This window comes from Marinobacter sp. KMM 10035 (assembly GCF_046537445.1).
GTDB lineage: Bacteria > Pseudomonadota > Gammaproteobacteria > Pseudomonadales > Oleiphilaceae > Marinobacter > Marinobacter sediminicola.
On the sequence record NZ_JBBVMG010000002.1, the window covers coordinates 519,043 to 576,713 of the forward strand.

Consider the following 57,671-nt stretch of genomic DNA (forward strand, 5'->3'; position numbering starts at 1 on the left):
TCTGATTGTTGAACCTGGTCCAACCGGTACTAATTTCGTCGAAGGACTGGATCGTGCACAGATTATGGCTTGTTATGAAGACACCCCAGCTGGTGAAGTACGTCGTGCGTTAGCCTCGGGCGCCTTCGCCATTAAGGGCGATGCTCACAAAACAGTCGACGCCATGATTGCCGTCACCGACGCAACGCGCCCACCTTTACGGCTCGCTTTGGGCAGTACCGCCTACACCTCGATTAGCCAGGCACTTACGCACCGGCTAGATCTATTAGAGCAGCAAAAAGACGTAGCGCTATCCGCTGATCGACATGGCTGATCTCTGCCGACAATGAAGAGGAGGAAATCTCTCTGTGTAGTGGTCAACTAATCCCGGAAAATATCATATAGGCAACTCATCTTCGTCTGGCGCCTGCTAGTTCCAAAGGACCAGTTGGCGGGGGGGGGGGCACAGAGACGAAAACAAGCGCTCCCATCAAGTCGTGGCAGCGCATTAAAAGGTGCTTAGAGGAAAGCAGTCTTACCGAATAACGCCTTTGCTTCGCAGGCTGTCTAGATAGTCGTCACGGCCAGGAAATAGCTCGGACAGCACGCTCTTAGTGTGTTCTCCCAATCCGGGTGGAGGCGTGTCAGCATTCATAAGATTATTATTGAAACGGACTGGATTACTCACTAAATTCACTTCGCCAGCTTCCTCATGCGGCATCGCCACCTTCAGCCCTCGGTGCTGCACTTGCGGATCAGCAAACACTTGCTCAATCGAATTGATCGGCCCACAAGGTACTCCTTCGCGCTCTAAAGCCTCAAGCCAGAAGCGCGTTGGCTTAGCTCGAATTAAACTCTCGATTTTAGATACCAGTAGTTTACGGTTTTGTACCCGACTTCGATTGCTAACAAACCTCTCATCTAAGGCTAAATCAGATACACCCGCTACCTTACAGAAACGCCGAAACTGCCCATCATTACCAACCGCCAATATAATGTGGCCATCAGAGGTACTGAAGGCTTGGTAGGGAACGATGTTGGGGTGTGAGTTGCCCATACGTTGCGGGGACTGCCCCGATGTCAGGTAATTCATAGCCTGATTCGCAAGCATGCTAACTTGAACATCCATTAGCGCAACATCAATCCACGTACCCTCACCAGTCCGATTCCGACCTAATAAAGCCGATAGTATTGATGTGGCTGCGTACATGCCGGTGAACAGATCCACCACCGCCACGCCTACCTTCATCGGCTCTCCTCCAGGCTCGTCATCCGGTCGGCCGGTGATATCCATCAACCCCCCCATACCCTGAAGAAGAAAGTCATAACCTGCCCGTTCAGCGTATGGCCCAGTCTGCCCAAACCCTGTGATTGAGCAATAGACGAGATCTGGCTTGACTGCTTTAAGGCTATCGTAATCGAGACCGTAGCGTTTAAGCCCTCCGACCTTAAAATTCTCAAGGACCACATCACAGTGTGTAACTATCTCTCGAATCAGAGCCTGGCCTTCCGGTTGCGCAATATCCACAGTGATGGAGCGTTTGCCTCGATTCGCGGAGAGGTAATAGGCGGCTTCGTGGGTTCCATCCAGATAGGGTGGCCCCCAACCACGGGTGTCGTCCCCCCGCTCTGGATGCTCGACTTTAATCACCTCCGCGCCCATGTCTGCCAAGTGTTGACTACACCAAGGTCCAGCCAATATTCTCGACAGATCCAAAACCCGGATACCAGCTAGAGGCTTCTCCATAGTAATTCTCCTGAGCGGGCCGCAGCCCGCCGCTCTATTGGATACCAGTGATTAGCAAAACGCTTGAATATCAGTCTGGGCACGCCCCAAAATCAACGCATGCACATCGTGAGTACCTTCATAGGTGTTCACGGTTTCAAGGTTCACCATGTGGCGCATCACTCCGAATTCATCGGCAATTCCATTACCACCATGCATATCACGAGCAATCCGGGCCACATCTAAAGCCTTGCCACAGTTGTTTCGCTTAATCATCGATATCATTTCTGGAGCCCAGCTGTCGTTATCCATCAAGCGACCCACCTGCAAGGCGGCCTGAAGACCCAGAGTGATATCAGTTTGCATATTGGCAAGTTTCAATTGAACCAACTGATTCGCCGCTAAAGGGCGACCAAACTGCTTACGATCTAACGTATATTGGCGGGCTGCATGCCAGCAAAATTCAGCTGCGCCCATAGAGCCCCAAGCAATGCCAAACCGGGCTTTGTTCAAACAACCAAAAGGTCCTCTAAGACCGCTGACATTAGGCAGTAAGTTCTCTTCAGGAACAAAAGCTTCGTCCAGTACTATTTCGCCGGTAATGGAAGCTCGTAAACTTAGCTTTCCCTCAATCTTAGGGGTGGAGAAACCTTTGGTGCCACGCTCCACAATGAAGCCCCGAATCTTACCTTCATGAGCTTCAGACTTTGCCCACACAACGGCAATGTCGGCGATTGGACTGTTTGTAATCCACATTTTCTGGCCACTCAGCAGGTAACCTCTATCCACCTTCTTAGCACGCGTAATCATAGAGCCTGGATCCGATCCATGATCCGGCTCAGTCAAACCAAAGCATCCCACCATTTCGCCACTAGCCAGCTTGGGTAAGAATTTGTGCTTTTGCTCTTCAGATCCGTAAGCTTCGATTGGATACATCACCAACGACGACTGGACGCTCATAGCAGAGCGATAGCCAGAATCGACTCGCTCAACTTCACGGGCAATCAAACCGTATGCCACGTGCCCCAATCCTGCCCCACCATACTCTTCAGAAACGGTCGCACCGAGCAGGCCCATTTCGCCCATCTCAGACATGATTTCGCGGTCAAAGCGTTCTTCGCGGTAGGCACTCAATACTCTCGGCTGAAGTTTTTGCTGAGAGTATGCTCGGGCAGCTTCACTAATCTGACGCTCTTCGGTACTCAGCTGCTGACTCAGCAGTAGCGGATCTTCCCAGTTAAAACTTGATGAATATGACATATCGAATCTCCAACGGTTGATAGTGCTCGCTCATATCAGCAACGGCTTCCCGTGACTGGACAGAATTTATGCACTTAATTTATGCGAATAAATACAATAATTCAACCGACTCGAAAAAAAAAGCGCTCTATGGCAAGATGTCCCTTTAACAGGAGATAGCCAAACTTGATGAACGGCCAGAACTTACAGATTCCAAAGCGGGTTAAACGCTCAGACCAAATTGTCGATTCGGTAAAGCGCTGGGTTGCGCTCAACCGAATGCAGCCTGGAGATCGCCTGCCTAACGAACGCGAGCTGATGGAGCAATTTCAGTGTTCGAAGGGAACGGTTCGGGAAGCCCTAAAGTCCCTAGAGGTTCAAGGGCTTATTTCGATTCGCACAGGCCCCAATGGAGGCGCGGTCTTAGAACCAGTACCCTATGAGAAAGCCAGTGAACTATTGCGCAACTTCCTACACTTCGAACAACCCTCAGGACCAGAAATATACGCACTCCGCACCTTAGTGGAGCCCGAGATCGCTGCACTGGCCACTCCACACTTAAGCGAAGAGGATCTAGCTAATTTGGCGAGTCTTATTGCCCACTGTAAAGCGGATCCAGAAACCTTTGAAGAACGGATTGAGCAGCGAATAGCAGAGCTCGATTTTCATGTACTGTTAGCCAAACGATGTGGTAACGCCATGCTGGCTTTCATCGGGCGGTTCGTAAACGATATGATTCGCGACTTAGTAATTTTTAAAAAATCAGCTTTACCAGAACAACGCGAATTTTCGTGCGCCAACCTAGCCTACCACCAGGAGCTTTTAGAGGCTTTCAGAACCAAAGATGCCAAAGCTGCTCGCCGGCTAATGCATGAGCACATGATCTCAGCAGAGCACTTCAATCGTGAGCTTGAGGGCCAATTAAATCATTACTTTCTCGGCATTACCCCATAGGGCTCGTGCCAACTCTCTTACAACCTATTCTAAAGACATCACTGCCGCCCGAACTGCCCCGCACACTGATCCATCACGAACCTGAAAGCACCCAATGCCGCTTTGGCTGCCAGCTCATGCGCATAGGTGAAGACGTCAGTGAAAAGCTGGATTACGTGCCGGGCGAGTTCACGGTAGAGTGACATTTTTATGGCAAATCGGCCTGGAAACTCTGATTCAGGCACCGGTGCCTGCGCAGCTCATCAATAAAGGCATTCCCACCGCCGAATTACTAGCTCAGGTGCGGTTGGCCAAGCACTCGGATCATCTACTGCTATACCGCCAAGAACGCACCTTCGGTCGTGCTGGCCTCGCCATCCCGCGCTCCACTCTGGCGGAGTGGGTGGGCGCTTGCAGTGTGCAATTGCAACCGCTGGTGAATGCTCCTAGAAGTGCACTGCTGGAACACGGCGTTCTGCACGCCGATGAAACACCGATAAGCATGCTGGCTCCGGGCAAGAAGAAGACCCACAAAGCCTACGTCTGGGCTTATTGCACCACACCGTCGGCGATTTTCAACCCAGTTGTCCAAATAGCTGCATCTAAGCAGCTAATTTATTAAGCTCAACTTCCTGCAATTTGCCAGGATTGAGCGATACCGGTCCAGAGACTTCCCAGTTCCGGGTATTGCCAGACCAACGCTGTGGATTCCGGCGCTTTGCTCTTTCATAAACCATTTTCCGATGCACCAGACGCTGGTGATCAACGCCACGATGCCGATCGGCCGGTGTCACGAAGTTGATGCCACTAGATGCCTTTCGTTGTAGGCGTACTCGAACGCCAGCATCCACTCACGCACAGCCGTGAGCGATTTAAAGCCCTTTGAGGGCCACTCCGGGCAGTATTTGACGGTGCGGAACAACGATTCCGAGTATGGATTATCGTTGCTCAACTCTCGGGCGGCTGTGCGACATCAGCATGCCCAGGTCGGCCAGCCGGGCCTTGAGCGTCTAAGACGTCATCGGCTATCAGAATGCAACACGGGCGGATTGTGCCAGCAGCCCTCTCGCAGCAGAGCGCGTTCAACCAGTTTTTTCGCCAGTTCTCCCGACTCCGCTTCATGGATCTCCCAAGCAATGATCTTGCGGCTGTAGATGTCCATGATCAGGTAGAGATACCAATGCTGACCACGCACCGTTGAAGGACAATAACTGATGTCCCAACTCCAGACCTGGTTCGGGCCTGTCGCCGTAAAGCTAGTCGGTTCCGGCACCTTGCGAGGAGGCTTCATGCGCCCTCGGTAGTTTTGTTGCTGGTGCTTGTTCAACACCCGGTAAAACGAGGATTCCGATGCCAGATAAAGACCCTTGTCGGCCAGCGACGGCACGATCTGGGAGGGCGGTAAACTCCGGTATTCGGGTTGATTACACGCACTCAGAATGGCCACTTCCTCGGCTTGTGTGAGTTTATGGGGCTGTTCAGCCCGCTCTGCATCCGGACGCAGATCTTCTGCAACGGTGCCGTTAGCACCTCGCCAACGCTTCAATGTGCGTTCACTCATATCGATCAACTCTGCGGCCTTGAATCGGGCTGCACCACCGGAAACGGCTTCATCAAACAGTTCCAGAGCCTTGCACGTTCATCCAGCGGTGTCAGACATCCTCGTCGCTGTCCGGATCTTCGCAGTACAAGGCTTCGAGCTTTTTTGACAGCACCAGAAGCGACGTCGTCTCAGCTAGAGCTTTACCTTTACGGCGCACTTCGGCCTTCAGCTTCTTGATGGTTTTTCGGGAATCCCTTTGTTGCTTCTGAGCGACTTTGTCCCGGTCTGGCTGCATGCCAGCGCCTTGCAGGCAAGCTTCTTTCCAGCGCTGCACTTGCTCTGGATACAGGCCTTTTTCACGGCAATAAGCACTGAGTTCGGCTTCGGACATAGAAGCCGTTTCCACTACAACGGCTAACTTGGCCTCAGGGGACCAGTCTTCCCCGGTATTACGATTACCTGGCACGGGCATTCCTTGTTGTCGACACTGTTTCAACCAACTATGCAGAGTCACATCGGAGATGCCTTCCTCTGCCGCCACCGACACCACACTTCGGTTCTGCGGAGGCAACAACTTCTTCAACACGGCGGCTTTACGTTCTTCGGAATAACGTGGCATGAATGCTCCCATGCCGCCCCTGATAAGTTATATTCAGGCGAAATTGCCAACTGGACAACTAGGCTGACAGAGGGGGCCCCCTACCCTCACTCATTCGACCCATCTGCAATAACTTTGACATCTTTACGTCAAAATCCTTCCTTACACTACATCTGGCATATACCAGAACTCACTATGCTGACATCCAATATCTAAAAACTGATAAGGAAATAGCACGATGCCTATTCGGAAACGCCCAAAGAGCAAACACCTAGCTGTAGCTACCGCAGCGCTCGTCGCACTAAGTGGCTGCAACGACAGCGATAAAAAAGATGCCAGTGCGGATGTCACCAGCCCTGAAACAGAAGCACCAGTAACCGAACCCACCCGCAAAGCGCTTGTGATAGGCATTGATGGGTTGATGTACGACTACATTGACGTAGTCGACAACCCCGAGCTCAACGAGCCGGAAACTCCAAACTTTGCACGATTCACGCTAACCAAAAGCTTCGCCGGGGGCCTGCTTAATACCACCTCGCACCAGCCTTCCTATTCGGGGCCTAGCTGGTCGAGCATTCTTACAGGTACTTGGGTGGATGGCCACGGCGTGCAAAGTAACAACAGCAAACCTGTCGATACCAACAGTATTTTCACGACACTAGAACAGAGAGACCAGGCGCTTAAAAGCGGGAGTTTCGTATCATGGACTCCTATTAACAGCGGTCACCTGATCAAAGAAATGTCGAGCATCGATCGGAGAATCGACGGCGCTTCCCGCCCCGAAGGTAAGTCGGTCGATACGTTCATCACCGAACAGCTGGTGAACGAGCTGGAACAAGAAGACAGCACCCTCGACTTTATTTTCACTCACCTGGATGAAGTAGATGGCGCAGGCCATTCCTGCGGCTGGTGTGAACCCTATGAAACGGCACTGAGCGAAACCGATGCCCGCTTGGGGCAGATCATGGCTGCCGTTGAGCATCGTGAACGCAACCTGAACGAAGACTGGTTGGTGATGGTCGTATCCGACCATGGCCATCGTCAGGCAGGAGGCCACGGCGGTGATACGGTGATTGAACGCACCAGCGTAATCGGTGTGAACAAACCTGAGATGTTCAACCAGTTCCTGACGACTCCGGCAGCACCACTGTCTCTGTCCGATAACGTGGAACAGAACACACTAATGGCTTATCCCGCCATTACCTCGGTGATGCCAACGGTTATGACCTATTTGGGTCATAACCCAGCGGTCGACGATCAACTCGCTAGCCCTTCCCTGATTGGCGAGCTAGGCACGTACAAGCTCCTTTCCTCAGTTGATCAGGCTGAATCAACAGTGGCAACCGTTAATCTCAGCTGGCAGGCAACTAGCGATGTGAACAAAGTCTTTATCTATCGCGACAACAAACGAATCGCTGAAATGAGCGCCGAGCAAAGTAGTTACGTTGACTCCCTGAAACTAGAAGACCTCGGGGAGGGTTCTCATGCCGTGGTTTACTCCGTGCAGGCTGATATAGGCGCGCCAGTCAGCAGCCGTGTTAAAGTCTCTTTAGCGGAACCCGTCGACCTTGGCAGCCTACTAACCAAACGGCAAAGCTTGTCCAGCTTCAATGAAACCGTTGCCCCGTTCGGGTGGGTGTCTGAAGCTTCCGCCACCCCAGCCTATGTTGACGGTCCCTTCACAAATACCAAAGCGGTCAACCTACAGCGCAGCCAGGGCTACCTTAGCCAAGCCAAGGACTTATCCAACTACGATCAGATCTCCTTCGGTTTCCGCTTCCGGATTAATGGCAATATCCAAGGTGACCCCCACCTTCTCTCTAATAAGGACTGGGCAAGCGGTTATAACCCGGGCTTTATCGTGACCGTGACCGACGACAGCATCAAACTTAATTTGGGAGACGGCTCCCACCGAGCAGACACCAGCTGGATGCCGCTGGCTAAGAATCAATGGATCTTTGCGGTGGCCACTATAGATATAACCAATAGTCAGGCTGCGCTGTACTTGCAAGATGCAACGTTCGGCTTCCAGGCGTCGCAGATCAATACCGGCTCTGTCTCGAGCCTGGCTTCACCTTACCCGTTAAATATCGGCGAAGGGGGCGATGGGCACTACAACGTCGGCCGAGGTGTAGAGTTGGACATTGCCGACCTGGTGACCTTTGACCGGTCCCTGACGGAGGCCGAAGCAAAGGCTCTAGCCAACACAACAGCGCCCTTGGGCGACCTGTAAGCTTTGCCTCCGGCTCGAAGCAATTCGGGCCGGGGGAGATCTTTCCCAAAATCCTATTCACACTCAGGAGCTTATTATGCTTGCAATTTTCGATCTCGACGACACTTTGATTCACGGTGACAGCGCTCACCTATTCACAGCTTTCTTACGCGATCAGGGTCTGCATCCAGACCCACAGGCGACCGACAAGGACGCGCGGTTTATCGAAAAATACCAGGACGGGAGCCTTAACCTCGAAGAATATATGGAGTTCAGCCTGCAGCCCCTTAAGGGCTGGAGCAAAAAACGCTTAGAAAATATCGTAAATGCGTTTGTGGTAGAAGTAATCGAGCCACGTATTTGTCCAGCCATGAAACAGCGACTTGATTGGCACCGGCAACAACAACACCGACTGCTCATCATCTCCGCCACCGGCGAACATTTAGTCTTGCCAATCGCAAAGGCACTGGGGGTTCACGAGGCACTCGGAATTGAAATACTTTGGAACGATTTTGAACTGACTGGGGAAATCGGTGCTCGGCGCCCCTTTCAAACCGGTAAGATAGAAGCGCTGAAGCACTGGAGCTCAGTGCAAGCGACAGCTCTGGGCACCACGTGGTTTTATTCCGACTCCCATAACGACCTACCCCTGCTTGAACAAGTAGATTACCCCGTGGCCGTTAATCCCGACCCGCAGCTACTGGCTCGAGCACAGGCCGCTGGCTGGTTGATTCTGGAGGGGGCGAGGCCATGAGCCTGCGCCTCTTGTTACTGAAGCGATCCGTTGACCTGTGCACCCTACCCCAGCACCACCAGAAACAAGCCAAACAAAATCACACTGACTCCCAGTATTTTGGGGCCGTGTAGTGACTCCTTCAAAAACAGCCAGCCCATCAGAACCCCCATAGGAATACTTATCTGACGAAATGCAACCACATAACTGACGTCTTCGGCGTAGGCCATGGCCCACACCACTAAGACATAGGTCCCCATAATTAAAATGCCTGCACCCAGAGTGCTCCGCCATTTCCCTACAAGAACCCTCATCAAGCGCTGCTCTTCAGGCTGGCACAGCACCCCCAAAGATAGCCAAGCCAGAGCCGACCAAGCTTGTAGTATGACAAACAACAACGCCACTTCACCGTCATTGATCTCCAAACCAGGTAGCGCCCGTATCTGCCGAGTGGCGTTATCATCCACCAACGAGTATCCCGCTGTACTGATGGCTGCTACCAGCGCAAAAAACGTTGCAAGGTTGGCGTAGTTCGACCAGCGGATATCTCTGAAATAACGCATGGGCAGAACCATACAACCTGCAACGATCAGCAAAATGCCACAAACTGCCGCCGCGGTGATCCTGTCTGCAGTCCCTAGGAACAGTGCTCCAACCAACAAGATGATGAGCGGAGAAGATCGGGCCAAGGGGTACACAATGGACATCTCTCCATGGCGATACGCAGCCGCAAGCGCACTCAGATAGAAGGCCTGAAAGACGCCTGTTAGAATCACTAGCGTCCATATTTGCGGAGTGAATTGTCGCAGAACATCCCAGTAAGAGAGAAGCAGAGGTGACGAAAGTATCGCCCCCCAAAAAGTGCAGTACCAAAAAAAAGCGCCAGTTGGGCTGACGCTTTTTCCAAAAAGATTCCAGCTTGCATGAGCCAGAGCCGACAGCAAAACAATCAAGATTGCCGAGAAGGTCATGTCTTTCCTTGGCGCCAGGCTCTGGTGGATCGATCCAGCCAGAACCGTAACAGCCCCTGAACCAGTTTCGCGCCGGCACAGGTGATGGTGATCAGCACCGCCATAGCCGCCGCCGGAGCAATATCTCCGGCCTCATCCATATTCAGTACGGCCACTGAAGCCAGTTGAGAGTCATGTCCGTATAAGAACACCACTGCGGACACTGTTGTCATGGCATTTACAAACAGGTACAGCGCCACATCCAGTATCGCCGGCAAACACAGCGGCAAAGTAACGGTCACTAACACCCGCCAGCGGGATGCATTAAGGGACTCACCCACAGCCTCAAACTCTCGGTCGAGCTGCTTCAAGGCCGTGATCGCCGTCAGGTGCGAGACCGCATAAAAGTGTGCGACTGTACATAGGATCAGGATAAATAGAGAACCATATATCACATTCAATGGATTATCCGGATCGTTAAAAAAGAATATGTACGAAAGCCCTAGAACCAGCCCCGGCACCGCCAAGGGCAGCAGAGCCAACAAATGGAACAAGCCTTTAAGGCCAGTGGGTTGCGGAGTCCGCTCCATTAGCCAAGCATTAAAAAACACCAGCGCCGTTCCCAGCACCATCACACCCAGCGCCATTTGAACACTGTTTATGTATGCTCCCCAGCCGCCACCGTCCATCAGATCGAACTGGTAATTCCTGAAACTCAGATCCAAATTGTAAGGCCAGAAGGTTACAAGCGACGCGTATATGGCCATACCAATGATCGCCAGGATAAACACAACCGCAGGGAGCAACATCAGAGCGCCGAGGCAATCACGGGCTTTGTTGGTTCTGGATCTATAGGGTGTCGACTGAGCGGTAAAGCTGGCCGTCTGTTTCCGCTGCACATAACGGTCTGCGGCAAAGGCCAGAAGCGCCGGAAGCAATAGCAACACACTCACCACCGCCCCCATTTCAAACCGTTGCTGACCAACCACCTGCTTGTATATATCCGTGGCCAGAACATCAAATTGACCACCAATCACTTTGGGTACTCCAAAGTCTGTGATCACCAAGGTGAATACCACGAACGCGGCACTCACTAGCCCGTAACGGGCACCCGGCACCGTGACCGTCCAGAAGGTTCGCCAAGGGCTGGCTTTCAAAGACGTGGCAGCTTCGTAATGACGCCCATCGGCATTTTCCATCGCGGTCAGAAGAATCATTAACGCATGGGGGAACGTCCAAAAACAGGAACCAAGGACAACCCCTATCGGGCCGTAGATTTCGGCACCAAACAGCCAGCTTTTAAGCACCCCTTGATTCCCGAATAGATACACCAGACTGATTGCTGATAGCAGTGATGGTGCCAGGATTGGCACTATGAGAATGCCACGAATCAACCCGGTCATTGGCAGCCGAGTTCTCGTTAGTGCCCAAGCTGCCATGAAGGCCAGCAAAACCACCACTACCATACTCAGGGATGCGACCCACAGGGAATTAAAAAATGCAGATTCAACCGCCCCTGACCCAAGATACTGCGCGAAATTGTCCAGACCGACAAAATCGCCGGCTTTATTCTTCACACTTTTGGATAACAGAGTGTACAAAGGAGCTAGGACAAGCAGCGTCAGTACACCACAACCCAATACCAGAAAAAGCGTAAAGCTCCAGCGCTGGCCCAGCTGTCGCATTCTCTCAACCATTGGCCCTAATTTATCAGCAGATGCGGAAAGGTTCATAAATCCATCATTCAGTCTGTCAAAAACAACTATCTCAGGCCGCAAAACAATGCAGCGAATCTGAGGGCAAAATTACGTTTACCCAAACGCCTTGGGCCAATCCAAGCTGTCGGGCTGAGCGGGGGGACACATCAACCACCAAGCGCATACCGCACTCTCTCAGGATTATCTGGGTCCGGATGAAGGCCCCTAGGTAATCCAGCGACACAACCTGAGCTTCCCAACCGTTTCCAGTGAGGGGCTGGAGATGAATATCTTCAGGGCGAATCGCCAGCCTCACCGGCCCCTGCCTGCCTGACAGCTGTTGCTGCAGGTTCAGCACGCGACTTCCCACTTGCACAGAGCGACCACTTACCGCCGAACTGTCCATGAAGTTCATCGCTCCAACAAATTCAGCCACAAACGCCGAAGCCGGCTTTTGATAAACCTCTACCGGTGTTCCAACCTGTTCAATCACGCCGTTGTTCATCACCACAACGCGGTCAGCCATCGCCAGGGCTTCTTCCTGATCGTGCGTCACCATAATGGTGGTCACACCCAACTGTCGCTGCAGCTGTCGGATCTCTGCCCGTAGGTGATTACGGACTTTGGCATCGAGGGCCGATAGCGGCTCATCCAACAGCAACAAACCCGGACTGGGTGCTAGGGCTCGTGCTAGGGCCACTCGCTGCTGCTGGCCGCCTGATAACTGGGTTGGGTATTTTTTAGCCTGATCAGGCAAACCGACGGTGGCTAACAGTTCGCAAACCCTGTGCTGAATCTGTTGCTTAGACGTCCCTACACTGCGCAACCCGTACGCAATATTGTCCGCAACCGTCATATTCGGAAAAAGGGCGTAAGACTGAAAAACAATACCGAAATCACGCGCGTGAGGTGGTTTCAGGGAAATATCAACACCTCCTTGGTACAGCGAACCAGTGGACTGCTGCTCCAAACCGGCAATGATTCGCAACAATGTAGTTTTTCCACACCCCGAAGGCCCCAAAAAACAAACCAACTCACCCGGTTCAATATCCAGATTTACGTCCCGAAGTGCACAAAAATCACCAAAATTCTTACTGACATTTTTTACAACCAGCCGACTGCCCTGAATTGACCGTTTCATGGTTTTAGCCTCCGCTCACTCATCCCGCTTCATCGAAAGTCCGGCCCGATAAGCGGGCCGGAAACCACTCAACTATTTCGCTTCAGATTTGTTGTCGTAACGCTGCTGCCACTTGGCAAGAATCGCGTCGCGATTCTCTGCCGCCCAGGCAAAGTCGTTATCGATGATCAACGCTTCCGCGTTGATAGGGAAATGTTTCACCGGTTTGGCCACGCCCGGCATTGCCACAATAGCGAAGCCTTCGTTATACATTTCCATCGCCTTACGACTAATAGCCCAATCAACGAGTGTCTCGGCGGCATCGACCTTAGATGTACCTTTAATGATGCCTGCAGCTTCCACTTCCCAACCCAAACCTTCTTTTGGGAATGCCAGCTCTAAAGGAGCACCTTGGTCTTTCAAACGGGCACCACGGAAGGCGAATGACACACCAATAGCGGTTTCACCAGACGCAGCCATTTTGCAAGGCTTAGAGCCCGAATGAGTGTAACGACTGATATTGTTGTGCAGGCCATCCATGAAAGCCCAACCTTCGTCCTCACCCATCATCTGCAGCCAGGCAGAAACGTCCAGAAAACCAGTTCCGGAGGAGTTTGGGTTTGGCATCACTACGTGGCCTTGGTACACCGGCTTAGTGAGATCATTCCAGCTAGAGGGGATGGGTAACCCCTCTTTTTCGGCCTCAATTGTGTTAACACAGATGGCTGCCATCCAGGCATTCGTGCCTACCCAAGAAGGCTCATCACCAGAATCGCGGAACTTTGGAGACAGCTTTTCCAGCCCTTCAGGGGAATATGGCCGCAGCATACCTTCGTTTTTCAACATCAGCAGACTGGTACCCGCGAGCCCCCAAACAACATCGGCACGCGGGTTCTCTTTCTCTGCCAACAGACGAGCTGTGACAATCCCTGTGGAATCACGAACCCAGTTAATTTTGATGTCCGGATGATCTTCATTAAAACGCTGCGCATATCGCTTCAGGTCGTCTGCTTCCAGAGCGGTGTAAACTGTCAGTCCGGTCTGTGCCTGAGCTCCAAAAGCTGCAGCACACAAGGCCAAAGCGAGAGCGTGTTTCAATTTTTTCACGTGACGTTCCTCATCTTAAATTGAGCGGACAATTGTCAACTGGTCTACACCAGAGTCGCACCCTCACGATATACAGCAAAGATTTCAATGTCGTGACAGTGCTATGACAATTTCCTTCTTCCTCCGCTCAGGGGCAATCGCCGGCCTCAATTCGATCTTGGATACACGCTAAAACCTCTGGCAACTCTGCGATTGAATCAATAAGGTAGTGCGCGCCCGATAGAGCCATTTTACTGTGTGCAAGTGCGAGACGCTCTGCGCGCGCCGCATCCTCTAACCGATCAAACTGCTCTCGAGAAAGGCCTACCGCATTTCCCGATGCCACCACGGCAACGGTCCACATACCGGCATTCAACCCCTCCTCAATGCCCGTAGCGGTATCATCCACTTTCACGCAGCCCTGAACTGCAGTCACTCCCAGCTCGATAGCGTTGCAAAAACTCATGTAAGGTGCGGGACGACCCATGGGCACCTCGGTGGCGCAGACCACACTCTCCGGCTCAAAACCCTGACGGATCAGTTCCGACAACATTACATCCACCATCTCTCGGCTGTACCCTGTATTAACACCCAATTTGATGCCGTGGGCTCGGGCAAACTCCTGCAGCTTCAGGGCCCCAGGAATCAACTCAGATCGTTGTACAATAGACTGCAGTTGGAAAGGAACAAAAGCCTGGTAGAGACGTTCAATGTCGTCATCAGTAGGCGCAAGATCAAAGCGCTCTAGCCATTGCTGTCTAACTCGAGGCATAACCAGCAGTTGCCGGATGTGCTCTCGTTTTTCTGTCCCCATAGGTTCCCGGGCCTCTGCCTCACTTAACGACAAGCCTTCAGATTCAAAGAGCTTAAGAAATGCCTGGATAGGCGCCAAGGAACCAAAGTCCACACAGGTGCCAGCAAGATCCAGAATAACGGCCTGTACAGGCCCGGTGTACGATCGGGTATAACGGTACATAACAACTCCTTCAGGCGGATTTTAGGTTTTCAGGGGTCAAGGCAGGGGGAGGAACAGGAAGTGCCAGCCCCATGTTTTCGCAGGCTTTGGCCACGGCAGAAATAACGTCGTCCATTTGCTCATCAAATAACTGGCCGATGCAGCCGACTCGAAAACTGTCGGTGACCGTGAGCTTTCCTGGATAGATGACAAAGCCCTGTCGCTTGATCTCGTCGTAAAAATGGCGAAAGTTGAACGTCGAGGCGTTGGGAGACAGGAAGGTAGTGATGATGGGTGACAGCCACTCGTCCGCCAGCAGAGTCTCAAACCCCAGTTCACGCATGCCGGCCACCAGCCGGTTACGGTTGCGAGCATAACGGGCCAGTCGTCCCGATACCCCTCCTTCGGCCTCATGCTCTTTAAGTGCCTGCTGAAAAGCTGCCACTACGTGGGTCGGCGGGGTATACCGCCACTGACCACTCTTTTCCATATAACGCCACTGATCATGCAAATCTAGCGATAAGCTGTGACAACGGCCCTGAGAACCTTCCAACAGCGACCGCTCAATGATGGCGAAACCAAAACCGGGAACTCCTTCAAAACATTTATTCGCTGAAGAGATCAGCGCTGCACAGGGCAACTCCGAAACGTTTACAGGCAAAGCCCCAAAGGCACTCATGCTATCAATAATCAAACGAGCACCCGCCTGCTCACAAACAGCGGCAATCTCTGCGATCGGGTTGAGAATGCCGGAGCTGGTTTCGCAATGGACCACAACAACCTGTTTCACTTCCGGATGCTCATTCAGAAATGCCGCGACCTCAGTCCCTCTGGGCGGCTCATAATCGCCTTTGTCGATCTCAAGGCACGGTCGGTCAAGGCGTTCCAGAATCTGGCTAATACGTTGCCCATAGGCGCCATTTATTAGCACCAGCGTGAGGCTATCCGGATCGATTAGAGTGCCCAAAACAGCCTCAACCGCGAAGGTACCCGAGCCTTGTATCGGGACACACACGTGACTCTTTTCACCGTGTGCCACTTCCAGTAGTCGTCGACAAACATCGGCGGTCATGTCATTGAAGTCGTTATCCCAAGAACCCCAATCCCGCAACATTGCCTGCTTCACTGTCAGGCTGGTTGTCAACGGACCGGGAGTGAGAAGGTATGGATCTTTCTGAAACATGATTAGTCTCCGTGGTTTTAACCGGAGCGCTTGCGGGCCCGAGCTTCGGCGCAGCGCTTGATAAAAGTGGCATCAAAAGAATCGACTGGGCCAAACCGGTCCAGTCTAAAATCGTTGGGCGAAACAAATGGGGGCTTACCGGTAACCAAATCTGAAACCAGACGTCCGATACCACCCGACAGCCCAATACCGGCCCCCGAGCACCCAGTGGCAGCGACGAATCCATCAACACCGGGCATGGCACCAACCAGAGGGGCGCTGTCAGGCGTATAACTGGAAACACTGCTGATGTAATGGGCGAGGCTCAGCTCTTCGATCACCGGACATTGTCGATGAAATGACGGATAGCCTTCTTCCAAAGCCTCACCGCCGGTAGGGTCAACATCGAAGCGATAGCCATGCAGATTATTGGGGAGAGCATCCGGTCGGGCGTAGACCGCGCGGTTATCGCGCAAGCCGAACAGCAGGCCGCCTACTTCTGGCCGCGCGTAGGCACCGCTGTCAGGCAGGATGGTTATGGGCCCCCCGGTAGCTATCCTCGAGTGAGGTGCAGAAATCCAGTAGTGACTGCGGATCGGCGCCATAGCCAGATTGATGCCCTGCTGGTGAGCCAGCGCCGTGCTCCAGGGGCCGGCGGCATCAATCACCAAACCCGCCTGCACCGTATCGCCGGTTGAAAGCCGAACACCTGTCACTCGGCTCTCTGACCCAATCAACGACGTAACTTCGTGGTACAACTGGAAACGGACACCGTTGCGCCGGGCCTCACGGGCGTATGCCATGCACAATGCATAAGGGTCGATATAACCATCATCTGGCAGAAACAGAGCTCGAGTCCCCGCCTCCAGAGCCAGCCAAGGAGCCAGTTTTTCCGCTTCGGAGTTATCAAACCATTCGGTATCCCGACCAAATTCGGCCGCTCTGAGGGCCAGAGTCTCGAGCTGACATTGCCCTGACGCAGAAGCTGCAACCTGCAAACTGCCGGCTCGCTGAAGTGGTAGCGGTACACCGGAGCCCTGTTCTAGCCGGTCAATGGCTTCAAAGGTCTCCGTCGCGAGAGCCGTAAGACCTGAGGAGGGTCGAATTCTGGTCAACAAGCCGGCTGCTTGACTGGTGGTTTGCTCGGCCAGACCTCCACGCTCAATGACGGTCACGGCCAAGCCGGGTTGCTGGCTGAGATAGCTGGCAATGGAACATCCCAGGATGCCGCCGCCAATAACGACCACATCCGGATGACAAGAAATAGACATAATACGTTTCCGTTGATTCTGGTATAGACCAGAATCAAGGAAAGTTGTGACAGTTCAATGAACGATGGATGACAAAATAGCGAACGGAGTCAGGCTACATTCACCAGAATACTGAGAGTGTCGTGGAGCCAAAACTCCTCATCAAACTCCACAAAAACGCCGGCAGCGTCGCGGCTACAGCGGTTCACGCAAAGTCCTGCAGTACCAGCATTGACGCTCAGGGCGCCTGCCTGAGGATCCACCAACGCGGTGGGAAACATTTCAATTTTTTTCTGAACCAAGTCAACGCCGTATCGTTCGCGCAGAAGCTTCCACAGGGAGCGATTAAAATCACAATCTTTGATGCCAGGGAGTCGACGTGGATTGAGATAAATGTTTTCCACCAGCACAGACCGCTCATCCAGATAACGTCGGCGTCGGACGAGCACAACCGGATCACCAGTATCAAGACCTGTCTTACCCGCCAGCCAAGCTGAGACAAAAGTGCGGCGAACCTCAAGCGTCTCCGTTCGAGGCAGGCGCCCTTGGGAAACCGCATTATCCGAAAAACTGTAATCTTCCGTGGGGTTGTAGATCAGGCGTGGCGGGGACACAAACCATCCCCTTCGGTTGGAGCGATATATACGCCCTTCTGCTTCCAACTGAGCCAGCGCAAGCCGGGCTGTTACTCGCGTGGTCTCAAAACGTTCGGCAAGAACCCGCTCCGAGGCCAGTTTGGTGTTCGCCGTCACCTCTCCCCGCTCTATCTGCTCAGCCAGCTGGTCTTTTACACGCAAATACAGCGGCGAGCTGGTCTCTGAGGTGGCGATATTCTCTGGCATGCAACAAAACTCCGTATCGAAAAACAAGAGAGCATAACTGCAGTTTAATGCAGCATTGTGACACCGCAAAAGGTATTTGAAACACTACGGTCACATGCTTGAAATGTTTCCCACCTATGATTAGCTGGAACCCTATTCTGGTATACACCAAGGAGATTCCATGCTTTTCGATTATCGTTTTGCCCTTGCCCTAGGGCTGTCAGCCCTGTTACTAGCGGGATGTGGCGACTCTTCGGATTCGAACAACTCAAATACCGGCACCCCCGACATTCCAGCCGTGCCTGACCCGGTCGTCATCCCCCCACCACACGCGGATGCGCCCCCCGACTTTATCGTACAACCCTACCTGCAGGCACCGAGTACGGACACCATGACGGTGATGTTTGAAACTAAAAACAGTGAACCGCAGGTGTGGGCTCGCTCATTTGGCTCCAATGAAGAGTTCCGCAAGGTTGCCGGTGAGACACACTCCAGCGATGGTTTGGTATATCGCGCGCCGCTGACAGAGTTAGAGTCCAACACCCTGTATGAGTACTACGTACTGACGAAAGATGCTGAAGGAAACCAGCGGGTAACCCAACCGTTTGCGTTCAAAACATGGCCTAACCCTGGTGACGGCGTTTCTGAAGCAAAGTTCATTGCCATTAGCGACACCCAGCTAGATCGCGCCATGTACGAAGTCGTACTGAACAACGTGGTGGCCGACGGATTCATGACTAAGGAGTGCGATCGCACGCGGCCGGAAACCTGCGCGGAAAACATCGCAGCCATTACGATCTCCGGCGATGTCGTACAGACCGGTAGCGACCGCACACACTGGAGAGAGCAACTGTTCGGTCGGATGGCGGAGATAACCCCTTATGTACCGCTCGTGACAGTTCCAGGTAACCATGACTATTATGGCGATGCTGAGCTTGAACTTTACCGCACCTACATGGCACCACCAGCCAATGGGTCTGCAGGGTATGAAGACCACTGGTACTTCCTAGACTACCTAGATTTACGTTTAATCGGTCTCGACAGCTATCCAATCTCGGGCTACCACGGGCTCTTCAATCGAGAAACCCTGGCCATACAGCGTCAATGGCTCCGCGAAACCCTCAAAGACGCCGAAATCCAAAATAAAACGTTTGTAATGGGGATGTTCCACCATGGCTGCCTCTCCGAAATGTGGAATTCCGGGGAGAGCGTTGGCTCCTGTGAACTGGTGTCCGAGCTGGAGCAATACAGTGCTCGCACAGGCGCTGTTACGGGGCACTTCTTTGGCCATACGCATTCGTACTCTCGTGGCCAATCGATGGATTCCCAACACCTATGGCTTAACGCTGCCAGCGTATCTGGATATATTGAACCGTTGAATGATCCAGGCTTCCAGAATGGCCAGATCAGCGACTATGAAACCTTTGAAGTCAGCCGCAGCGAGTTTGGTTATAGCGTACTGACATACCAATTCGACCTGGATCCCTCTGTCACCTTGCGCCGCAAGAAAGGTGGCTATAACGGTGACACCGACTTTGAGGTTGTCGATAAGGTCACTTTTGCTCCGGCAACAAACAACAATTTGCCACAAGCCACATCTGGAACCGGAGAATTGGCTGCGTCCAACGTTCAGTTGGCGGTCCAAGTTGGAGCGCCAGATTCAGTTCATGAAGTACATTGGCAGATCGCTGAAACAGAAAACTTTTCGGGGCCAGTTTTTGATATTTGGGGTAACGACACGCGGCGACATAATTTTTTCTATGACGAAGCGCCATTGGTTGGTGGTGATGAGTACGCAGGCTTCGACGCCATTGATACCCAGCAGGGTGTAAACCTGCTCAAACTTGACCTTTCGTCCCTGCTGCAACAGAAAACCATACGTCTTGGCGGGGATGACCATTACCGCTGGAACAAACGCTTCTCGGGTCAAAATACCCACGTATCTACGTACGATGAATACCAAGGACGCTCCAGACCAAACCTAAGGTTAAAACCTGGCACTTCGTACTACTGGAAGGCTCGTGTAAGAGATAAAAACATGAACTGGTCTGTTTGGAGTAATAACTACAAATTCAACTTGGAAGGGTCTCGTACCGCCAACCTTTTAGTTAATGGCGACGCAGAGACTGGCGACCTCACTGGCTGGACAATTGCCAGCGGATCAGTCAACGCTGTAACCGGTGTCAACGACCCCAATGTGCTTAACGCATCCGAAGGCGATTACTACTTCACAGGCCGAGGTTTTGGCAACGCACACCCAACTGACTGCTGTACAGACACGGCTTACCAAGTTGTAGATGTTTCGGGCTACCAGGATATGATTGACTCGGGAAAAGTATACATCGAATTAGGCGCTAAGATAGCTACGTGGAATGGAGTGGACGAACCAGAACTGGTCGTAGAGCTGCTTGATGCTAATGACAACGTGATACCTTGGAGTTCTTCCGGAACCCATAGCAGCAGCTCCATCCAGAGCTGGGAAACAGTGACTATAATTAATCAAATGCCCGCAGGTGTTCGGAGCATTAAGGTATATATTGGAGGAACACGTCACGAAGGCAATGATAACGATGTTTACTTCGACGACCTGTACCTGAACCTTCTGCATTAAAGTTTATGCCTAGCTAACCTTTGAAGTCTCCCTCCCCCCTTAATTACCTAGAGGGGGCCGAGGGGGCTCGCCAGCCCTCCCCGTGACCTCTTTTTAGAAGTGCCCGCAGTAACGGGGTAGAACCCAACTCTTCAATCCTCTCCAAACACTCACTTATCGGGAATCCCCCATTTCAAGAGGTCTTTCAGTAGCCGATAGAGAAAACTACCAACAAAATCCATTAGTTAACTCCGAGCCAGGTGCATAACGCCAGCAATAAACGATGCTCCTGCCCCACTTTAGTGGACACCTTATCAACGAGCTTTTCACAGGTGTGATGCAGAGGCAAATGCTGGTCCCTTGTACAGGATATGTGGCGAGATATTCTTGCAGTACGAATGTTCGCTTTTGTTTTTTAGCGAACCTTTGGCAAGTCATCCCAACGGGCCGTATACGCTGGCGACAAATGCCCCCGACGTAACACATAGGCCGCAGGGCCTGCTGCACAATAACCTGAGAGTCCTGGCTGGGCTGGATAAGCTTTACACTGGCACTGCATGAATACTGCGGTGCTGCAATTTTGCATGGGTTGGTTCGGATGAACACCAGTAAGCTCCCCAGTATATTGCCGACCTCCACGAAGCTTCTCGGTCGCGCGTGTTGCAACATGCACAACTGAACGTCAGTGTGAAGGTACTCCTCCTCTTTAAGCTTGTGGCCAAACCGCAAACGCCAGTCATAAAGCAGGAAGGGTAACTCTCGTATCGAACTTAGCTCGTTTACGAGAAATCAGCGTGCGGAATTTGCGCATGTTGGAATCCGCATACAGTACCCGATCACAAAAAAGGTCATAACATTCCATATCGGCTACAATTACGATCAGCACAAAATCGACCTCTCCCGTGACTTGATAGCACTGCTTCACTTCCTGGGCCGCTAGTGCCCGCTTAAGGAACCGCTGGTATAATGCCTTATCATCACGCTCCATGATGACCTCCACCACCACATGCAAGGTGGGCCCGAGCTTTTCAGGAGCCAGTAAAACTACATCCCGCTCAATAATCCCGCTCTCCCGTAGTCGCCGGACCCTTTTTAGGGAGGCAGAGGGTGACAACCCGACCTTGTTCGCCAACTCTTGATTGGTGATGCCGCCCTCATTTTGCAAACAGTCCAGTATTCGGAGGTCGAGCCGATCCAGGTGCATAATATTCTCCAAATCACACAATAAACGAATGAAATGCACTGTTTGGCATATTTTAGACGAAAGATTTTTTGCCTTCCATCGTACAATATCGCTTCTTCCACCTCAAACGAGCAATATTCATGTTGATCTGGTTAATGACACGAAAAAAAACCTCAGTTTCTGAGATTTTCAGAGAGTCCACCCGGGTTTACTTCACCTTACTAAGGATACTGGTCCCGGCACTGATCATCGTGAAGTCATTGGAGCTGTTAGGATTTACACTCTGGCTGGGCTCTGTGCTGGCACCACTGATGGGATGGCTGGGGCTGCCCGACACGGTCAGCATTGTATGGGCCGCGACGCTGCTGACCAACATCTACACTGGCATGGTGCTGTTTTTTGAAGTGGCTCGATCCGAGACCCTGACGGTCGCCCAGGTCAGCGTACTAGGCACGCTGATGATCGTTGCGCACGCTATACCCGTGGAAGGCGCGGTCGCCCGAAAAGTAGGCGCGCCCTGGTGGCTGACGCTGTGTCTGCGCATCGGCGGGTCGCTCGTGCTTGCGTGGGTTCTTCACCAGCTCTATCGGGCTGGTGGATGGCTGCAGTACCCGAACGAACTGGCGTGGGAGCCGGAATACACCGACGAGAGCTTAATGGGGTGGGCGCTAGTGCAAACCCAGACGCTTACGATAATCTTTTTCGTCATCCTGGCGCTGATAACATTACTCAAGCTGTTCCGCCTGTTGGGCGTCGAACGGTTGCTGCACCTAATGCTTTATCCGTTTCTGCGGCTACTGGGCGTTAGCCAAGCGGCCGCCAATACTATTGTTATCGGCGCTATGTTGGGGCTCAGTTTTGGCGCGGGGCTTCTCATCCAGGAATCCAGAACCGAGAAGCTTAGCCCCCGAGATGCTCTGCTTGCAGTGAGCTTTCTCGGCCTGTGTCACAGCCTGATTGAGGATACCTTGCTGATTTTGCTGCTGGGGGCCGACTTGTCTGCCGTTCTTTGGGCACGGCTCCTGTTTGCGTTTCTGGTCATCGGGGTGTTGTCCCGGCTTCCTGCGCACTTTCTAAAACATGGTCCCCAACCTTCGACTAATCGTTAACCTAGGATGGTAGATGCCAAAGCGTGCGTGTGACGATTCAGGTCAACCCCCACAGGATAGCCGTCGAACTCGTAGAGATCGCCCCGGACATCCATTTAGTCGTCTTGGCAGGCGCGCTCGAAAAGGCTGGCTAGAGGTATGCTCCTGTCCTGCAGAGATCTCATGGCAAAAGGCTGGCCCGGATCCCTGGGAGACACTTAAGGCGGTAACGTCGTGGCACGCGACGCAGCGCTCGATGAAATTGAAATCGAGGGCCTAGTGGACAATGCCCGCGAGACCGGCCGTTTTCTGAGGTAAAAACTGGAGGCGCTCTCCGGCCATGCCCCGTTATTCATGATATTCGTGGAATTGGCTTAATACAGACAGTCAACATTGTTGAACACGAAGGGTAGCCCTAGCCCCTCGCGAGCTGAAGAGCTTATAAAGGCCTGCGGGGAGGTCGGTCTGCTGCTACTTTGCTGCGGCATGCACGGCAACATCGTTCGATGGCTTCCCACTCATAAGCTAGGACAGGCGAGAGCACCAGCATAAATCCATGCTTTTAAACAAAAGCGAACATTCGATTGAGAGCTTGCCTCCACAGCCTCCAGGCTAATCACAGTATTTTCATCCAATATGATTGACGGTGCAAATTGCAGACGCTGAATGATCACATGGCTGAGATGGTCATGCTAGGCTAAGCTATTGTTTTATCGATTTATGTGTAGCGCGATTGACGGTTCAAAGTCTGTGATAACGATGCAGCCAAATTTTCGCAATGATGAATCGCGCTGCCTAGCTGTTGGGCATTGAAGGTATGGCGATAGGAAGCACGATAAGGGTCTACTGCGGGGAGTGTAAGCGCCCCACAAATCACGTTGTGATAGCGGAACGGTCGGTGGATCCGCACCCAATGGAAGTCGAGAAGTGGGGTGAGAACCACTATTTTTGCCAATGTGCAGGCTGTGACAGTTACGCGTACGCGATTTCTGAATGGGATGAGGGTGACTGGAATCCTCACATCGGCGAGATGGACTTGAGGTGGCGAACTTACCCCAAGTCAAAAACTCAACGTCAGACCTTCGATGAAGATTATTTGCTGCCACCGAAGATTCGATCGATTTATCGTGAAATTGTTGGAGCAATGAATGCTCAGTTGCCTTTGTTAACTGCTATTGGGCTGCGCGCATTAATCGAAGCAATCTGCAAAGATCGGGGAGTCAAGGGGAGTAACCTTGAAAAGCTAATAGATGGCTTGGCCAGCACCGGGATACTTTCAAATAACCAAGCGGCTATACTGCATGGTCATCGCTTTCTCGGGAATGTCGCGGCTCATGAGATAGAGGTCGCGCGTCCGCCGGAGCTCTCGAACCAGATCACTACTGGGCGAAAGCCTTAACAATTCCAGGCACGGCGACGCATACTGCATTGCGGCTTTGCCTCCACTACAAAGCTGCTCGTACCGGCGGCGTTATCGAAACAAAGGAGGAGCCTATCAATGAATGATCATTTATTGCTTAAGCATGCGAAGAGAAAGCCATATTCGAAACATCCAGAGATGCCTGAAGATGCCGTGTTTAACGATCAGAGAGGCTACTGGGTGTCGGGATCTGCTCCCCTTGTATCCCCTGGGTCGAAATATGGCGCATTGGTATCCAAGAAATGTGATCAGGAAACGGGCGAGGACCAAAAAGGAGAATGATTGTTGATTGTCTAGTGGTTTCTAGTCTCTATGACTTCTCAGCGGACCTTGTCGTTCAGGAACTTGAGAGGCGAAAAGCCAAATACGTTCGTTTGAATCGAGAAAACTTTGAGAGCTACCGCTTAACTATGGATGTTCAAGAAGAGTCCCTAGAAGTGAGGATGAACGGAGCCAACTATCGAATAACAACTGATCTCAGGGCTGTGTATTATCGACAGCCAGTTTTCTTAAGGAATACACCGGGTGAGTCATTAAGTATCGATGAACAGTTGTCCCGGAGCCAGTGGATGGGGTTTCTAAGAAGTTTAGCTATCTTTGACCAAGCTAGGTGGATGAACCCGTTGAACGCTACGTATTTAGCAGAAACAAAAGCATATCAATTGTCAGTCGCCAGAAGAATTGGGTTCAAAGTACCCAAGACATTGATAGGAAATGATTATGTCAGGCTTCGAGAGATAGATAATAGGGCAATTATCAAGTCGTTGGACACCGTCTTGCTTCGGGATAATAACGAGACTCTATTTACCTACTCAACCATAGAATGCTCGTCAGAGTTCACTGATGAAAATATCTCTGCCGCTCCTCTGACCGTACAGGAGTACGTGTCACCAAAAATTGACCTCAGAGTGACGGTGATTGGAGGAGAAGTGACCGCAGTGAAAATAACTTCGGCCGGACGAGGGATAGACGGAGACTGGCGAGTTGTTGATCGTGACGCTATTGAATATACGGAAGTTGATCTGCCTCATGGTATAGAGAGGAAGTGCTTGAAGTTGCTCGAAGTGCTCGGCCTTAACTTTGGGGCCATCGACTTGATAGAAAGTAATGGCAGCTACTATTTTATCGAAATCAACCCGACAGGCGAGTGGGGCTGGCTTGTTAGCGATGAGCGTAGGTTCGACGTAGACATTGCTAACTGGTTGGTGGGTGACAAATGAAGCAGTACGCGTATAGGGCCTTTGAAGAAGCTCTTCCTCTATTTGCGTTCTTGAGGAACAAAAGAAAAATAATGAGGGATGTGAGTAATAAAGCGCTGGTCGCGGAAAAATCTACACCGTATGCAGAGCTTGACGAAGGAGTTTTAAAGGACCGAATTAAAGAAGAGCATGAGCGGGCAACGAAAATAGATGAAAAGACATCAAAATTCACTTTAGGGTTGAGTGTAAGCTTGACCGTTTTGGCAGCGGCTAGCGGTGTTTTGGTGAAATTTGTGCCCGAAAACCCATACGCAGGGCTCGTTTCGATAGCATGTGGATTCGCATCGATATATATGCTGCTTGCTGGAGTAACGGCTTTAGGTGCTCTAAAAACGTTGGCCGTATACGGGTACGGGACTCAACATGCGCTCAGGCAGAAAAGTGGCGGCGTGTTGTACTTGAGTCAAGCTCTATATGCACAAGAAAGGATGAATAGCGTTAGGCATCTTAGGAACGAAGCCGCATATCAGTCACTTCGGAACGGCTTCCTTGCTCTGCTTGTCGTGCTAATTGGTTCTGTGGTGGGATTAACCATCCAGCAATCTGATTCGGATACAATTCGAAATAATATAGCGCTAGAGAAAGCAGACGAGAGTTAAGGTGCACTTGGCTGTGTGTCAGCCGATATAGGCGATACAAGGCCAGTCACGGCGACGGCTACTACATTGCGGCTTCGCCTACATTCCGTACCAGCGCATGCTGGCTGGCGTTCAGTGCTTGGCTTGAAAATTGGAGCTGGAGTAAAAATTGGCGATTAAAACAAAACATCTAAGGTCCGCAGCGGGAAGATCAGGAAGTGTTGTCGTTGCTAGGTCTTTGAATGAAGCACTGTCTAAGAATAAACAAACTGCATTTCTTTGTCATAGCCATAAGGATCAAGTGTTGGCGAAAGGGCTTCAAGTCCTGCTGAAAGAGAACGGGTGGGATGTATACATAGACTGGGAAGACAATGAAATGCCGAGTTCGCCCAACAAGGAGACGGCAAGTAAGATTAAGTCAAAAATAACGACAACAGATTGGTTTCTGTTTTTGGCCACGAGCAACTCCACTCAATCACGTTGGTGTCCGTGGGAGATTGGGTATGCCGATTCCCAAAAGGGGTATGGAAAAATGCTAATTATTCCTACCGAAGATGACTCTGGGAATTGGTACGGGAACGAATATCTTCAGTTGTACAAGAAGATTGATGAAGGAACTGATAGACAAACCGGAAGGTCTGGCTACGCAGCTTTTGATGCTGGATCAAACTCAGGAGCTTGGATTAGCAATCTCTAGTGGCAATATCTGGATTTCCAATAGGTTTTTGATGGCACATAGCAGGAGCCCACGCCCAATAACATTGAAGGCGCCCAAAAAACGAGTTAGCCAATTCAGAGTGGAGCAAGTTTTCTGGCCGGCAGCCGGCGCACTTCTGGGCAATGTGTTGGTACCCGGCATAGGTGGTTTAATGGCCGGCGGTGTAATTGGTGGTGCATTGATGCTGAATAGTAAGGAGAAAAAAGTGGCGAAAATTCCCGTTTTCTACAGCTTTCATTTCGCTGATGATGTTATGCGTGTTCAGCAAATACGAAACATTGGAGCAATTGAAGGGAATTCTGCAGTAAATGCAAATGAGTGGGAGCGGCTCAAAAGGAGTGGTAAGGCAGCTGTACAAAACTGGATCGATCAAAACATGAAGTATAAAAGGTGTGTGATTGTTCTTATTGGTTCAGAGACTGCCTCACGTCCTTGGGTGAGATACGAGATAGAGAGAGCTTGGAACCAAGGTAAAGCCATTATCGGAATCCACATACATAATATTAGATGCGCAAGAAATGGCACCTGCCGAAAGGGCGCCAACCCCTTTGATGAATTCACTTTTAATGACGGCCGAAAGCTGTCATCTGTGGTGCCGTGTTACGATCCTGATCCATCACAAGCCTATCGGGATATCGCTGCAAATATTTCTGGCTGGATTGACCACGCTATCAAGAACAAACGGAACTAAATATGAGTGAAGATCCGCTCCAAATCGACCCCGAAGCAGCCTCGATTCAGACGCACCTTGGAATAATCCAAAATGTCATTCAGCGAATGTCAGCAAATAGCACCAATTGCAAAGCATGGTGCGTGACCTTAGTAGCTGCTGTCCTTGTGATAATAGCTGATAAAGGTAAACCAGATTATGCTTGGATTGCACTTTTACCAACAGTGGTATTTTTGGCTCTTGACTCCTACTACTTAGCCCTAGAAAAGGGCTTTCGCAATTCGTATAACCAGTTTGTTTCCAAGCTACGAGCTGGAAGCCTTACCGAGCAAGACCTTTATTCCGTCATTCCCGTTGGTAATATGTCGAAACTACAGTTTGAAGCCGCCAAATCCTTTTCAGTTTGGGGGTTTTACATTTCTCTTGGTGTCTTAATTGGGGTCACTAAATGGATAGCATTGGAGTGAAATCACTTAACAAAGCGCTGCTGTCGAAAAATTTTCCGCAGAGCGCGCCGTTAATTGTACAGAGCGTTTATGAGTCAGACGCAGACAAGCTATGTAGTAGCCTTTGATGGCAAGATTCCGCTGGAGCTAGCCGAATCTCCAAGTTCTTGGTGGGACTACAATGCCTCGGTTAGGAACAAAAAAGGGTGTGGCCATACTGCGCTCACCCCCCCCTTGTTATCTTGAGACAAACACTCACCTGTGGACCTCGGTGAATGGCATCCAATAAAGGTTATGGCCAAGCCGCCCAAAGCCGACAGGCACGCGCTTTCGGTAGGCGCGGCGTTGATTGTCAGCCATGGCGCTGTGGGCGTCGGCATCGCGCACGTAGCGAGCGAGGGTTATGGCAGGCTTGGTGCCATAACGAGCGCCCGGTGAGGCGCAGGTCCAGATATGCCTCAGTGCCATTGCCGCATCCGGTTGTACTGTATCAAGGTAGGCTAACCCGTAGGCACATGCTTCCAGAGTCAGGTCGGCATGATCAAATAGTCGTGCGGCGGCAGTTGGCTTGCCTCGTTTGTCGTAGGTGTAGGTCTTGCCTATGTCGTGCAGCAGCCCTGCCACAAAACCAAGTTCCTGAAGCTCTCGCGGCATGTCTGGCTCGTTGGCTTGAATCATTTGCAAGACATTCTTCGCCACATCCAGAGAGTGGACTAAAAGACCGCCTGGTTCATTATGGTGATAGCTTTTGCTGGCAGGTGCCCGAAGGAAAACTTCCAGTCTGTCCCGACGCTCCAGTACCCGCTTGATGAATACCTGTAGGTGACTACTTTTGAGTACGCGAACAGCGTCAATCAGCTGATCCAGAGCCTCCGGTTTGGGACAAACGGTGCGTGGTAAAGTTTGCAAGGCCGGCAGACGGGCAATGTCGGTGCGCATAGGGCGTCGGATTTCAGTGAGCAAGATCTCACCTTCCTCAGAGCCCACACACACCTGCCCTTTCACAGCAATCAGATCCATATGTCCCAGTCGCTCAGGAATGACAATAGAATCAATGACCGCAATCACAACCAAATCGCTGGAACAGCTGCTAAGGCGCAGCTTCAGGTATGGAATGCCGTCATCGTCAAAACAGGCTACGCGACCAGTCAGACGGTAGGTGCCTTTGAAGGTTTCTTTCTCTAAAGGGCGCAGATCATTCAGTTTCATTACCCATCTCCTGGTCGTTGTCGATCACCCGGCTCTGTATCAGGCGCTCAAAGGCGCTGCCATCCATGCGAGTCAGGTTCGGGATATATCGTGAGTACACTTTGAACAGCATTTCTGTTGATGAGTGGCCCAAAGTGCGAGCCACCCATTCCGGGTTTTCACCGGAGGCCAGCAGCAAAGTAGCTGCCGTGTGCCGGGTTTGGTACGGGCGACGCTTTTTGAGCTTTAACAGCTCTAGCATTGGATACCAGACCCGTTTGGTGACGTTGTTGTGATCCAGCGGCTCACCGAGGCGATTGCAAAACACAAACTTGCTGAGCTTTCCGGTTGCCTCGTATTGCTCTTTGAGTGCGTCGTATACCGGGCCGAACATGGGGATTTCGCGCTGGGAGCCGTCTGTTTTTGTGTACTCCGTCTTGCCGTGAATGAGGGTTTCACGCACCAGGATTTCCCGGCGTTCGAAATCCACATACTCCCACTGCAGGCCGTCTACCTCGCCAGTACGCATGCCGGTGTAGAAACGAACCAGATAATAAATCCGGTAGTCCTCGCGGACATGCTTGAGGATCTTTTCGACCTCATTCATTGAAAACGGCTCAATGTGAACCTTTTGAAGCTTCAGAGGTTTGATGTTGCGGTAGGGATTATCGAACTCATAGCGTTCCGCAGCCTCCACCAAGAGCATCCGCAAGATAGTCATGTGACTGTTGATGGTCTTGGGTGACATGAGGCCGTTAGCTCCCCTACCTTTGCGCCGCGCCATTTTGTTGCGGGCGGCTAGGATATCGGCCTTGGTGATCTCCCCTACCTTTTTCTTCGTGAAAGCGGGCTTGAGCGAACTCTCAAGAATAGAAGTCACATTGCGAGTGTGTGAATTGCGCCACTGGATTTTGGTTTCCTGGAACCATTGGTCGGCGAAGTCTGTGAAGCTTGGAGTGTCCAAACTTCCAGAGCCTGCCATAGCCTCTGAGCTCACACTTTTTTGTTCAATCTTCTTTAGATTGCCACTGTCTGGGAAATATTCTGCATAGTTGAAATCTCCAAGAAGAATCTTAGCTTCAACTTTCTGCAGCAATGCCTCTACTCGCTTACGGTTTGCCGGGGTATCTGCTAACGCCGTTTGCTCACGGCAACGGTGGCCCGCGTACATAAAGTCGAGATATAGCCGCCCGGTTTCTTTGCGTGATCTGACCTTACCCATGACAAACCACTCCATTAGCCATTGGGATAGACAACTGGTCATGCTCGCGACCAGTGACCAGCATTTCCTTCTCAACTGCTTCCCAGAGGAAAAGTATCTTTCGACGTCCGAAAGGCTTGATGTAGTGTTTGCCCTCAAGCAGTACCGTGTCCTTCAGACACTGGCGAATAGTCCTGCAGTCGTACTTGATGCGCCCTGCGAGTTCTTCAGTGGTTAGATAGGTATAGGAGTTTCCCATCGAATTATTCCTTCTGTTGCGCTACTCTAGATCAACAAAAGACATTCCTCATATCAGAATGCCATTCTGAATAACATTTTAGGCAATAAAAGTACATTTGCAAGCACTTTTTGCCATTTTGGATGACATTTGTTCATTAAGGATAACAAAGTATGATTCGATGCCACCTAGCTCGGCTCATGGGCGAGCACAAGATGAAGATTGTGGACGTAGCTCGAGAGACGGGGTTAAACCGGAATACTGTGACACTGCTTTATAAAGAAACAGCTCAACGTATCGACTTGGAAGCGCTCGATAAACTCTGCAGATTGTTCAAATGCGAGGTGGGCGATTTACTGGAATTTCAGGAAGACGAGTAGGTAAAAAAGAAAAGCGCCGCCAGTAATTTCTAGGAAGGACTTGCTGCGATTGAGTTAAAAAAAGGTTTCAGTTGAAATGATTTTTGAGCGTGACGCTAACAGACTTACGGTCATTCCCACCCTAACGCACATTTTGCGTGTCACAAGGTTTGGCACATATGTGTCACATATACGTCACATATACGTCACACGGATTTTTCGACACCTCAAACGCAAAAAAGGCAGATCAGTAAAATACTGATCTGCCTTTCTTTTATATGGTAGCGGGGGCAGGATTCGAACCTACGACCTTCGGGTTATGAGCCCGACGAGCTACCAGACTGCTCCACCCCGCATCAAACTGGTTGTTGCCGAGTCGCCTCGATCAACGTGCGCGTATAGTAAGGACTTGTGGGCGCGTTGTCAAATACTGTTTTCAAACAGGTCTGTTGGGTAGTGAAGGTTTTCTGCCTCCGATGCCTCGGGATTCTTGAAAAACCCAACTTGCTCCATCGCTTCCTGAACTGGCCGGAACGATTTGCGGTGTTCTGGCGTTACTCCCAACCGGAACAAGGCTTCCATGTGGACGGGCGTAGGATACCCTTTGTGTTTGGCAAGGCCGTAGCCGGGATACTTCCGCTCCAGAGCTTCCATTTCCCTGTCCCGGGTCACTTTGGCGAGTATGGATGCAGCACTAATCGCCTCTACCCGACTATCCCCCTTGACCACCGGCTCGGAGGGCCAGTGCCACTCCGGGCATTTGTTTCCATCCACCAGTACGTATTCCGGCGCAACACCTAAGCCAGCCACAGCACGTTCCATGGCGATCATGGTGGCTTGGTAGATGTTGATCTGATCGATCTCATGGGCCTCGCAACGGCCCAGGCTCCAGGCACTCGCATGCTCAATGATTTCTTCGTAAAGGGCATTACGCTTTTTTTCGGTGAGCTTTTTTGAGTCTGCCAGCCCAGCGATGGGCCGATCAGGATTCAGAATGACTGCAGCAGTCACGACGGCACCAATGAGAGGCCCGCGCCCTACTTCATCCACACCAGCCAATAGCCGACCCTCATACGCGCACTTGAACGGAGGTAATGCAGGTGCTCGCGCCATCTAGCCGGCCCTTTCTTCAACAAGCATGGAGATTGCACTGGCAGCTTTCTCGTCAGCATCTTGCTTCAAGGTGTGGTGTAGCTCAGTAAATGCATGCACCAGCCGATCGCGTTCTTGCTGGTTTTCCATTCGCTCCAACACCGCAGTGCCAAGTGATTCCGGTGTCGCGTCATCCTGCAACAGCTCAGGGACTAGAGATTGCTTTGCCAACAGGTTCGGCAGCGCCACATGAGGCACCTTCACCAAGCGGGAAATCACTGCCCAACTGACGTTGCTCAAACGATACCCCACAACCATAGGCTTTTTCAGCAGCATGGCCTCAAGGGTCGCCGTTCCAGACGCAAGCAACACAACGTCGGATGCTGCCATCACTTCCCGGGAACGTCCTCGTACGATAGTAACCTGAAGTTTTACATCGAGTGCTTCGATAAGATCGCGAACCTGTTGTTCCCTTTCACGGTTCACACAAGGGATCACCAGCTGCACATCCGGCCGTTTGGTTTGAATCCAGCGCGCAGCTTCCAGAAACAAAGTGCCTAACCGCTCAACTTCGCCAGCCCGACTACCCGGCAAAACTGCCAGTAAAGGTGCGCTCTCATCAAGCCCAAGATCCTGGCGGGCTTTCCCTGTTTCAGGCACCAGTGGAATGCGATCAGCAAGTGGATGCCCTACAAAGGCAACGGGCACCTGATGCTCTTCATAGAACCTGGCCTCAAACGGCAACAGGGTGAGCATAAGATCTACCGACTTGGCGATTTTGAAAATACGGTTCTGCCGCCAAGCCCAAACCGAAGGACTGACGTAATGAACAGAGGGAATACCCGCCTCTCGGCAGCGTCGCTCGATGGCCAGGGTAAAATCCGGGGAATCAATACCGATCACCACGTCGGGTGGTGTGGCAAAAAAATAACTCAGAAGGCGAGCACGAATCCGAAAGAGTTCCCGAATGCGGCCAAGCACTTCTACCAGCCCCATAATAGAGAGCCGCTCCATGGGAATCAGGGAGTGGAACCCCTCCGCAATCATTTCATCGCCACCGATGCCCACAAAGCGTGCGTTGGGGTAACGTTTGCGAAGTGATCGGATCAATCCAGCGCCCAGAATGTCCCCAGACGCCTCACCTGCGATAATGCCAAAGGTTATGCTGCGGTCACTGACAACCGCGGCCTGGGGATGCTCCATCAAACAAGGCTCCTGCCAGCTTAGCGGATAATGCCGCGATGAGCGCCGCGCAGAGAGTCAATAAGCACCCGCACTTCTGGTGTGCCTGAGTATTCTTCTTCCAGCTTCTCCACTGCCTGCTCCGTCGTCAGGCCTTGGCGGTATATAACCTTGTAAGCCCGGCGCAGGGTCATCAACACTTCTTTGTCGAATCCGCGTCGCTTGAGGCCTTCAACGTTCATGCCGTGGGGCTCCGCCGACTGGCCGGCAGCCATAACGTAAGCCGGGATATCCTTGAGTACAATACTGCCGCCAGCCGCCATGCTATGGGGCCCAATGTGGCAGAATTGGTGCACCATGGTGCCACCGCCCAGAATGGCATGGTCACCAACCGTCACATGGCCTGCCAAGGTTGCACAGTTAGCAAGTATAATGTCGCTGCCAATAACGCAGTCATGGGCCACATGCACATAGGCCATAAGCAGGTTGTTGCTGCCGATACGGGTCTCACCTTGGTCCTGAATTGTGCCGCGGTGAATGGTGCAGTTCTCGCGGATCGTATTATTGTCCCCAATAATCAGAGTGGTTGGTTCACCCGCGTATTTTTTATCCTGGCACTCTTCTCCAATGCTGGAGAACTGAAAAATGCGATTATTTTTGCCAATAATCGTTGGCCCTTTCACAACCACATGGGAAAAGATTTCCGTGCCTTCACCAATTTCCACGTTCGGGCCAATGTAGCTCCAGGGTCCAACCGTTACGTTATCCGCGAGTTTGGCTGAAGGATCTACTATCGCTTGGGGATGAACGCCCGACCAGTCATTCGTCGCCATTAAACTTCTCTCTCAGCGGTCAGTATCTCTGCCACACAGACGACTTCACCATCGACCAGTGCGCGACAATCAAATTTCCAGATACCGCGTTTTTCCGAGATAATTTCCGACTCCATACACAGCCGGTCTCCGGGTAACACGGGGCGCTTGAATCGCGTCTTACTGGTGCCTGCCAGGTATTGCACCAGTCCATCTGAGGGCTTCCGCCCCACCGTTACAAAACCGAGAATGCCCGACAGCTGCGCCATGGCTTCGATAATCAGCACTCCAGGCATTATCGGGTTGCCGGGAAAGTGACCGTTAAAGAACGGCTCGTTGTAGGAGATATTTTTATAACCTTTAATCGATTTGGACTTTTCGATCTCGGTCACCCGATCCACTAACAAAAACGGATAGCGGTGTGGCAGGTGTTCCAGTATTTCATCAATATGCATCATTATGATCGGCCTCAGCCTTCTGTTTTCTTTTCCAGCTCTTTGACGCGCCGTGCCAAAGTATCCAGTTGGCGGAATCGCACGGCATTCTTGCGCCATTGCCGATTAGTATCTGCACTGGTTCCCGAAGAATAGACTCCCGGCTCCGGGATATCTCCGGTTACCATGGTCATGCCAGTAAGATGCACCTGGCTAGTGATTTCCAAGTGGCCGGCTACTCCGGCAGCTCCGCCAAATACACAGTGGCTGCCAATCTTTGTGCTGCCCGCAATGCCTACCATTGAAGCCATTGCGCAATGATCACCAATGCGCACGTTGTGGGCAATCTGAATCAGGTTATCAAGCTTTACACCATTGCCGATAACTGTGTCATCCAGAGCACCGCGATCAATAGTCGTGTTTGCGCCGACCTCAACATCGTCACCAAGAACAACGCGACCTAGCTGCGCAATTCTATGCCATTGGCCTTTTTCGTTGGCGAAGCCAAATCCGTCAGAGCCTATCACTGCGCCGCTGAGAATATGACAACGCTGCCCAATCACCACATCGTGGGCTAAAGTCACCCGGGGCCTGATGACAGAGCCAGCCCCAATAATGGTGCGCGCACCAATCACACTGCCCGCTCCGACGGCGACCGCTTCGCCAATAACCACGCCCGCCTCAACAACGGCATTGGCGCCAATACTGGCACTGGAGGCAACGGCTGCACTGGGATCAACCACTGCTGCAGGATGAATGCCCGGCCGTGCAATCGGTGCAGGGTCAAACCAGTGGCTGAGCCGAGCATACCCCAGATAGGGATTATCAAGTACCAGGACATTGGTCGGGCAATTATCCGCAGCTGCAGGCGACAGAATGACCGCCGCCGCCTGCGTATCTGCCAGGTGTTTGGCATAGGCGGGATTTGCCAGAAAACTGAGCTGGTTCGGGCCAGCAGCCTGAAGAGTTGCAATGCCGAACACCTGAATATCAGGATCGCCTCGCAGCTCCGCTCCCACGGCTTCTGCTATCGCTCCAAGCCGGTAAGACTTTTCTGTCATCTCGCGCTCCAAACACGCCTGTGAGCCCCTGGGCTCTCCAGCAAGAATTAACGGTTCAGCTTTTCCAGAAGCTGTGGGGTCAGGTTCATTTCCGGCTTCACATAAACAACAGCTTCGCTTGGCAGAATCAGATCCAGATCGTTTTCTTCCAACAGCTCTTTTACTGCTGCATCCACTTCCGGGCGGGCTTCTTCAAGAAACGCCTGCTTCCGCTGATTAACAGTAGTATCAAGACGCTGTTTTAGGAAATTGAACTCTTTGACTCTTTCCTGGAATTCACCCGCAAGTTTGTTACGCTCGCTCTCATTCATCATTGCACCGTCTTTTTCAAGACGCTCTTTCAACTTTCGTGCTGCTTCCTGAGTCTCGCGAACCTTTTCTTCATCACCAGCAAAATCTCTCTGCATAGCTTCACTGAAAGACTTTGCATCGTTTGATGAAAACAATGCCTGGCGAAGATCTACAACACCAATGCGCGTTTCTGCTACGGCTGGCAGCGCGATCGCCATGGCTGCTGCAAACATCAGTAAGTTTCTGAACATCTTGGGTCTCCTGAGTATCATTCGTTTTTGTTTCTCGTAACGCTTAATCGGAATGTCCGGGAATCAGAATGTCTGGCCAAGTGAGAACTGGAACACCTGAGTGTCGTCACCCGGCTTATCGTTCAGCGGCTTGGCAAGACTGAATGCCAATGGGCCTACCGCGGTAATCCATTGAAATCCAACGCCCACAGAGAATCGCAATTCCTTGAGATCCGGGTCAAATCCACGGTCCGGGTCGAATACCTGGCCACCGTCCAAGAAGAATGCGGTGCGCATGGAGCGGCTGTCACCGGCAAATGGCGTCGGGAAAATCAGCTCCAAAGATCCTTCTGTGAGGAGATTACCACCGAACGGATCGGGATCGGAAAAATCGTTGTCTGCGGGGCGCGCGCGCGGCCCCAGTGAATTCGCTTGATAGCCCCTTACCGAGCCATAGCCACCAGCATAGAAGTGCTCATAGAACGGCATCATTGGATCTTCACCATATCCATTACCGTAACCCACTTCTGTTCTTGTATGCACAACCCAGCGGTTATTGTCCGATACCGGATAGTAGAAATCCGTTCTGTGGGTGGCTTTGTAGAACGTAAGGTCACTGCCAGGCACGGCCACGTCAATTGACAGGGAATGGCTGTGGCCCGCAGTTGGTAAAACACCCCGGTTCAACGTACTGCGACGCCAACTACCAAATAAGAAATAGTTGTTAAAGCTATCGCCTTCCTCTGCAATAAATTCAGTCACATCTTTCGATGTAAATACACCACCTTTCAGCTTGGAGTTGGTATAACCCACCCCGAAGTTCAGCCTGGTAATGTTATCGGTCGGATAACCAAAGGTGAGACGCCCACCGTATTCATCCAACAGGTAGGACGTGATGTCCTCCTGCTCAAAATCAGTCTCCCGGGCAAACACACTGAACCCACGGCTCACGCCATCTACAGTGTAGTACGGGTCCATATAGGAGATGTTTGCGCTTCTCACCGCATCACTGACGTTTACGCCAAACGATGCCCGCTTACCGGTGCCGAAGAAGTTATTTTCGGCAACGTTGGCGCCAAGAATAATGCCAGAGTCCTGTGAAAAGCCCACAGACGCTGAAAGGCTACCGGTTGGCTGCTCTTCAACCGAATAGTTCACATCAACAAGGTCGTCGGTTCCTGGCACAGGAACCGTATCCACATTGACCATCTTGAAAAAACCAAGTCGTTCAAGACGAGTTTTAGAAAACTCAATGCGATCCGACGAGGCAATACCACCTTCCATTTGCGTCATTTCCTGACGCAAAACATCGTCACGGGTAGAGACGTTTCCGCTGAAATTGATGCGACGAACATAAGCCCGCTTGCCAGGCTCAACAAAAAAGGTAACGGCGGCGGTGTTATTTGGGCCCGGCTCAGGCACGGCGTTTACGTTTGCGAACGCATAACCTTCTCTACCCAACCGGAACGACAACGTTTCCGAAATAGCCGTCATCCGGGCACGGGAGAATACATCGCCCGCTTCTACAGGGATCAATTCACGCAGCTCTTCTTCATCAACAATGAGGTCGCCGCGCAGTTTTATATCAGAAATCGTGTATTGCGGGCCTTCATTAAGAGCAATAGCGATAAATACCTGTCGTTTGTCTGGCGAGATAGAAACCTGGCTGGACTCAACGCTGAAATCCAGATATCCGCGGTCGAGATAGAAGGAACGCAGTGTTTCAAGATCACCGCTCAGGCGTTCCCGGGCATATTTGTCGGAATTAGTGAGGGAGTTCCACCAGCTGCTGGTGCGCAGTTCAAACAGATCTCGCAACTGTTCATCGCTGAACTCCCGGTTTCCTACCAAGTTGATATGCTGAATAGCCGCAACTGTGCCTTCGTTAATATCCAGGCGGACTGCCACACGATTTCGCGGAAGCACTTCAGCCGTTGCTTTGACTCGAGCGTTGTAGCGCCCTTGCCCAATGTAGGAGCGCAAAATTTCCAGTTCCAGGCGTTCCAGTGTTGCCCGGCGGAATACCTGACCTTCCTGAAGCCCGGCACCAGCCAAGGCATCCATGAGCATGCCAGTCTCGATGTTCTTGTTGCCTTCAATCTCGATCGACGTGATCGAGGGGCGCTCCCGAACTGTAAGTATGAGGATCCCGGCGTCGCGACTCGCTTCTATATCGGTAAACAACCCTGTCCGGAACAGTGATTTAATCGCATCGGCCAGTTCGGCTTCGTCCATCTGCTCGCCGATATTAACGGGGAAAGCGGAGAAAACAGTACCTGCAGAAACTCGCTGCAAGCCTTCCACCTCAATATCTGCAACCGTAAATTCATCTGCAAATGCTGGCTTCATGCCGGTTGCGGCAACAGCGAGGCCAACAGCTAAGCCTAGAAGAGAACGTCTCATTCAATTATTTCGCCTGGTTAATGCGCGTAAGGAGCCCGCAATTCTCACAACCGCATCAGGTCGTTGTAAAGAGCAAACACCATTAATGTAAGGATCATTGCCATACCAATTCGTAATCCAAGCTCCTGGACCGCATCCGAAACCGGCTTTTTGCGGATTGCCTCAATGGTGTAATACACGATATGGCCACCATCCAGCACAGGAACAGGTAACAGATTCAAGATTCCCAAGCTAACGCTCAGGTAAGCCAAAAATCGAATAAAGTCTTCAAATCCTGAGCTGACACTGGCTTCAGCTACACGGGCAATCGTAATTGGGCCACTGAGGTTACTGGGTGAGAGCAACCCTGTAACCATCTTTTTAATAGCAACCAGTGTAAGGCGGGTGTCTGCCCAGGTTTCGTCCAACGCAACGGGGATGGCAGCCAGAGGGCCGTAGCGAACGTCGCGCATTACGCTGTCTGGCCACGAGACTGCCTCAACGCCAGCGCCTACAAAGCCGATCACTTCGCCACTATCCTGCTTTTTCTCAGCCGGTGTAATCTGTACAGACTGCTCCAAACCAGCACGTTCAATGGTAAGGGTCAATGTTTGCTCGGGTGAGCTACGTATCGATGCAACCAACTCGAACCAGTTCGCAATGGGCTCGTCATTCACAGCAAGAACGTGATCACCGGTCTGCAAGCCCGCAATCTGGGCACGGCCGCCGTCTGCGATCTGGCCAAGTATCGCTGGAACATCTGGCCGCCAAGGCGTGATACCAAACTCACCAAGCGGGTTCGGCGTTTCGTCACTGAGGCTCCACCCACCCAGCTCGCCACTCAAAGTTCCCTGAGCGCCAGCACTGGAAACATCCAGGGTGATTACTCCCTGCTCGCCAGCACGCTCAAGAATACGCATATTCACATCACGCCAGGAGCTCACTCGATGCCCGTCTACAGCGTGGATCTCCATGCCTTCCCGCAGGCCGACATTACTGGCAACACTTTCCTCGGCAACACCACCCACAATTGGCGCAACATGAGTAACACCCACTACGCCAAGAAGCCAGTAGGCCAAAATAGCAAAAAGGAAGTTTGCAGCCGGCCCTGCCGCAGCAATGGCAATCCGCTGGGAGGGTGGTTTGGATGTAAACGCCTGATCTCTGATCTCTTCAGGGACTGGTCCCTCTCGCTCATCCAGCATTTTCACATAGCCGCCCAGCGGAATGGCGGCTATGGCGAATTCAGTGCCGTGGCGATCGTACCAAGAGAACAGGGGCTTCCCAAACCCCACTGAGAAGCGCAGCACTTTCACACCGCAGCGGCGCGCAACCCAGAAGTGGCCATACTCATGCAGGGTAACGAGTATCCCCAATGTAAGCGCAAGAGCAAGTACGGTTTGAATAATCTGCATAGCATTCCTGGTTTAAGCGCCAGCCCGGCGAAAATCTCTAAGTTACATCAGACCGTTAACAGGCGGATCTGTTCCTGCGCCCGTTGCCGTGCCTCTGAGTTCTTCGCGAAGATGGTATCAAAACTGTCCGCAGGTACCACTGGTGTTACTGACAGAGTTCGCTCAATGACAACCGGAATGTCCGTAAATGCGAGGTTCCCTTTCAGGAACTCACTCACCGCCACCTCATTCGCAGCATTCAACACGGCAGGCGCGGTTCCTCCCTGCTCAAATGCTTCTGCGGCTAACCGAAGGCAGGGGAAGCGCAAAAGATCCGGTCTTTCAAAATGAAACCGCCCTATAGCGAAAAGATCCAGTGCCGCGACCCCGGCATCAATACGCTCGGGCCAAGCCAATCCATTGGCGATGGGAGTGCGCATGTCCGGGCTGCCGAGCTGAGCCAGTACAGAGCCGTCAACGTACTCTACCATTGAGTGAATGATGCTCTCCGGGTGCACATGGACCTCAATGCGATCTGGCGTGGTATTAAACAGCCAACATGCCTCGATCAACTCAAGCCCTTTGTTCATCAAAGTTGCAGAATCAACCGAGATTTTCTGCCCCATGGACCAGTTTGGATGAGCGCAGGCTTGAGCAGGCGTCACTGAGCGCAGGTCTTGAGCGCTGGTCTCCCGGAAAGGGCCACCGGAAGCGGTGAGCAGAATACGTGTAATACCGGCACCTTCAGGGTCGCGCACCTTTGCTGCCGGCAGGCATTGAAAGATCGCGTTGTGCTCGGAATCTATCGGCAACAGCTCTGCGCCAGAAGCCGATACGGCATCCATGAAAAGCTTGCCAGACATTACCAATGCTTCTTTATTGGCCAGCAACACACGTTTGCTTGCACGCACGGCGGCAAGTGTCGGCGCAAGGCCTGCCGCACCAACAATGGCTGCCATAACGGTGCAGACTTGCGGGGCTGAAGCCACCTCACAAAGCCCCGGCTCACCACTTAGCACGGATATTTGGGGGAGATCTGAAAGTAACTCGGTCAGCTTTTGCGCCGCAGCGGCATCTGCCATTACCGCTACTTTCGGGAGAAATTCGCGACACAGCACGGCAAGCTCTTCAGCGTGGGTACTGGCTGTAAGCGCATACACTGAAAACCGATCGGGATGACGGCGAATGACATCGAGGGTGGAAAGTCCGATTGAACCGGTCGCCCCCAGTACCGTAACAGAGCGATCTACCATACTCACAAGTGCCCGACTGTCAGCCAGCCAAGTTGCGTAATAATAAGCGCAAACACGGGAGCGGCGGCAGTAAGGCTATCAATACGATCCAGTATCCCGCCATGCCCTGGCAGCAGAGCACTGCTGTCCTTGATACCTCTGAAACGCTTGAGCATGCTTTCCAGAAGGTCCCCAAGCACAGACACCAGACCGGTTACCAACGTTGCCGCAATTAGCATCATGGTTTCAACCATACTTGCGGAAGCAAGAGAGCTCGCAGCCAAAGCCAACACAGTTACAGCCACCAAACCACCGTATACGCCAGCCCAGGACTTGCCAGGACTGACTCTGGGGGCGAGCTTCGCCTTACCGAAAGCCCTGCCTGCAAAGTAAGCTCCAATATCTGCCACCCAGACAACGCAGAACACATACAGAATCACCAGGAGGTTATTATCTGTATTGCCGAACTGAAAGCCAGCGGCTCGAAGATGGTTCAATCCAACCCAAGCAGGCACAAGAACCAGCACGCCCATTAGAGCTCGCACAGGCCTGCTGCCCCACCACCCTGAACCTGCCGGGTAGTTGCGCACCAGTAAAAAACACACAACCCACCATAGAAGCGCCAGCCAAAGCACCGGAACGGCAGACACATCAAACAGACCGTAGAGAATGGCAGCGATAAAGGCCGCATAACCGATCCGCATCGGCTGCTGCTCGAATCCAGACATATTGGCCCATTCCCAAGCGCCCAGCGTAATGATCGCGGCCATGAATAAAGCAAACCCCAGAGGTGGCAGAAAAAAAATGCCCCCAATAGCGATGGGCGCGAGAATAAGGGCGGTGATAATTCGGGTTTTTAGCACAATTTAGGTCGCTGTCATTCGTTATTGTTGTGACGCTTTGGCCACGATCTGGTCGTCCGTCTGACCAAAGCGGCGCTGACGTCCGGCGTAAGCCTGTAATGCCTTGCACATTTCTTCTTCTTTGAAATCGGGCCAGAACACAGGCGAGAAGTACAACTCGGTATAGGCGAGATGCCAAAGCATGAAATTACTGATCCGCTGCTCACCAGCCGTCCGAATCATCAGATCCGGCATTGGGAGATCACCAATGCTCAGGTGTTGCTGTATAAGGTCATCGGTAATATCAGCAGGTTCAAGCTCGCCGCTCTTCACCAATTGAGCAACCTGCTGCGTTGCCTGGGCAATATCCCAATGGCCGCCATAGTTTGCAGCGATGACAAGAGTCATTCTGGTGTTGTTGCGGGTGAGCTCCTCTGCCTTGGCCATATGCTCTTGCAAGGTTGCATTAAACGCGGAACGGTCACCAATGATGCGCAAGCGGATATCGTTACGATGCAACTTTCTGACTTCCCGCTCCAAAGCAAAAAGAAACAGCTTCATGAGAGCGGATACTTCTTCTTTTGGGCGCCGCCAGTTCTCGCTTGAGAAGGCGAACAGCGTAAGGACTTCAACGCCTTCGCGGGCACAGGTTTCAACAACGGCCCTGACAGACTCTACCCCGGCCTTATGCCCCGCAACTCCTTTAAGCAGGCGTGATTTTGCCCACCGGTTGTTACCATCCATGATAATGGCCACATGCCGGGGCCGGCTATCAGCCGACACCGGAATTTCTGCGGATACTGATCCCGTCATGAAATCCCCTGTACAGCCAATAGAACACCCCTACTGGCCGTGTCTCGCTTGCAGTGAACCGTGGCGATCAAACCGCCATCAGATCCTCTTCTTTAGCTTTCAGCATCTTCTCGACTTCAGCGATGTAGCGATCTGTCAGCTTCTGGATTTCGTCCTCGCCCTTGCGCACATCATCTTCGCTGATGTCTTTGTCTTTCAGCAGGTCTTTCATCATGCTGTTTGCATCGCGACGGGCATTACGGATGGAGACACGGCCATTCTCCGCATCCGCTTTCGATTGTTTAACCATATGCTTACGGGTTTCCTCCGTCAGCATCGGCATAGGTATACGAATCAGATCGCCGCTGGTTGCAGGGTTCAGACCGAGATCTGAAGCCATGATGGCCTTCTCGATAACGGGCACCAGGTTCTTTTCCCAAGGCGACACCGCCAACGTACGGTTATCTTCTACGTTAACACTCGCCACCTGCTTCAGCGGTGTCTCCTGCCCGTAGTAGTTAACCATCACGCTGTCCAGAATCGACGGGTGGGCCCGGCCGGTACGGATCTTGTTGAACGCCGAGTGCAGAGCTTCGAGGCTCTTTTCCATTTTCTTCTCGGCTTCAGCTTTTATGTCGTTAATCACGTAATCATCCTCAATTCGTTCGTCGGGCTGCATAAAACCCGTTATTCGATCAATGTACCTTCTTTCTCGCCGGTCACGATGCGCGTCAGGGCGCCCGGACGGTTCATATCAAAAACACGCAGCGGCATCCCATGATCCCGCGCCAGGAGGATAGCGGTCAGATCCATCACGCCCAGCTTTTTGTCGAGTACTTCATCATAAGACAGTTTGTCGTACTTTTCTGCAGTCGGATCAAGGTAAGGATCCGCTGAGTACACACCATCTACTTTGGTTGCCTTCAGTACGGCATCTGCCTGAATCTCGATACCACGCAAGCACGCCGCAGAATCTGTTGTGAAGAAGGGGTTGCCGGTACCTGCACAAAAAATAACAACGTCACCATCTTTAAGATCGCGGACAGCGCGGCGGCGATCATAATGCTCAACAATACCACTCATGGGAATGGCTGACATAACCCGGGTACGTATGTTTGAACGCTCCAAAGCGTCGCGCATGGCAAGGCCGTTCATTACCGTGGCCAGCATACCCATGTGGTCGCCAGTAACACGATCCATTCCAGCCTCGCTCAGCGACGCCCCTCTGAACAGGTTGCCGCCGCCAATAACGAGGCCAACCTGAATGCCGATGCCAATCAAAGCACCGATTTCAAGCGCCATCCGATCAAGAACTTTGGGGTCAATACCGAAATCATGCTCGCCCATCAGGGCTTCGCCACTGAGCTTGAGCAGAACACGATTGTATCTTGGCTGGTTTTTTGATGATGTCGGCATACTGATCCCCTTTTCGTCTGTTAACTGCTATCCGGCGTGATACGCATTGCAGGCTTGCATCTGACATACTCCTTGAAAAAGGGGGATCTCAGATACAAGCCCGCCACGAGAGCCGGAAAAATCCAGCCAACGTGGCAGACTCAGGTGGCGCTGTAACGGACCGTCACAGCGCCGAGAAAAATCAGGCCTTGCCAGTACCGGCTGCAGCAGCAACCTCAGCAGCAAAGTCTACTTCTTCTCTTTCAATGCCCTCGCCCACTTCGAGGCGAACAAAACCAACCAGCTCGCCGCCGGCCGCTTTAATAAGCTGGCCTACAGTCTGCTCCGGGTTTTTAACGAAAGGCTGCTCAACAAGGCTGTTTTCCTTGAGGAACTTCTGAATACGGCCGCCCATCATTTTCTCAACGATTTCGGCAGGCTTGCCTTCCATGTCTGGCTGAGCGCGGATGACTTCTTTCTCTTTCTCCAGCTCTTCAGCCGGCATATCTTCAGGCTTGGCGACACGCGGGTTAACTGCAGCAGCGTGCATCGCGATATCACGAGCAAGCTCAGCATCGCCAGCCGTCAAAGCTACAACAGAAGCAATCTTGTTGTTGCTGTGAACGTAGCCACCCACTACCGGACCTTTAACTGAAACCAGGCGACGGACAGTAATGTTTTCGCCGATTTTCTGAACCAGTGCTTCGCGCTTGGATTCCAGCTCACCTTCCATCAGCTTGGCAACGTCTGTCTCGCCTTTTTCGAAGGCAACGTTCAGCACGTCGTTAGCAAAATTCAGAAGGTTCTCGTCGCGGGCAACGAAGTCTGTTTCAGAGTTAACTTCCAGAATATAGGCAACGGTGTTGTCGTCGGAGATCTTGATCAACGAAACACCTTCAGCGGCGATACGGCCTGCTTTCTTGGCAGCTTTCAGACCGGAAGACTTGCGCAGCTCTTCAATTGCCGCGTCTACACTGCCCTCAGATTCAACCAGAGCTTTTTTACACTCCATCATGCCAAGGCCAGTGCGGTCGCGCAGTTCTTTGACCATTGCAGCGGTAATAGCAGCCATGTTCAGTCCTCTTAACTTTTCTGAAATCGGTGGGAAGACATGCCAGGACAATCTCCCTGGCATGTCTTATATCTCATCAGTGATGCAGATGTATCACTCGGCAGCCGGAGCGGCGCCTGCAGAGTCTTCGGCAACTTCAACAAATTCGTCAGCGCCGCCAGCCTGAGCAGATTCCAGGCAAGTGTCAGCAACCGCTTTCACGTAAATCTGGATTGCACGAATAGCGTCATCGTTACCCGGGATTACGAAATCAACACCATCCGGGTTGCTGTTGGTATCAACAACACCGATAACGGGGATGCCCAGCTTGTTGGCTTCTTTAATGGCAATGCGCTCGTGATCAACGTCGATAACGAACAAAGCGTCAGGCAGACCGCCCATATCTTTGATACCACCAATAGACCGCTCGAGCTTATCCATTTCACGGGTGCGCTCAAGAGCTTCTTTTTTGGTCAGCTTATCGAAAGTACCGTCTTTGCTCTGGGCTTCCAGTTCACGGTAGCGACGGATGGACTGACGAATGGTCTTATAGTTGGTCAGCATGCCGCCGAGCCAGCGATGGTTAACAAAAGGCTGGCCGGAACGCTCGGCTTCTTCCTTGATGACCTTGGCTGCGGCGCGCTTGGTGCCAACAAACAAAATCTTGTTCTTGCTCTCTGTCAGTTGCTGAACGAAGTTAAGCGCTTCATTCATGGCAGGAACAGTCTGCTCAAGGTTGATGATATGAATCTTGTTACGGGCGCCGAAGATGTACTTCGACATTTTTGGGTTCCAGTAGCGAGTCTGGTGACCAAAGTGAGCACCTGCCTTGAGCAGGTCACGCATATTTACCTGAGCCATGATATTACCTTAGTTTAGCTTCGGGTTAGTCTTACACGCGTCCAATTACCCCAACCAGGCTCCCTATATAGATTTAAAGCGGGAGCAGGCACCCTGGGGCAACGTGTTGACACGTGCTCGAATTTGCCGGATTTGTTTCCAGCGGGCGCGTTTATACCATAAAACCACCAGCCCACGCCATTATTTTTGAGCCTTTGCTTCCTTGTGCCCTGAGCCCGGGGCCCTTAAAATGCTCGTTTGACACAAATCAATAGGAAGCCCAATGCAAGTATCGATCAAGACTCCGGAAGAAATTGAAAAGATGCGTGTGGCCGGCCGCCTGGCAGCTGAAGTTCTAGAAATGATCGGGGAGCACATCAAGCCCGGTGTTTCCACCGAAGAGCTCAACCAGATCTGCCACGACTACATCGTCAACGAGCAAAATGCGATTCCCGCACCGTTGAACTATAAAGGCTTTCCTAAATCCGTATGCATTTCAGTTAACCATGTTATCTGTCACGGCATCCCTTCAGAAAAGAAAGTTCTGAAGGACGGCGACATCGTGAATATTGACGTTACGGTAATAAAAGATGAGTACCACGGCGACACCAGCAAAATGTGGATCGTTGGCAAGCCAAAGCCCGGTACTGAGCGCCTGATCAAAATCACTCAGGAATGTCTCTATAAAGGTATTGAGCTGGTGAAGCCCGGCGCTCGTTTGGGCGACATCGGCCATGTAATCCAGCAGCACGCTGAAAAACACCGCTATTCGGTGGTGCGGGACTATTGCGGCCACGGGATTGGAAAAGTGTTCCATGAAGAGCCGCAAGTTATGCACTACGGCAAGCCGGGCACTGGGATGGCACTGCAGGAAGGCATGACCTTCACGATTGAACCCATGATCAACCAAGGCAAGTACCACACCAAGCTGCTGCCAGACCAGTGGACTGTGGTCACCAAAGACCATAAGCTTTCAGCGCAATGGGAGCACACCATTCTGGTCACTGCCGATGGCTATGAAGTTCTGACCAAGCGGTCGGAGGAGTCCTTCTAAGTGACGCGCCAGGAACTGGAAGCCAGAATCAGCAGGGACCCTTCCCCGGTTATGGCAGCCAGGGAACTGTTAAAAGAATGCTACAACGAAGATGCCGAAGCCTTCAGGCAGGGTGCCGACGTGCGCGCTCTGGTTCGCTCCAGAGCTGACACGATCGACACCGTTCTGAAGCTGATCTGGAACCGCTACCCTTTCTCCGGCTCATCCGACATTGCGCTGATAGCAGTTGGTGGATACGGCCGGGGTGAACTGCATCCCCATTCGGATATTGATCTTCTTGTGCTCACCCGCGAGGGTATCGAACCGGGCTGGCAGGAGGATCTTGGCGCCTTTGTCACACTGCTCTGGGATCTGAAGCTCGACATCGGTCACAGTGTTCGCAGCATTGAAGAAAGCAAAGCCGCAGCGCGAGGCGATGTCGCCACACTGACCAACCTGCTTGAAACCCGCACAATTGCCGGGCCGGACGAGTTACGCAAAGAGCTCAGCGAGCAAGCGTACTCCGATAACATCATTACCGACCGCGACTACTTTATTGCCAAGCGCAAAGAACAACAGCGGCGCCATAAAAAGTATAGCGACACCGAGTACAACCTCGAGCCCAACGTAAAAAGCTCACCCGGCGCCCTGCGGGACATACAAACCATTGGCTGGATAACCAAACGGCACTTTGGCCTGCAGAGCATCGCCGACCTGACCCGCTTCAGCATCCTTACCGACGAGGAACACCAGGTTCTGCTGGAAGGCGAAACTCTGCTATGGCGATTGCGCTATGGCCTCCAGTTGATCGCAGACCGTAACGAAAACCGCCTACTATTCGACCACCAGCGCGCTTTGGCCCAAATGCTGGGTTATAAGGACGAGGGCAAGCGACTGGATGTCGAGCTGATGATGCAGTCCTACTACCGTGCTGTACTGGCGCTGGCAGAATTGGCAGACGTTATTCTTCAGTTTTACGACGAGGCCATACTCGGCACGGGCACCGAAGACAACATTCAGCCGATCAACAATCGTTTCCAGATCCGCAACAACTATATAGAAGCAGTCAATAACCAGGTTTTTGCCTACTCGCCCTACGCCATTATGGAAATTTTTGTGTTGATGGCCCAGCATCCTGAAATCAAGGGCATCCGGGCTACGACTATCCGGTCTTTGCGGGCGCACAGGCACCTGATTGACGACGCCTTCCGTTCTGACCTGGCGGTTACATCCTTGTTCATGGAGCTGATGCGAACACCCCATGCGCTGGACGAAATCCTCTCAGCCATGAAGAAATACAACGTGCTGGGGCGCTATTTGCCAGAGTTCGGTCTGATTATTGGCCAAATGCAGCACGACCTTTTCCACATATACACGGTTGATGCTCACACCATGCGGGTGGTGCGCAACATGGTGCGGATGAGCGGCCCGGACGCCCGTGATGACTATCCATTAGCGGCGCGTCTCATCCATGGTCTGCCCAAGCGCGAGCTGCTCTATATAGCTGGCCTGTATCACGACATTGCAAAAGGCCGCGGCGGCGACCATTCAGAGCTTGGCGCTATGGACGCTGAAGCTTTCTGTCAGCGCCACCATTTGAGCGAACGCGATACCCAACTGGTTTCCTGGCTGGTGGAAAACCATCTGTTGATGTCCATGACGGCCCAGCGTAAAGATATTTCTGATCCCGACATCATTCGCTCCTTTGCCCGGGCGGTACCGAGCCAGGCGCACCTGGATTATCTTTACATCCTTACTGTGTGCGATATCAGCGCCACCAACCCCAAGCTCTGGAACACCTGGCGGGCATCTCTGCTGCGTCAACTGTATATAGAAGCCAAGCGAGCCCTCAGGCGCGGCACCGAGATTCCGGTAGACCGGCAGGAGTGGGTGCGCGCAACCCAGTCTGAGGCAAGGCAACTTATTCATGCCCAGAACATCAATGACGAACAGATAGACGCTATCTGGGATACCGTTGACGAGGATTACTTCCTGCAGGACTCAACGGTTGACATAGCATGGCAAACTGCAGCCATCATCAATCATGGCGACACGCCCGGCCCGCTCGTGCTTATCCGGGACACTCACGGTGGCCCCACAGACGGCTTTTCCCAGATCATTATTTACATTAAAGATCGAGCTACTCTGTTTGCGGCAACCACGGCCGTACTGGAACAACTTAATCTCAACATTGTGGATGCGCGCATCAGTTCGAATGACGGTCCTTTCACAATCAGCTCCTATGTTGTGCTGGATGAGAAGGGCCAACCGTTAGGTATAGACCCGGCCCGCAAAGAGCGGGTACGCAAGCGCCTAATCGAAGAGCTGGACGACCCTGAAGACTACCCCGACATTATTCATCGCCGTACACCACGGCAACTCAGGCATTTTGCGTTCCCGACTGAAGTGTTGTTCTCTAACGACACCGTGAATGAGCGCACAGTGATTGAAGTGGTGACACCTGACCGCCCCGGCCTTTTGGCTCGGATTGGGCAGGTACTGCTGGATCACCGCATACGCCTGAGCAATGCCAAAATCGCCACCCTGGGCGAACGAGTGGAAGACGTTTTCTTTGTGACTGATGAGCACGGCGAGCCAATCAGCGACCCTTCCGTATGCCGCGCCCTGCAGCAAGACCTGTGCAAAATGCTGGATGAAATTCAATGAACCCGAATTTGAACAAGCTTCACCCCTACCCTTTCGAAAAGCTGGCAAAACTCAAAGCTGGTATTTCTGCACCTGAGCACTTGCCGGCCATCTCTCTTGGCATAGGTGAGCCCAAGCACCCGGCCCCTGGCTTTGTGAAGCAGGTGATTGCTGACAACCTGGATCGTCTCGCTAACTATCCCACCACCCGTGGCCTTGACGAGCTGCGAGAAGCAATAAGCCAGTGGGCTACGAAGCGATTCCAACTGAAAGCTGGTTCCTTGAGCCCGGATCAAAACATCGTGCCGGTAAATGGCACCCGGGAGGCTATTTTCTCTCTGGTTCAGGCGTTGGTTGATGCCAGCCTGCAAGCAACTGTTGTAAGCCCCAACCCTTTCTACCAGGTTTACGAAGGTGCAGCTTTTTTGGCAGGGGCTACACCGGTATACCTTCCTTGCGACGGCTCCAACGGCTTCATTCCTGATTTTGACACGGTCCCCGAACCTGTATGGCGAGACTGCCAGGTGCTGTTCCTGTGCTCACCTGGCAACCCTAGCGGTGCGGTCATACCGAGAGAGACACTGACAAAAGTTATTGAGCTCGCAGACAGATACGATTTTATTGTTGCCTCAGACGAATGCTATTCAGAACTCTACCCTGATGAAAACAATCCACCTGAAGGTTTGTTGCAGACTTGCGCAGCAATAGGCCGCCACGACTTCGCGCGCTGCGTTGTTTTCCACAGCTTGTCGAAACGCAGCAATCTGCCGGGTTTGAGATCCGGTTTTGTAGCAGGCGACGCAAACATACTGAAAGGTTATCTGAACTATCGCACCTATCATGGCTGTGCCATGCCAGTTCATAACCAACTCGCAAGCATTGCCGCCTGGCAGGATGAAGACCATGTGCGGGAAAATCGGGCGGCTTATCGCGCAAAATTTGAAGCGGTGGTACCCATTCTGCGTGAGGTCATGGACGTAGATTTTCCCGATGCCGGGTTTTATCTGTGGCCGATCACACCCATGGATGACGAAACCTTTGCGAAAGAGTTATCGGCTCAGCAAAACGTCCACGTTCTTCCCGGCCGCTACTTGTCCCGCACAGTGGACGGCTACAACCCGGGAGAGAACAGGGTTCGCATGGCATTGGTTGCACCGTTGGAAGAATGTGTGGAAGCGGCAAAACGCATTGTTGAATTTGTAAAGGCAAACTGAGTTATGAAACTGTACGGCATCCGCAACTGCGACACCGTCAAAAAAGCCCGTAAATGGCTTGATGACCAGGGAATTTCTTACGAATTTCACGACTTCAAAAAAGAAGGTCTGGACAGGGATCGGCTATCCCAATGGGAAGAGGCAGTGGGCTGGGAAACCCTGCTGAACCGCCGAGGCACCACCTGGCGCAAGCTCAGCGAAGAGGTTCGTGATACTATTGGCGCCCTTTCTGCCCACGACATCATGCTGGAAAACACCTCCATCATTAAACGTCCCGTGGTCGAACATAACGGCGCAGTTTATGTCGGCTTTAACGCCGACGACTGGGCAACAACCATCAAATAGCAACTATCAGATAGACAGGAGCAATCACTGCATGAGCTTTGCATTCGGTATAGGTATCGGCAGCCAAAACAACCAGGGCGAATGGCTGGAAGTTTTTTACCAGCAACCGATGATCACACCGGAAACAGAGCTGATAGATGCAGTCGAAACTGTACTGAACTATCAGGGCGGCAATCAGGCCATCCAGGCAACCGCTGAGCAGCTTACCCAACTAGCCACTGCCCTACGCCAGATCGGCGCTACAGAGCAGGCGTCACTGGCAGAGAGGGCTGCCGGCAGCAAGCGCCCAGTGGTCGTGACGGTACTGCAAACAGACGGTACTGCATCCAGCACGCCAGAGGTTTACCTCAAGCTGCACCTGATCTCCCATCGACAAGTTAAGCCCCACGGGCTCAAGCTTGACGGCATTTTCGGCCTTTTGCCGAATCTTGCCTGGACCAACGAAGGCGCGATTGATTTGAACGAGCTGCCAGACCGCCAGCTTAAAGCCCGCCTTGAAGGTCGGACTCTGGAAGTAAAATCCGTCGACAAATTCCCACAAATGACGGACTACGTGGTACCCAGCGGCGTTCGTATTGCGGACACCGCGAGAGTGCGCCTTGGCGCCTACGTGGGCGAAGGCACCACGGTAATGCACGAAGGCTTTATCAACTTCAATGCCGGCACAGAAGGTACGAGCATGGTTGAGGGCCGCATTTCTGCGGGCGTTATGGTTGGAAAAGGTTCCGATCTGGGCGGCGGTTGCTCCACCATGGGCACCCTTTCCGGTGGCGGCAACATGGTTATTTCCGTGGGTGAAAACTGCCTGATCGGCGCAAATGCGGGCATCGGCATTCCTCTGGGCGACCGCTGCACGGTTGAATCCGGCCTGTATGTTACAGCCGGCACCAAGGTTGCCTTACTCGACGGCAACAACGAGCTAGTGGAAGTGATAAAAGCCCGCGATCTGGCCGGTAAGCCAGACTTGCTCTTCCGCCGCAACAGCCAATCCGGCGCTGTGGAATGCAAAACCAACCAATCCGCCATCGAGCTGAATGAAGAACTGCATGCAAACAACTAATTCCCCAACGCTCGACCTGGCCATTGACCTGATCAGCCGCCCTTCGGTATCTCCAGAAGACGCCGGCTGCCAGGAGTTGATGATGTCTCGCCTGGCCCCTCTTGGATTTAGCGGCGAACACATGCGCTTTGGTGATACCGACAATCTCTGGGCCCGTAAAGGCACTGAGGGCCCCGTTCTGGCGTTTGCCGGCCATACCGATGTGGTGCCTACCGGGCCGGAGAAAAACTGGGCTCACCCACCGTTTGACCCGCTTATAAAAGACGGTTACCTCCTTGGCCGTGGCGCTGCAGACATGAAAGGCAGCCTTGCGGCATTCGTTACTGCCTGCGAGCGTTTCGTGAGCACCCATCCAGATCATCGTGGCTCCATTGCTCTGCTGATCACAAGCGATGAGGAAGGCCCGGCCCAGAACGGCACCGTAAAGGTGATCGAAGCACTGGAAGCCCGTTCAGAAAAGATGGACTGGTGTTTGATTGGTGAGCCATCGAGCACGCAAGAAGTGGGTGATGTGATCAAGAATGGACGGCGCGGCTCCTTGCACGGCTACCTCACTGTGCATGGCACCCAAGGCCACGTGGCCTACCCGCACTTGGCGGAAAATGCCATTCATGCCGTTGCACCCGCTCTGCACTCCTTGGCTAACGAGTTCTGGGATAACGGCAACGATTACTTCCCACCCACCACTTTTCAGATCACCAAAGTGGAAGCCGGCACCGGTAGTAACATCATTCCCGGTGAGTGTTTGGTGCACTTCAACTTCCGTTACTGCACAGAGAACACTGCAGAAAGCCTTGAAGAGCGGGTTGTCGCTACGCTTGATCGACACAACCTGAAATATGACCTGCAATGGCATCTCAGTGGCCGACCTTTCCTCACTGATAAGGGTGCATTGGTCTCCGCCACTCAAAGCGCCATCCGCAATGTGACCGGGCGTGAAACCGAGCTCTCTACCTCAGGGGGCACGTCTGATGGGCGTTTCATTGCACCTACCGGCGCACAGGTTGTGGAACTGGGACCGATCAATGCGACGATTCACAAGGTGAACGAGTGTGTGAAAGCTGACGATCTGGACACCCTCTCCCAAATCTATGAACAGATTCTGGTGGAACTGCTCGCCTGAACTGCAGATTCAAGACAATCTGAAACCAAGAGGCCAGAGCTTATGCCCTGGCCTTTTGGTTTGTAAGAACGCATTCATGAATCAATAATGCGGAGGCGGAGCCTCTTCCTCTTCACGCTTGATATTGGATGAAGAAACATCCTTTATCTGACTGTGCAGTAATCGCTTGGCATTCCAGAGTTCACGAATATCCATCTCCTGTTTTGCCACCTGCTCGCTCAAGGTATTGATAACGTCGTCCTGAAAGGCAAGCCGTGTTTCAAGTTCATCCAGTCTGTTTTGAAGGTCTTTTTGGCTCATCAGGTACTAAAGCTCCGTCAGATGAATAATTCACGTAGATGGGTAGAAAGTGCAGCCAAAATGCCTTCTAACGACATTCTGTGGCATTCGGCACAACAGGCGCTTGGTAAGCAGCAGGGATAATCTGCTATCATGCCGCTTTTGCCCGCCCGAGTTCCCGTTTTCCAGGAAATCAGGCGGTAATCACTGGCCGGATAAACGATTTTACCCGATATCCGGTTTTTTATCGTCAGCGTTAATGAAATATGGAGAATTCTCAGTCAATGCGTAATCCAGCCAAAGCGATCCTTGTTGCTATTCTGATCGCTATTCCCGCCCCATTTATCCTAGGCTTTCTGCTGGTTTCTTTTACCCCGGAGCTGTTCCAGATCCTGTCTCAGTCCCAGAGCAATGAATTGGCAACAAGCACGCCGTTCGTTCTCGGCAGCGCGCAGGGTATCGCAGCATACGTTATCAGCTTAATTGTTTTTGGCATTGTCGGCTTTGTGGCCGTTGCCATCGCAGCCAAGCAGCCCACACGGGGCTCGTCGAAGCGCGCCAGCTCACCATCACGTAGCCAGAGTTCCAACCAGAACTATGCCGATGATGAAGCCGACTACGACGACGACAGCCCGGAAGGCGACGAAGAAGGCACTGTAAAGTGGTTTAACGTCAAGAAGGGCTTCGGCTTTATTGTCCGCGACAGCGGAGACGAAGTATTTGTTCACTTCCGTGCCATTCGTGGAAGTGGCCGCCGCGTGCTTCGCCAAGGCCAACTGGTTCGATTCAGCGTTGTTGACGCCGACAAGGGCCTGCAAGCAGATAATGTTTCTATCCTGAGCGACTGAAACCTGATCTGATGTAAAAAGGCAGCCTGCTATTTATTTAGCGGCTGCCTTTTTTCGTTCTGAGCCTCTTAATTCCTGGGCACTCAGTTCCAAACAACAAGCTGCTCGCCGCGACTATCCAGCCGCCACCATTTCTCATCTTCCGCTGGCTCGCCTTCTTTCCACTCTCCCGGGCTGCAGCGGATTTCAGTGTCCATGGTTCGCCATGCACTGCGTGCACACTCCAGATCGCTGTTCCAGGGTAGCTGCTCACCTTCTATAATTAGTGATGTAAATCGCTTCCCGAACGCCTGGGGATAGAGGGTTACTTTCAGCTGAGCTTCCCCAAAAATAGCCGTACCCTTGGTAACGGATGCAACATCACTGTCATCGAGTACCAACTGCTTTACATGGCCTTCAAGCCAGCGATGAACGGCGCCTGTTTCCAAGTCACGAATGTAGATTTCCAGATCCTGCACTCGCAGATTCTCCATGGTGGTGATCACAATGGGGCCCATAGTGAACCGGCCCGGGCCGCGCTGCAAGCCAGCGTTCCAGTTCATACCGTAAATCCTCCACCATTAGTCGGTTCAAGGTTCCGGCAGCTTTGCGTTCATGCCAGGCTACTTCAGCAGCCGTGCGCAGCAAATGTATTTCCTCGAACGACTGCTCAATCTCTTCGAGTGGTTCTTGTCGCGCCATAGCAACAAGGCTCTGACGCCGGAGCGTGTCGGCCTGCCCGGACAACGCTACGGATCCTACCGGGCCACGCCGCGCAAACAGTTCCAGCCGTGCCGCAGCTCGCTCCACCCACTGCAACATTCCTCCGGGCGTACACACACATCGACTGTGCCGGGATGAGGCAAATTGAATCACGGGTTGAGAGAGCAGTATATTCCAGCGGCGCTCGATGTTTGCTTGATGGGCAACCAGAATGGCTTTGCGCTGCAGCTCGCTGGATAGCGGCATGTTACATACCTCCAGCGTACGCCCAAGCTGTTGCTCCAGAGCACGGCATGGCTTTTCGCTGCCTTGTGGCGTATCTGGCCCCAACAGCACTATAGGCCCTTGCCATCGCTGGACAAGCTCGGATGCCAGACCCAATGGGCGATCCATCAATGCCAACAAATCCACCGGCGCTACATTATCCAGCACCAAAACCGGCCAAGGCTTTTTACCATTGGCGGGAATGACCGCAAGCTCGCTGGCCATCACCTCCGTTTCACTGCGCAGATCCATCTCAACATATGGCTGCGCCAGTGACGACAACAGGGACCGCAGCCAAACAGACTTGCCCGCGCCACGCTCTCCCCTGACCCAAACCACCACCCCCGGCGTTGCTGCAAGAGTAATGGATACATCTTCTGCAAGCTCGATCCAATCCGCATCGGTGATCACTACCGGCGCGGCCTCTTCATCCTCAATGCCCGGCCTTTCCGAACGTCCGCCTTCACTACACATATCACTCGATTCAGGCCACCGTGACACCAACTCCAGCACAGCAACGTAAGCCTTTTCCTGCAGGCGCTCGGCATGTCTTGCGAGCACTTCCAGAAGCTGAGGCCAATCAAGCCAGGCAGGCGTATCAAAGGATTCTCGAGCGGTTGCCAGCCAGTAGATGAGCTGGGAGGACAGCAGGCCTTCACCGCCTACTTCAGTCACTATGGGTTGTTCACATTGTATGGTGCGGATCAGCTCGTCCATATCCACGCCTGAGCCGCGCAAGAAGTTGCTCACGGAAGGGCTGGATTCCAACAAAGCGAGCAGGAAATCTTCAACCGTAATGACTACGCCGCCACGACGATCAACATCTTCGCGGGCATTCAGTAATGCAGTCTGACATTGGGGGGCGAGGCATCCTTGCCAATCTTCCATCAAACGTTTCCCTGTTTTATCGCATCGTCCTGATGCTTGAAGCGTTAGTTAAAACTAACTTTTAGTATCTTCGCAATTCTATGGTTGTTTCGCGCTATCTGCAATTCCAGCGGGCATACCGCACTCACCAGCTGCCGGTATTCTCCATACTCACCCAAGGCTCTTTAGGCGCCAACGGCTCGCCTTTCTGTAGTAACTCTATGGAAATATTGTCTGGTGAACGGATAAACGCCATGTACCCATCCCGAGGTGGGCGGTTGATCGTAACGCCACCGGCCTGCAGCGACTCACAAAGCGCATAGATGTCATCCACTCGATAAGCCAGATGGCCAAAGTTACGACCACCGTCATACTCTTCCGGATCCCAGTTATAGGTCAGCTCCAGCGTAGGCGCCTTATGCTCACGCGCTTGAGCTTCGTCCTTTGCCGCTGCGAGAAACACGAGCGTAAATCGGCCTTTCTCACTGTCTCTACGGTCGATCTCAACCATACCCAGCAAGTCACAAAAAAAATGCAGGGATTTCTCAAGATCCCTTACGCGGATCATCGTATGTAGGTACTGCATACTGCCTCCTTCCGTATCCTTTTGCTTCAAGCGGTGAACCCTGCGCTTTGACTGGCACGGGACTGCCGCATCTTTATTACCACACAGTTTACGGTATTCTGGACGGATGGACGCAAACCTCAAGCCCGAACTGATCAGCCCTTACCGCACACCAGCGATCAACCACCTCGCCTGGTTGTGCCAGGCACAGCAACTGGCACATTCGCCGATCACTTTTGAGCCTGCGGAGTATCTGCCTTCGAACTACCCTGACCTGCTCAAGCTATGGGATGAAGATCCTGAGGCTGCACCTCCGTTACTGAGGGAGCCGCCACAGCGCAGGCTGGGATTCTATTTCGAACGACTGTATCAGGTTTTGCTGGAAGACCTGCTCGGCTGGCCCATTCTGATGAAGAACCAACAGATACAATCTGCCGGGCACACCATCGGAGAGCTGGATTTCGTGGTGCACAATCGTGCAGAAGACCGCATTGAACACCACGAAATTGCCATCAAGTTCTACCTTGGCGTGCCAGAGTCCAACGGAACGACCCTCTGGTACGGCCCCAATGCCAGAGACCGACTGGATATAAAAACAACGAGCCTGCTCGAACAACAAAGCCGGCGCACATGGTTGCCGGAAACACTCGCAATGCTCTCCGAATCTGGCATTACCGGCCCGCTGACACCACGGATTTTCATGCCGGGGTATTTGTTCTATCCCGATGCCTCCCAGGCAACAGCGCCGGATTA

Annotated in this window: 56 protein-coding genes, 1 tRNA gene and 2 pseudogenes (2 of these 59 only partly in view); 23 read left to right on the forward strand and 36 right to left on the reverse strand. The window is 52.4% G+C overall.

The window, feature by feature from the left end; genetic code table 11:
- On the forward strand, positions 1-313 hold the 3' portion of the coding sequence (locus tag AADB16_RS14245) for an SDR family oxidoreductase (protein ID WP_410804208.1). It extends 518 nt beyond the left edge of the window; the window shows 313 of its 831 coding nt (coding positions 519-831); its start codon lies beyond the left edge, outside the window; its stop codon occupies positions 311-313.
- 201 nt (positions 314-514) lie between these two features.
- Here the strand turns inward: AADB16_RS14245 and AADB16_RS14250 are convergent, their stop codons facing one another.
- Positions 515-1,726 carry a CaiB/BaiF CoA transferase family protein gene (locus tag AADB16_RS14250; protein WP_410804210.1) on the reverse strand — a complete coding sequence of 404 codons (1,212 nt, stop codon included), beginning with the start codon at positions 1,724-1,726 and terminating at the stop codon, positions 515-517.
- 51 nt (positions 1,727-1,777) lie between these two features.
- Complete coding sequence (locus AADB16_RS14255; RefSeq protein WP_410804212.1) at positions 1,778-2,965, reverse strand: acyl-CoA dehydrogenase; 1,188 nt, start codon at positions 2,963-2,965, stop codon at positions 1,778-1,780.
- A gap of 168 nt (positions 2,966-3,133) precedes the next feature.
- On the opposite strand from AADB16_RS14255, the gene AADB16_RS14260 reads away from it, so the two are divergent.
- Together AADB16_RS14260 and AADB16_RS14265 are read left to right on the forward strand one after the other, a co-directional pair.
- Entirely contained in the window at positions 3,134-3,898 is a 765-nt protein-coding gene (locus AADB16_RS14260; RefSeq protein WP_410804214.1) for a FadR/GntR family transcriptional regulator, read from the forward strand.
- Between the two features lie 32 nt (positions 3,899-3,930).
- Positions 3,931-4,466 (forward strand): annotated as a pseudogene (locus AADB16_RS14265) (IS66 family transposase); the annotation flags it as partial.
- 13 nt (positions 4,467-4,479) lie between these two features.
- Here the strand turns inward: AADB16_RS14265 and AADB16_RS14270 are convergent.
- Positions 4,480-6,039, reverse strand: a pseudogene (locus tag AADB16_RS14270) (IS3 family transposase).
- Positions 6,040-6,256: 217 nt separating this feature from the next.
- Here AADB16_RS14270 and AADB16_RS14275 point away from each other — a divergent pair.
- Entirely contained in the window at positions 6,257-8,251 is a 1,995-nt protein-coding gene (locus tag AADB16_RS14275) for an alkaline phosphatase family protein (RefSeq protein ID WP_410804216.1), read from the forward strand.
- 76 nt (positions 8,252-8,327) lie between these two features.
- Positions 8,328-8,984: an HAD family hydrolase gene (locus tag AADB16_RS14280; RefSeq protein ID WP_410804218.1), complete on the forward strand. Its 657-nt coding sequence runs from the start codon at positions 8,328-8,330 to the stop codon at positions 8,982-8,984.
- Positions 8,985-9,028: 44 nt separating this feature from the next.
- Here the strand turns inward: AADB16_RS14280 and AADB16_RS14285 are convergent, their stop codons facing one another.
- From AADB16_RS14285 to AADB16_RS14320, 8 genes are all read right to left on the reverse strand, one after another.
- Positions 9,029-9,934 (reverse strand): EamA family transporter, encoded by a 906-nt coding sequence (locus tag AADB16_RS14285; RefSeq protein ID WP_410804220.1) that lies wholly within the window; start codon positions 9,932-9,934, stop codon positions 9,029-9,031.
- Positions 9,931-11,598 carry a putative 2-aminoethylphosphonate ABC transporter permease subunit gene (locus AADB16_RS14290; protein WP_410804222.1) on the reverse strand — a complete coding sequence of 556 codons (1,668 nt, stop codon included), beginning with the start codon at positions 11,596-11,598 and terminating at the stop codon, positions 9,931-9,933. Before AADB16_RS14290 ends, AADB16_RS14285 begins: the two co-directional genes overlap by 4 nt.
- A gap of 82 nt (positions 11,599-11,680) precedes the next feature.
- Positions 11,681-12,751: a putative 2-aminoethylphosphonate ABC transporter ATP-binding protein gene (locus AADB16_RS14295; protein ID WP_410804224.1), complete on the reverse strand. Its 1,071-nt coding sequence runs from the start codon at positions 12,749-12,751 to the stop codon at positions 11,681-11,683.
- Positions 12,752-12,823: 72 nt separating this feature from the next.
- Entirely contained in the window at positions 12,824-13,837 is a 1,014-nt protein-coding gene (locus AADB16_RS14300; RefSeq protein WP_410804226.1) for a putative 2-aminoethylphosphonate ABC transporter substrate-binding protein, read from the reverse strand.
- A 127-nt stretch (positions 13,838-13,964) separates the two neighbouring features.
- Positions 13,965-14,792, reverse strand: a complete 828-nt coding sequence (gene phnX / locus AADB16_RS14305; RefSeq protein ID WP_410804228.1) for a phosphonoacetaldehyde hydrolase — start codon at positions 14,790-14,792, stop codon at positions 13,965-13,967.
- Positions 14,793-14,802: 10 nt separating this feature from the next.
- Positions 14,803-15,954 carry a 2-aminoethylphosphonate--pyruvate transaminase gene (locus AADB16_RS14310; protein ID WP_410804229.1) on the reverse strand — a complete coding sequence of 384 codons (1,152 nt, stop codon included), beginning with the start codon at positions 15,952-15,954 and terminating at the stop codon, positions 14,803-14,805.
- Positions 15,955-15,971: 17 nt separating this feature from the next.
- Entirely contained in the window at positions 15,972-17,204 is a 1,233-nt protein-coding gene (locus AADB16_RS14315; protein WP_410804231.1) for an NAD(P)/FAD-dependent oxidoreductase, read from the reverse strand.
- Between the two features lie 89 nt (positions 17,205-17,293).
- Positions 17,294-18,025 carry a UTRA domain-containing protein gene (locus AADB16_RS14320; protein ID WP_410804233.1) on the reverse strand — a complete coding sequence of 244 codons (732 nt, stop codon included), beginning with the start codon at positions 18,023-18,025 and terminating at the stop codon, positions 17,294-17,296.
- 160 nt (positions 18,026-18,185) lie between these two features.
- On the opposite strand from AADB16_RS14320, the gene AADB16_RS14325 reads away from it, so the two are divergent.
- Complete coding sequence (locus tag AADB16_RS14325) at positions 18,186-20,615, forward strand: metallophosphoesterase (protein WP_410804235.1); 2,430 nt, start codon at positions 18,186-18,188, stop codon at positions 20,613-20,615.
- Positions 20,616-21,009: 394 nt separating this feature from the next.
- Here the strand turns inward: AADB16_RS14325 and AADB16_RS14330 are convergent, their stop codons facing one another.
- Positions 21,010-21,180: a DUF4113 domain-containing protein gene (locus AADB16_RS14330; protein WP_410804237.1), complete on the reverse strand. Its 171-nt coding sequence runs from the start codon at positions 21,178-21,180 to the stop codon at positions 21,010-21,012.
- A gap of 150 nt (positions 21,181-21,330) precedes the next feature.
- Positions 21,331-21,798 (reverse strand): Lrp/AsnC family transcriptional regulator, encoded by a 468-nt coding sequence (locus AADB16_RS14335; RefSeq protein WP_410804238.1) that lies wholly within the window; start codon positions 21,796-21,798, stop codon positions 21,331-21,333.
- Between the two features lie 134 nt (positions 21,799-21,932).
- Here AADB16_RS14335 and AADB16_RS14340 point away from each other — a divergent pair, with 134 nt between their 5' ends.
- From AADB16_RS14340 to AADB16_RS14375, 8 genes are all read left to right on the forward strand, one after another.
- Entirely contained in the window at positions 21,933-22,886 is a 954-nt protein-coding gene (locus tag AADB16_RS14340; RefSeq protein ID WP_410804240.1) for a hypothetical protein, read from the forward strand.
- 892 nt (positions 22,887-23,778) lie between these two features.
- Positions 23,779-24,264 (forward strand): DUF4145 domain-containing protein, encoded by a 486-nt coding sequence (locus AADB16_RS14345; protein ID WP_410804242.1) that lies wholly within the window; start codon positions 23,779-23,781, stop codon positions 24,262-24,264.
- Positions 24,265-24,363: 99 nt separating this feature from the next.
- Positions 24,364-24,567: a hypothetical protein gene (locus AADB16_RS14350; protein WP_099620019.1), complete on the forward strand. Its 204-nt coding sequence runs from the start codon at positions 24,364-24,366 to the stop codon at positions 24,565-24,567.
- Positions 24,564-25,505, forward strand: coding sequence for a hypothetical protein (locus AADB16_RS14355; RefSeq protein WP_410804244.1), 942 nt, complete (start codon positions 24,564-24,566; stop codon positions 25,503-25,505). The genes AADB16_RS14350 and AADB16_RS14355 overlap by 4 nt, the downstream gene beginning before the upstream one ends.
- Entirely contained in the window at positions 25,502-26,143 is a 642-nt protein-coding gene (locus AADB16_RS14360) for a hypothetical protein (protein WP_410804246.1), read from the forward strand. Before AADB16_RS14355 ends, AADB16_RS14360 begins: the two co-directional genes overlap by 4 nt.
- 148 nt (positions 26,144-26,291) lie before the next feature.
- Positions 26,292-26,819 carry a toll/interleukin-1 receptor domain-containing protein gene (locus tag AADB16_RS14365; protein ID WP_410804248.1) on the forward strand — a complete coding sequence of 176 codons (528 nt, stop codon included), beginning with the start codon at positions 26,292-26,294 and terminating at the stop codon, positions 26,817-26,819.
- Positions 26,731-27,531, forward strand: a complete 801-nt coding sequence (locus AADB16_RS14370; RefSeq protein WP_410804250.1) for a TIR domain-containing protein — start codon at positions 26,731-26,733, stop codon at positions 27,529-27,531. The genes AADB16_RS14365 and AADB16_RS14370 overlap by 89 nt, the downstream gene beginning before the upstream one ends.
- A gap of 2 nt (positions 27,532-27,533) precedes the next feature.
- Positions 27,534-27,977: a hypothetical protein gene (locus AADB16_RS14375; protein WP_410804252.1), complete on the forward strand. Its 444-nt coding sequence runs from the start codon at positions 27,534-27,536 to the stop codon at positions 27,975-27,977.
- Positions 27,978-28,211: 234 nt separating this feature from the next.
- Here AADB16_RS14375 and AADB16_RS14380 read toward each other — a convergent pair whose 3' ends face one another.
- Genes AADB16_RS14380 through AADB16_RS14390 form a run of 3 tightly spaced genes read right to left on the reverse strand, consistent with a single transcriptional unit; the run spans position 28,212 to position 30,604 of the window.
- A complete protein-coding gene (locus tag AADB16_RS14380) occupies positions 28,212-29,165 on the reverse strand; it encodes a TraI domain-containing protein (protein WP_410804253.1) in 954 nt (317 codons plus the stop codon).
- Complete coding sequence (locus AADB16_RS14385) at positions 29,152-30,366, reverse strand: Arm DNA-binding domain-containing protein (RefSeq protein ID WP_410804255.1); 1,215 nt, start codon at positions 30,364-30,366, stop codon at positions 29,152-29,154. The genes AADB16_RS14380 and AADB16_RS14385 overlap by 14 nt, the downstream gene beginning before the upstream one ends.
- A complete protein-coding gene (locus AADB16_RS14390; RefSeq protein ID WP_410804257.1) occupies positions 30,359-30,604 on the reverse strand; it encodes a hypothetical protein in 246 nt (81 codons plus the stop codon). Before AADB16_RS14390 ends, AADB16_RS14385 begins: the two co-directional genes overlap by 8 nt.
- Before the next feature lie 152 nt (positions 30,605-30,756).
- Between AADB16_RS14390 and AADB16_RS14395 the strand changes: the two genes are divergently transcribed.
- Entirely contained in the window at positions 30,757-30,963 is a 207-nt protein-coding gene (locus AADB16_RS14395) for a helix-turn-helix domain-containing protein (RefSeq protein WP_410804259.1), read from the forward strand.
- Positions 30,964-31,221: 258 nt separating this feature from the next.
- On the opposite strand, the gene AADB16_RS14400 is transcribed toward AADB16_RS14395, so the two are convergent.
- From AADB16_RS14400 to rpsB, 16 genes are all read right to left on the reverse strand, one after another.
- Positions 31,222-31,298 (reverse strand) — tRNA-Met (locus tag AADB16_RS14400).
- 67 nt (positions 31,299-31,365) lie between these two features.
- On the reverse strand, positions 31,366-32,055 hold the full coding sequence (rnhB, locus tag AADB16_RS14405; protein WP_410804261.1) for a ribonuclease HII: 690 nt from the start codon (positions 32,053-32,055) through the stop codon (positions 31,366-31,368).
- A complete protein-coding gene (lpxB, locus tag AADB16_RS14410) occupies positions 32,056-33,237 on the reverse strand; it encodes a lipid-A-disaccharide synthase (protein ID WP_410804263.1) in 1,182 nt (393 codons plus the stop codon).
- Positions 33,238-33,257: 20 nt separating this feature from the next.
- The gene (gene lpxA / locus AADB16_RS14415; protein WP_410804265.1) at positions 33,258-34,049 is read right to left on the reverse strand and encodes an acyl-ACP--UDP-N-acetylglucosamine O-acyltransferase; all 792 of its coding nucleotides are present in this window, start codon (positions 34,047-34,049) and stop codon (positions 33,258-33,260) included.
- Positions 34,049-34,486: a 3-hydroxyacyl-ACP dehydratase FabZ gene (gene fabZ / locus AADB16_RS14420; RefSeq protein WP_298450381.1), complete on the reverse strand. Its 438-nt coding sequence runs from the start codon at positions 34,484-34,486 to the stop codon at positions 34,049-34,051. The genes lpxA and fabZ overlap by 1 nt, the downstream gene beginning before the upstream one ends.
- Positions 34,487-34,497: 11 nt before the next feature.
- The gene (gene lpxD / locus AADB16_RS14425; protein ID WP_410804267.1) at positions 34,498-35,523 is read right to left on the reverse strand and encodes a UDP-3-O-(3-hydroxymyristoyl)glucosamine N-acyltransferase; all 1,026 of its coding nucleotides are present in this window, start codon (positions 35,521-35,523) and stop codon (positions 34,498-34,500) included.
- A 47-nt stretch (positions 35,524-35,570) separates the two neighbouring features.
- On the reverse strand, positions 35,571-36,065 hold the full coding sequence (locus AADB16_RS14430) for an OmpH family outer membrane protein (protein WP_298450377.1): 495 nt from the start codon (positions 36,063-36,065) through the stop codon (positions 35,571-35,573).
- 63 nt (positions 36,066-36,128) lie between these two features.
- On the reverse strand, positions 36,129-38,447 hold the full coding sequence (bamA, locus tag AADB16_RS14435; protein ID WP_410804270.1) for an outer membrane protein assembly factor BamA: 2,319 nt from the start codon (positions 38,445-38,447) through the stop codon (positions 36,129-36,131).
- Positions 38,448-38,491: 44 nt separating this feature from the next.
- A complete protein-coding gene (gene rseP / locus AADB16_RS14440) occupies positions 38,492-39,841 on the reverse strand; it encodes an RIP metalloprotease RseP (RefSeq protein WP_410804272.1) in 1,350 nt (449 codons plus the stop codon).
- A 47-nt stretch (positions 39,842-39,888) separates the two neighbouring features.
- Positions 39,889-41,073, reverse strand: a complete 1,185-nt coding sequence (gene ispC, locus AADB16_RS14445; protein ID WP_410804274.1) for a 1-deoxy-D-xylulose-5-phosphate reductoisomerase — start codon at positions 41,071-41,073, stop codon at positions 39,889-39,891.
- Positions 41,074-41,075: 2 nt separating this feature from the next.
- Complete coding sequence (locus tag AADB16_RS14450) at positions 41,076-41,915, reverse strand: phosphatidate cytidylyltransferase (RefSeq protein WP_410804276.1); 840 nt, start codon at positions 41,913-41,915, stop codon at positions 41,076-41,078.
- A 21-nt stretch (positions 41,916-41,936) separates the two neighbouring features.
- Positions 41,937-42,707, reverse strand: coding sequence for a polyprenyl diphosphate synthase (gene uppS / locus AADB16_RS14455; protein WP_410804278.1), 771 nt, complete (start codon positions 42,705-42,707; stop codon positions 41,937-41,939).
- 67 nt (positions 42,708-42,774) lie between these two features.
- A complete protein-coding gene (gene frr / locus AADB16_RS14460; RefSeq protein ID WP_298450524.1) occupies positions 42,775-43,332 on the reverse strand; it encodes a ribosome recycling factor in 558 nt (185 codons plus the stop codon).
- A gap of 41 nt (positions 43,333-43,373) precedes the next feature.
- The gene (pyrH, locus tag AADB16_RS14465) at positions 43,374-44,102 is read right to left on the reverse strand and encodes a UMP kinase (protein WP_298450365.1); all 729 of its coding nucleotides are present in this window, start codon (positions 44,100-44,102) and stop codon (positions 43,374-43,376) included.
- A gap of 181 nt (positions 44,103-44,283) precedes the next feature.
- Entirely contained in the window at positions 44,284-45,153 is an 870-nt protein-coding gene (gene tsf, locus AADB16_RS14470; RefSeq protein WP_298450364.1) for a translation elongation factor Ts, read from the reverse strand.
- A 93-nt stretch (positions 45,154-45,246) separates the two neighbouring features.
- Complete coding sequence (rpsB, locus tag AADB16_RS14475) at positions 45,247-45,993, reverse strand: 30S ribosomal protein S2 (protein ID WP_298450362.1); 747 nt, start codon at positions 45,991-45,993, stop codon at positions 45,247-45,249.
- 262 nt (positions 45,994-46,255) lie between these two features.
- Here rpsB and map point away from each other — a divergent pair, with 262 nt between their 5' ends.
- The 6 genes from map to dapE are packed head-to-tail and all read left to right on the forward strand — an operon-like array spanning position 46,256 to position 53,393.
- A complete protein-coding gene (gene map, locus AADB16_RS14480) occupies positions 46,256-47,026 on the forward strand; it encodes a type I methionyl aminopeptidase (RefSeq protein ID WP_298450360.1) in 771 nt (256 codons plus the stop codon).
- The gene (locus tag AADB16_RS14485; protein ID WP_309045633.1) at positions 47,027-49,672 is read left to right on the forward strand and encodes a [protein-PII] uridylyltransferase; all 2,646 of its coding nucleotides are present in this window, start codon (positions 47,027-47,029) and stop codon (positions 49,670-49,672) included.
- A complete protein-coding gene (gene dapC / locus AADB16_RS14490) occupies positions 49,669-50,865 on the forward strand; it encodes a succinyldiaminopimelate transaminase (RefSeq protein ID WP_410804281.1) in 1,197 nt (398 codons plus the stop codon). The genes AADB16_RS14485 and dapC overlap by 4 nt, the downstream gene beginning before the upstream one ends.
- Positions 50,866-50,868: 3 nt before the next feature.
- Complete coding sequence (locus tag AADB16_RS14495) at positions 50,869-51,210, forward strand: ArsC family reductase (RefSeq protein WP_309045635.1); 342 nt, start codon at positions 50,869-50,871, stop codon at positions 51,208-51,210.
- A gap of 31 nt (positions 51,211-51,241) precedes the next feature.
- On the forward strand, positions 51,242-52,270 hold the full coding sequence (dapD, locus tag AADB16_RS14500; RefSeq protein ID WP_410804284.1) for a 2,3,4,5-tetrahydropyridine-2,6-dicarboxylate N-succinyltransferase: 1,029 nt from the start codon (positions 51,242-51,244) through the stop codon (positions 52,268-52,270).
- A complete protein-coding gene (gene dapE, locus AADB16_RS14505; protein WP_410804286.1) occupies positions 52,257-53,393 on the forward strand; it encodes a succinyl-diaminopimelate desuccinylase in 1,137 nt (378 codons plus the stop codon). The genes dapD and dapE overlap by 14 nt, the downstream gene beginning before the upstream one ends.
- Before the next feature lie 81 nt (positions 53,394-53,474).
- Here the strand turns inward: dapE and AADB16_RS14510 are convergent, their stop codons facing one another.
- The gene (locus AADB16_RS14510) at positions 53,475-53,693 is read right to left on the reverse strand and encodes a SlyX family protein (RefSeq protein WP_298450348.1); all 219 of its coding nucleotides are present in this window, start codon (positions 53,691-53,693) and stop codon (positions 53,475-53,477) included.
- 263 nt (positions 53,694-53,956) lie between these two features.
- On the opposite strand from AADB16_RS14510, the gene AADB16_RS14515 reads away from it, so the two are divergent.
- Positions 53,957-54,520 (forward strand): cold-shock protein, encoded by a 564-nt coding sequence (locus AADB16_RS14515; protein ID WP_298450347.1) that lies wholly within the window; start codon positions 53,957-53,959, stop codon positions 54,518-54,520.
- Between the two features lie 83 nt (positions 54,521-54,603).
- On the opposite strand, the gene AADB16_RS14520 is transcribed toward AADB16_RS14515, so the two are convergent.
- The 3 genes from AADB16_RS14520 to gloA all read right to left on the reverse strand — a co-directional run bounded on the left by AADB16_RS14520 (position 54,604) and on the right by gloA (position 56,939).
- Positions 54,604-54,978, reverse strand: coding sequence for a hypothetical protein (locus tag AADB16_RS14520; protein WP_309045638.1), 375 nt, complete (start codon positions 54,976-54,978; stop codon positions 54,604-54,606).
- Positions 54,950-56,374 (reverse strand): hypothetical protein, encoded by a 1,425-nt coding sequence (locus AADB16_RS14525; protein ID WP_410804289.1) that lies wholly within the window; start codon positions 56,372-56,374, stop codon positions 54,950-54,952. The genes AADB16_RS14520 and AADB16_RS14525 overlap by 29 nt, the downstream gene beginning before the upstream one ends.
- A gap of 124 nt (positions 56,375-56,498) precedes the next feature.
- Complete coding sequence (gene gloA, locus AADB16_RS14530; RefSeq protein WP_309045640.1) at positions 56,499-56,939, reverse strand: lactoylglutathione lyase; 441 nt, start codon at positions 56,937-56,939, stop codon at positions 56,499-56,501.
- Between the two features lie 106 nt (positions 56,940-57,045).
- On the opposite strand from gloA, the gene AADB16_RS14535 reads away from it, so the two are divergent.
- Positions 57,046-57,671: the 5' portion of a DUF1853 family protein gene (locus AADB16_RS14535; RefSeq protein ID WP_410804291.1), read on the forward strand. It continues 271 nt past the right edge of the window; only the first 626 of its 897 coding nucleotides appear in the window; its start codon is at positions 57,046-57,048; its stop codon lies beyond the right edge, outside the window.

Coding starts and splice junctions, on each gene's coding strand:
- rnhB (WP_410804261.1), bottom strand. CDS start 32,055: ATGGCGCGAGCACCTGCATTACCTCCGTTCAAGTGCGCGTATGAGGGT.
- gloA (WP_309045640.1), bottom strand. CDS start 56,939: ATGCAGTACCTACATACGATGATCCGCGTAAGGGATCTTGAGAAATCC.
- pyrH (WP_298450365.1), bottom strand. CDS start 44,102: ATGCCGACATCATCAAAAAACCAGCCAAGATACAATCGTGTTCTGCTC.
- AADB16_RS14335 (WP_410804238.1), bottom strand. CDS start 21,798: ATGCACCTGGATCGGCTCGACCTCCGAATACTGGACTGTTTGCAAAAT.
- AADB16_RS14295 (WP_410804224.1), bottom strand. CDS start 12,751: ATGAAACGGTCAATTCAGGGCAGTCGGCTGGTTGTAAAAAATGTCAGT.
- AADB16_RS14285 (WP_410804220.1), bottom strand. CDS start 9,934: ATGACCTTCTCGGCAATCTTGATTGTTTTGCTGTCGGCTCTGGCTCAT.
- ispC (WP_410804274.1), bottom strand. CDS start 41,073: ATGGTAGATCGCTCTGTTACGGTACTGGGGGCGACCGGTTCAATCGGA.
- AADB16_RS14310 (WP_410804229.1), bottom strand. CDS start 15,954: ATGTTTCAGAAAGATCCATACCTTCTCACTCCCGGTCCGTTGACAACC.
- dapC (WP_410804281.1), top strand. CDS start 49,669: ATGAACCCGAATTTGAACAAGCTTCACCCCTACCCTTTCGAAAAGCTG.
- AADB16_RS14260 (WP_410804214.1), top strand. CDS start 3,134: ATGAACGGCCAGAACTTACAGATTCCAAAGCGGGTTAAACGCTCAGAC.
- bamA (WP_410804270.1), bottom strand. CDS start 38,447: ATGAGACGTTCTCTTCTAGGCTTAGCTGTTGGCCTCGCTGTTGCCGCA.
- rpsB (WP_298450362.1), bottom strand. CDS start 45,993: ATGGCTCAGGTAAATATGCGTGACCTGCTCAAGGCAGGTGCTCACTTT.
- AADB16_RS14250 (WP_410804210.1), bottom strand. CDS start 1,726: ATGGAGAAGCCTCTAGCTGGTATCCGGGTTTTGGATCTGTCGAGAATA.
- AADB16_RS14430 (WP_298450377.1), bottom strand. CDS start 36,065: ATGTTCAGAAACTTACTGATGTTTGCAGCAGCCATGGCGATCGCGCTG.
- AADB16_RS14320 (WP_410804233.1), bottom strand. CDS start 18,025: ATGCCAGAGAATATCGCCACCTCAGAGACCAGCTCGCCGCTGTATTTG.
- AADB16_RS14255 (WP_410804212.1), bottom strand. CDS start 2,965: ATGTCATATTCATCAAGTTTTAACTGGGAAGATCCGCTACTGCTGAGT.
- AADB16_RS14375 (WP_410804252.1), top strand. CDS start 27,534: ATGAGTGAAGATCCGCTCCAAATCGACCCCGAAGCAGCCTCGATTCAG.
- AADB16_RS14355 (WP_410804244.1), top strand. CDS start 24,564: ATGATTGTTGATTGTCTAGTGGTTTCTAGTCTCTATGACTTCTCAGCG.
- AADB16_RS14340 (WP_410804240.1), top strand. CDS start 21,933: ATGACACGAAAAAAAACCTCAGTTTCTGAGATTTTCAGAGAGTCCACC.
- AADB16_RS14395 (WP_410804259.1), top strand. CDS start 30,757: ATGATTCGATGCCACCTAGCTCGGCTCATGGGCGAGCACAAGATGAAG.
- AADB16_RS14315 (WP_410804231.1), bottom strand. CDS start 17,204: ATGTCTATTTCTTGTCATCCGGATGTGGTCGTTATTGGCGGCGGCATC.
- AADB16_RS14275 (WP_410804216.1), top strand. CDS start 6,257: ATGCCTATTCGGAAACGCCCAAAGAGCAAACACCTAGCTGTAGCTACC.
- lpxA (WP_410804265.1), bottom strand. CDS start 34,049: ATGGCGACGAATGACTGGTCGGGCGTTCATCCCCAAGCGATAGTAGAT.
- lpxD (WP_410804267.1), bottom strand. CDS start 35,523: ATGACAGAAAAGTCTTACCGGCTTGGAGCGATAGCAGAAGCCGTGGGA.
- AADB16_RS14370 (WP_410804250.1), top strand. CDS start 26,731: ATGAAGGAACTGATAGACAAACCGGAAGGTCTGGCTACGCAGCTTTTG.
- dapD (WP_410804284.1), top strand. CDS start 51,242: ATGAGCTTTGCATTCGGTATAGGTATCGGCAGCCAAAACAACCAGGGC.
- AADB16_RS14280 (WP_410804218.1), top strand. CDS start 8,328: ATGCTTGCAATTTTCGATCTCGACGACACTTTGATTCACGGTGACAGC.
- AADB16_RS14380 (WP_410804253.1), bottom strand. CDS start 29,165: ATGAAACTGAATGATCTGCGCCCTTTAGAGAAAGAAACCTTCAAAGGC.
- AADB16_RS14290 (WP_410804222.1), bottom strand. CDS start 11,598: ATGCGACAGCTGGGCCAGCGCTGGAGCTTTACGCTTTTTCTGGTATTG.
- AADB16_RS14385 (WP_410804255.1), bottom strand. CDS start 30,366: ATGGGTAAGGTCAGATCACGCAAAGAAACCGGGCGGCTATATCTCGAC.
- fabZ (WP_298450381.1), bottom strand. CDS start 34,486: ATGATGCATATTGATGAAATACTGGAACACCTGCCACACCGCTATCCG.
- AADB16_RS14345 (WP_410804242.1), top strand. CDS start 23,779: ATGGAAGTCGAGAAGTGGGGTGAGAACCACTATTTTTGCCAATGTGCA.
- tsf (WP_298450364.1), bottom strand. CDS start 45,153: ATGGCTGCTATTACCGCTGCAATGGTCAAAGAACTGCGCGACCGCACT.
- AADB16_RS14515 (WP_298450347.1), top strand. CDS start 53,957: ATGCGTAATCCAGCCAAAGCGATCCTTGTTGCTATTCTGATCGCTATT.
- map (WP_298450360.1), top strand. CDS start 46,256: ATGCAAGTATCGATCAAGACTCCGGAAGAAATTGAAAAGATGCGTGTG.
- AADB16_RS14325 (WP_410804235.1), top strand. CDS start 18,186: ATGCTTTTCGATTATCGTTTTGCCCTTGCCCTAGGGCTGTCAGCCCTG.
- AADB16_RS14330 (WP_410804237.1), bottom strand. CDS start 21,180: ATGCAAAATTGCAGCACCGCAGTATTCATGCAGTGCCAGTGTAAAGCT.
- dapE (WP_410804286.1), top strand. CDS start 52,257: ATGCAAACAACTAATTCCCCAACGCTCGACCTGGCCATTGACCTGATC.
- AADB16_RS14495 (WP_309045635.1), top strand. CDS start 50,869: ATGAAACTGTACGGCATCCGCAACTGCGACACCGTCAAAAAAGCCCGT.
- rseP (WP_410804272.1), bottom strand. CDS start 39,841: ATGCAGATTATTCAAACCGTACTTGCTCTTGCGCTTACATTGGGGATA.
- AADB16_RS14360 (WP_410804246.1), top strand. CDS start 25,502: ATGAAGCAGTACGCGTATAGGGCCTTTGAAGAAGCTCTTCCTCTATTT.
- AADB16_RS14510 (WP_298450348.1), bottom strand. CDS start 53,693: ATGAGCCAAAAAGACCTTCAAAACAGACTGGATGAACTTGAAACACGG.
- uppS (WP_410804278.1), bottom strand. CDS start 42,707: ATGACGGGATCAGTATCCGCAGAAATTCCGGTGTCGGCTGATAGCCGG.
- AADB16_RS14525 (WP_410804289.1), bottom strand. CDS start 56,374: ATGGAAGATTGGCAAGGATGCCTCGCCCCCCAATGTCAGACTGCATTA.
- AADB16_RS14390 (WP_410804257.1), bottom strand. CDS start 30,604: ATGGGAAACTCCTATACCTATCTAACCACTGAAGAACTCGCAGGGCGC.
- lpxB (WP_410804263.1), bottom strand. CDS start 33,237: ATGGAGCATCCCCAGGCCGCGGTTGTCAGTGACCGCAGCATAACCTTT.
- phnX (WP_410804228.1), bottom strand. CDS start 14,792: ATGTACCGTTATACCCGATCGTACACCGGGCCTGTACAGGCCGTTATT.
- AADB16_RS14350 (WP_099620019.1), top strand. CDS start 24,364: ATGAATGATCATTTATTGCTTAAGCATGCGAAGAGAAAGCCATATTCG.